Raw genomic sequence first — 57,671 nt, 5'->3', positions numbered from 1 at the left:
TTGGGATTGGAGATATGCTCACCATTGGAAGAAAAACCATAACCTACCAATTCCGCCAAAACAGTGGCACCCCGGGCTATAGCAGACTCGTAGCTTTCGATAATCAATGTAGCTGCTCCTCCACTTGCCACGAGTCCATCCCTATCTTTGTCAAAAGGACGGCAGGAAGCTTTAGGATTGTCTTCACGGGTAGAAAATACACCCAACCCATCAAAACTCCCGAAGGCCAAAGGGTTTACTTCCTGTGCTCCACCGACAATAATCATCTCTTGCATTCCGGCTTTGATCAATTGGTATCCCATACCGATGGCATGCGAACCTGATGCACAGGCTGCACTGACTGTATAATTGATTCCCCTTAACTTGTAGATCGTAGCTAAATTCATGGTGACAGTACTGTTCATCGATTGAAAAATAGATCCTGAACCTACCAACGTAGTATCCTTCTTTGCACGGATCGTATCTACAGCTTCTATCACTGCTTTAGCTGAAGAATCGTTTCCATAAATCACTCCCACCTCATTCTCCTCAAAATAGGAGATATCCAAACCTGCCGTTTTCAAAGCTTCCTCTGTAGCTACGACAGCATACTTGGCTTCCTCACTAAGCGTATTCCGTTGTTTTCTGTTCAAGACAGCTTTTAAATCCGGCTCTTCTACCATACCTACCAGCTTGGACCGAAATCCCATTTCTTCTCTCGTTGGATCAATGGAAATGCCACTCAGTCCATTTTGCAAGGAGTGCAATACTTCCTCCAGATTTTTGCCTATACAGGAATAAATCCCCATGCCTGTGATCACTACCCTGCTCATGAGATACCTCCGTTTATGTTGATTACTTCGCCGGTGATATAGGCAGCTTTTTCAGAAACAAGAAATGAAACTGTCCCCGCCACTTCTTCCGGCGAACCAAATCTATTCATTGGAATCATTTTTTTCAATTCATCCTCAGGCAAATCCTGCGTCATATCAGTGCTGATAAATCCCGGAGCTACCGCATTCACAGTTATTTTTCTTTTTGCCACTTCTTGCGCCAAAGACTTGGTAAAAGCAATCATACCTCCCTTGGAAGCTGAGTAATTCGTCTGTCCGGGCACGCCTTTGACCCCGGCAAGGGAAGCGACATTGATGATGCGTCCATATCTTTTTCTCACCATATGATTGATCACTGCCTTAGTCACATTATATGTACCCCGCAAATTGATATCGATCACCTGATTAAAATCGTCCTTTTCCATGAAAACCAACAGATTGTCTTTAGTAATTCCAGCGTTATTCACCAGCACTTTAATCTGATCCTTAGGATTTGATTTGATCCAAGTTTCTATTGCTTCCGTGGTATTTTCATAATCCTGAACTTTGAATTGCATCAGCTCGCCAGAACCGCCATTTGTCTCTATAGCTGTTAAAGTCTCCATAGCAGCAGCCTCATTTTCCGCATAATTAATCAAAATATGAAATCCATAATCCTGAGCCAGCGTGATGGCGATGGTTTTTCCAATACCTCTGGAGGCTCCGGTAATCAAACAACAATCTCTCATTTTATACTCCTGCTTTACTTTGTAACAACTTAGTCTTTAATCTGGCCAATCCTTCATAGTTGGGCTTATCGGCCTTTATCACTCCTATTTCCCCCCTCACAAAATCATACAGACTCTTCGAAGCCGAAGAAAGCCTATCGTAGCTCTGAGCTATATCTATTGCCTGGGCAATCGCAACCAACTGGACCGCCAATACTTCAAAGGTATTATTTATCACCCGCTCCGCCATGAGTGCTGAATTCGTGCCCATACTCACAATATCCTGGTTATCTCCATTATTAGGGATGGAATGAACATACACAGATGTACTGAGCGATTGATTTTCAGCCGTGGTGCTCACTGCTGTGAATTGCATTCCCTGTAAGCCGAAGTTGAATCCCAATTTGCCCATATTTAAAAAAGCCGGAAATTTATTGTTCAATCGATCATTCAAAAGGTAATTAATCTGCCTTTCCATCAACATGCTCAACTTGGTCACGCCGATTTTAAGCTTGTCCATCTCGAAGGAAATGTAATCCCCATGAAAATTCCCTCCATGATATACATTCTCGGTATCAGCACATACTATGGGATTGTCATTTGCCGAGTTAATCTCCTCCTCCACTATTTTCTTAGCATTCAAAAAAGTATCGTAAATAGGGCCGATGATCTGGGGTACACATCTAAGTGAGTAATATTCCTGCACTTTCTCGGAGAAAAACTCCTGACCATCTATATATTTCTCATTAAAGAGATGGTCTTTTCTGTTTTTCAATACACTTCCGTCGGCCAAAAAACCACGCATTTTCTTAGCTACATATTGCTGCCCCGGATGAAGTTTCGCACCATTAAGTTCCTCGCTAAAGGAATCCGTGTAGGAGGCTGTCAATTCATTCATCACTGAGGAAGCCAACACACTATAATGTAAGAGCGTGGATGTATGGATTAGATTAATCGTGGCCAACCCACTCATGCAGGAAGTCCCATTAATAAGAGACAATCCATCCCTGAGTTCCAGCTCAGCAGGCTTGAGATTGGCAAGCACGAGTGCTTGGGAGACAGGCATCATTTTATCGTTGAAATAAGCTTTTCCCTCTCCTATCAGTCCTAACGCCAAATGTGCCAATTGGACCAAATCTCCGCTGGCTCCGACTCCACCATGCTGTGGAATTAGTGGACAAATACCCTGCTCGATATAGTTCGCCAAGGTCTCCAATACTCTGGGACTAGTACCTGAAAAACCCAATGCCAAAGTATTTAGCCTACAGATCATAATAATCTTGGTAGCCTCGGGAGAGAGAAAACCACCGGTTCCATTGGCATGACTGCGTATCAGATTATACTGAAGTTCTCTTAGATCATCTTCGGCTATACGATACTGTGCCATTGGCCCAAACCCCGTGTTGATTCCATAAATCACTTTGTTTTTGGAGAATTCTCTTAAAAAATTGAAAGAGCGGATTGACCTTTTAAGCTGGGTTTCAGACAATACATACCTACTATCATTCCTATAATATTCCTTAATATTCTCCAACCCCAGATAATCACTTGGCAGATTTCCCATTATATCGCTAAAATCTTGTAAATAACAAAACTAGGATATTTCGTAATCCCGATAAACCCGAAGTCCTATTTTAAACGAATATTTAAATAAGTTGCGAAGAACTTCCATAGGTAGATTGTAATATTGCACTTTGAGACCACAGAATTGGTAGTTGGATTTTTATGCGTGAATTGATTAAATACCTCCCTGTATTTCTTTGTGTTCTAGTGCTTTTGTCAGGTGCTTACAGCACTTTGAATCTGGATATCCATGAAAATCTAAACAAGTCAATCCCTAAAAACATAGACTTGAATGCTCTGCAGCCGGTGATCGAAAAGGGTGAACGAGCCGTGTTTTTCTCAGTGGATATTCAGGATTTCCATGGAAATAAGTATAAAATAGACAGTGTAGGAAATGCGCTAATCACAAGTTTAAAGAACAGCTTCGGCACTCAACTTGGTGGATTTCAATACCGATCCGATATAGATCCCGATGTTTTCAACTCATTCGTCCAAGACCATCTTTATTTGTTTTTGGAAAAAAGTGATTATGACGCTATCGACAGTCTGCTACAGAGAAAAAACATCGTAACAGCTCTGGCAGCAAACAAAAAAATGCTCAACAGCGCTCAGGGTTTTGGTATGGCACAGTCCATCTCAAATGACCCACTCCACTTTAACCAATTGGCTTATAAAAATCTCTCAAAAGGTCTTTCTCTTCAAAATATGCTTGCTACAGAAGGACTCTACATCTCGACCGATGGCACGAGCCTCATGATTAACGGCGAGCTTATTTTTGATCCTAAGGAAGTAAACAGTGTACAACTTCTTGACACCCAACTTGCCGATTTCAGGGATTCTTGGAATCAGAACCCTTCTCATGCCCAACTCGATTATTTTGGCTCATTTACGATTGTATCAGCGAATGCACGTCAGATTAAGAAAGACATTGTTATCACTATAAATTTAGCTCTCCTATTCATAATAGGACTGCTCTACTTTTATTACCGCAGACTTTCCACCATTCTGTTTTTTATTTTACCAGGCACTTTTGGGATTGCTGCATCCATCACGTTGATTTACCTCTTCGCCGGTGGGATTTCTCCATTGGCATTGAGTGCAAGTGCTGTGATCATGGGAATCGTGGTGGATTATTCATTCCACTTTTTCTCCCATCTGAGTCAGGACAAGGATGCACTCAAAACCCGAAATAGCATTGCTTTCCCACTGATTGTAAGCAGCATCACCACAATTATCGCCTTCTTTTCGTTGACTTTTGCTAATTCCGAAGCCCTGAAGGATTTTGGTATGTTTACGGGGCTGAGTCTCCTGTTTACCTTGCTTTTTATTCTGTTCCTTTTGCCGCATCTAATCCAACTTTTTGGCAAAAAAACAACGCAAAATGGCAGCAAAAAACTGGACAGCCTGATTGAAAAGTTTAGCTCAGAAAAGATCAAACAGCCTAAATGGATACTATTAGTCATCCTTCTGGCAACAGGGTTTCTTGCCTTTCATGCAAATGATGTAGAGTTTGAGAATGATCTAAACAAGCTTAATTTCTATCCCGAGGAACTCAAAAAGAAAGAGATAGCCCATCAAAACCTAGATCCTGATACCCAAAAGCGGATTACCATAGTGGCTCATGGAAGAAATGAAAATGAAGCTGCTGAGCGAAACCGGGCACTTTTCAAAACGCTGACTCAGAATTCGATAAAGAATAAGGAAGTTAATTCTATTGGTTCCTTTATTTTCCCGGAAGAAGAAATCTTACAAAAAGCAGAAGCTTGGATGGCTTTTTGGGATAAGAAAGAAGATTTTACCACTCAATTTGCCACGGTTTCCGATTCCTTGGGCTTCAGCTCCCGTGCTTTTTCTTCATTTCTAAGCAGTATACAATCAACGCCTGAGAAAATCAACACGTTTGAATTTGCTGCCCAGTTTGAAAGTCTTCAAAAGCTGATTATTCATGACCGGAACACGAGTATTCTCACGACGGTAGTTTTTGACAAGGATGAGTATGGGCAGTTGAAAGAAACGATTGAGTCAGTGTCTGGAATAGTTATCGTAGATGGAGAAAGCGTGGCAGAATCACTGGTCAATTCCGTGAAAGCCGACTTCAACCTACTCCTCGTCATTGCCAGTGTGCTAGTGTTTGTGACCATGCTGTTTGTCTATGGCAGGTTGGAATTGACGCTGATTTCTTTTCTGCCAATGGTGTTAAGCTGGCTATGGATTTTGGGGTTGGCGGCACTTTTTGATATCAAGTTCAACTTTATCAATATTATGATCGCCACGATCATCTTCGGTTTGGGAGATGATTTTGCCATATTCATCACCGACGGATTGCAGACTAAGTACACGTATGGAAAAAACGGTCTGGCTACAAACAAAGCAGGGATTTTGCTTTCTTCTATCAGTACAATTATTGGGACAGGAGTCTTGTTCTTTGGTCAGCATCCCGCAATCAGATCTATAGCCGCGATCAGTGTGATCGGGATCAGTACCATCGTCATTCTGAGTTTTGTGGTTCAGCCTTTTCTGTACAGCATGCTAATCACCAGACGGACAAATCAAGGGAAACCACCCTATACCTTACTAGAACTAATCTTTAGTATTTTCGCCTTTACTTTTTTCTTCCTTGGTTGCATGATCAGCACCCTACTGACCGTGATCGTGATGCTTATTCCATTCTGGAAAGTGAAGAGCAAAAAACTTTTTGTGCACCGACTTATACAATTTTTCACCTGGTCTTTGTTGAAATTCATGGTGTTTCTCAAGAAGCGCTACTATGATTTTGAGCTGCTGGACTTTTCCAGACCTTCGGTGATCATAGCAAACCACAGTTCTTTTCTGGATATCTTGTACATTGCAATGCAGCATCCGAAAATCACGTTTTTGGTTGGCCCATGGGTTTACAATTCACCTATTTTCGGCAAGTTTATCCGATTTGCGGATTACATTCCTGCCTTTCTGCCTATTGAAGACAGTTTGGAAAAGCTGCAAGGCCTGGTCGCTGACGGCTACTCTGTATTGGTCTTCCCTGAGAGCCACCGATCAGTAGACGGGAAAATGACCCGGTTCCACAAAGGAGCTTTTTACTTAAGCGAATTACTGCAGATTGACATTACACCGGTGCTGCTGCATGGACTGCATTATACTTTACCTAAAGGTGATTACTATGTGAAGAGCGGGTATTTAAATATGAAAGTCCTTCCTAGAATTTCAAACTCAGACAACAGTTTTGGTCATGGGTATAGCCAGCGTGCAAAGAACATTACAAAGTATTTCAAAACAGAACATGCTCAATTCACTCTGGAAAGAGAGGATACAGACTATCTGAAGACACCGCTTACGTATGCATATCTGTATAAAGGACCAATTTTAGAATGGTATTTTAAGATAAAATACAGGCATGAAAAGCGTAATTACGAACTGATTCACCGTGAACTGACCGGAAAAAACAGCATCTATGACCTTGGCTGTGGCAATGGATTTTTGAGCTATTTTCTGAAATTGAAAAACCCGGAAAGAAAGATCATCGGGGTAGATTACGATGAAAATAAAATAGCCATTGCAGAGAATTGCTACCTGAATGATGACACCCTGGAGTTCATTGCCTCGGATATTTCGGAGATAGATTTAGCTCCTGCTGAAGCCATTATCTTAATGGATGTGCTGCATTACCTAAGCCCTGAGAAAAGAAATAAGGTGCTGAACAAGTGCCTTAAAAGCTTGACAAACGACGGTATTCTGATCATCAAAGACGGCTTACTCAGTGATTCTGAAAAGCACAGATGGACGCTCAACTCCGAAAAATGGAGCACCAGATGGGTTAAATTCAATAAAGTAACAGATGAGCTATCATTTTTTGACTTGGCATTTATAGAAAGCTGGGCTTCCTCAAATCAACTGGAATTGAAAATCATGTCTGAGTCCAAGGACTCTAGCAACACCCTGATGGCGATTAAGAAAAGCTTTAGATAGATTGGCAGAATTCAGGTAAGAAGCATATGGTTTTAGTTTGTTCTTTTTTTTCAGATTCCGGTTATTACAGATTTTCTTTTGGTGAATGGCTGGTGTATACTTTGAAGGATCGTGTAAAGTATGAGTTTGGTTCCCGTCTGGTTTTGTGCATTTTCGGGTGGTGGTGAATTTGTGGCCAATAGGTTGCAGGGAACATAAAGCTCTAAATCCTGCTATTGGGAGAGTCGTTTTGAAACCATAAACCAAATACGTACGTTTGAAAAAAAAACACGTACAATGAATACTAAACTCACATTAACAGTTGACAAGGCTATTATTGACAGGGCTAAATCGTATGCAAAAAATACAGGAAGAAGTTTATCCCAACTAATTGAAAACTATCTTATTACGCTTACACAAGAAAGTTCCCCAAATCAGTTGTCTCCTAAATTGAAAAAAATAGTTGGCGCCGTGAAGCTTCCAAAGGACTTTGATGAGAAAAAGGAATTAAGAGCTTTTTTAGAATCCAAGCACCTATGAGTAAAGCTTTTTTAGATACAAATATAATTGTTGATCTCGTTGCTGACAGAAAACCTTTTAGTAAATATGCCATTGAAATTTTTCAAAAAGCTGAAGAAGGTGAACTAGAAATTTTCACTTCATCCCACTCGATAGCAACGACTCATTACTTACTAAAGAAATATTTAGAAGAAAAAGAGTTACGTGAAGTATTGTCTAATCTACTTGACTATATAAAAGTAATTGCTGTGGATTTAGCTATAATAAAGAAAGGACTTCGCTCAAACCACAAAGATTTTGAAGATTCTATTCAAATCTTCTGCGCATCTTCAATCGAGAATATTGACTATATTATTACTAGAAATATAAAGGATTTTAAAGAAAGCGAAATCAGAGTTATGACGCCAGACGAATTATTATTAAACATATAGTTTTTTTTTGTCCGTGTAACAATCTGTTGCAACAATTACGCAGTTAGCAGCTAACCGCAAGTCAGTTAAGGATTTAAGATCATTCCTAAACTGCCGCTGCGCTTATAAACAGCCAGTTTCATGTGTTTATAATTGTTTTTCAATGGCCACATGGAATGCCTACATAATCATTCCTCTGTGTGAGAAACCTTTCTCATGGGCATTTCATGTGATTATAACCAGCAGGCAGGCTCGATTTCAGGTAATCATACTATTCTTTATAATCCTCTGCTACATTCACCGCTTTATTTTCAATATTGATCACTTTCGCCAGTGTTGAAAGTATGGTGCGGTGCTTTTTCACAAATGGATTAGCATTATCCCAAACATGCCCGGCTAATACTGAGCAGATCTTTTTTTTGATTTCGGGATTGATCTTAGGATTGAAAAAAATGGTTTGCAGCTCACCGTTATACCAGCCATTGACATAGGACCGAAAAACCTCAATACCGTACTTCATTTCATCCTCATAGGCTGTTTGCCAATCCACAGATTCGCCATTCAATTCCTTTTCGACCAATTTTGCTGCAAGCAGTCCGGAAACTGTAGCCAAGGTAACTCCAGATGAAAATACCGGATCCAGAAACTCCGTCGAGTTCCCACACAGCACGTAGCCTTCCCCATACATCTGCTTCACTCCTACCGAATAGCCTAAAATCATGGTAGGCTCACGCCGATACTCAGCTTCGGCAAATCTCCCGTTTAACAGTTCAAAATTCCTCACAAAGTTTAAGTATGCTTTGTAATCATCAGCCGCAAAGGCCTTGGTCTCTTCTGTCTCGGAAACCAACCCGACACTTGCCGTCCCATCTGAAAAGGGAATCACCCAAATCCAGGAATTTTTATCGTCAAAAGGATAGATTAAAATATCATCCCCTTCTCTTCCTGTTCTTTTTTGATCTACAAAGTGTGCAAAGACAGCACCTCTCGGTTTCTGGACCGAGGGTTTTTCCAAGTCCAACAACTTGGGCAGCACACGTCCATATCCGCTTGCATCGACAATAAAGGATGCCTCAATAGTCTTTTTCTCACCGCTCTGCTCGTAAGTTACCGTACGATGTTCTCCATTGATCTCCACCGCGGTCACTGTGCTATCAAAGAGAAACTGAACTCCATTGACTTTGGCAGCATCAACCAGGTCTTGATCAAAATGTATGCGTTGGATATTCCAGGTCCAATCCCAGGATTTCGAGAATTGCTGACTGAATAAAAATGAACACGTTTGATTTTCTCTATTGTAATAAGAAGCTCCCATCTTCTTTTGGTAGCCCTTTTCAAGCAAAGGCGGCAACAAGCCCGCTTCCTCCAATGACTCCATGCACTTTGGCAAGAGGCTTTCTCCAATCACAAACCTTGGAAACCCCTCTTTCTCCAGCACTATCACTTCGAAGCCCTGCTTTACCAGATAACTGGAAGCCACAGCTCCGGCGGGACCAGCTCCGATCACTACTATTTTATTCATACCAAACCTTTGCCCGCTTCCTCGCTTAATTTCAAATAGACTACTTCTTACTTACCTTTTTTAACTGCCTTCTCCTTGCTTCCCAGTAGTTCATATATAGTTCGGGCCCAGTAGTTCCTCAAACCGAATCCTCTCGGCTTTTCCACAAAATACTCTGCTGAAATGATCTCAGATGTTTGGGCATCGATTAGAACCAACCAATGCGAACCCCTATTCGCTTTTTTATTATAACACTCTGCCACCAGAAGCGCAGCTGTGCCTTGGATCCCGGACAAATCATATGATCTCGCAACAGTCTCCGCTTCTTCCAGGGTGATCTTGTGATCCTCCTCCTGAACCATCGCTTCAGTATCAAGCCCCTCATTTTTTTCATAAGTGTAAGACAAATCTATGGTCACATCAGAGGTACCCAATGCCTTTTTTATATCATACTTATCGGGTTCAGTGATAACAAAATCATTCCATGCCAGCAAAAATCTCGGCAAATCACCCGGATCAGTAAACCCCTCCGCACCTACAAATTTGGCCTGAGTGTAATCAATTCCTATCCAAGTGACAGGCCCATCGATTTCAGTAATCTGATTTTCCACACTTGAGAAAAATGCCAGAAATGGAAGAATAAGGGAGCAAAATAAATTCATAACTTTGACGATTATTAATGTGAATATTCCTTCTCTTTTATTCAAAAGAATCAAGGGACTAAATTAGACTAGAATTGCGGAAGAAAAAACTCATCATTTCCGGAGTCATTTCTCTGTTGATCATCATCCCTTTAATTTTTATTAAAATTACGGTTTATCCCGCTCCGGAGTTACCCGAAATTCAGATTCAAAATCCACAACGGGAAACAATAAATAGCACTACCTTTCGCTACAAAAACAACTGGCTACGAAAAAATAAGTCAGGTAACTGGGAAAGCTACGTCGAAGGAACAGCCTATGAGCGTGGTATTGCACTGGGACTTCTTCACAAGGAACTTATCCAAAGTCAGGAAACAGCCTTCGTGGGAGAAATAGAGAAACTTCTTCCCTCAAGAATCCTGCGTACTGTAATGCAGTTGGGTCTTGGCTGGTTTAATCGTAATCTGAATAAAGATATCCCAGAAGAATATCTCCAGGAAATCTACGGAGTCTCACAAAGCTTCTCTGATGAGTATTCCTACGTGGGACCAAAATTCAACCGGGTGCTGAACTATCATGCCGCTCATGACATCGGGCACATGGTTCAAAATATGAATCTGGTAGCTTGTACCGCTGTATCACAATGGGATTTTGAGTCCGGGGAATCTGAGATGGTTTTGGGAAGGAATTTTGATTTCTACTTCGGAGATGAATTTGCCAAGGACAAAATTGTCCTCTTCGTCAATCCAAGTGAAGGCTATGACTTCGTCTCCGTGACTTGGGGAGGCTTTAGCGGAGTAGTATCCGGTATGAATGAAAAAGGTCTGACCGTCACGCTCAATGCCCTGCCTTCGGAGATTCCCACCAAAAGCTCCACCCCTGTCTCTATTATCGCCAGGGATGTGATCCAATATGCCTCTACCATTGAAGAAGCCTATGCGATCATCTCCAAGTATGATGTATTCGTATCCGAATCATTCACCATAGCTTCTGCTCTGGATCAGACCACCGCTGTAATCGAAAAAACCCCTGAGAAGACGGCAATCCATTATCCCGAAGGCAATCAGCTCATCGTGGCAAATCACTTCCAAAGTGATGAGTATAAAAACTCTCCGCTCAATTTAGACCATATCCGGGATTCCGAATCCATGCCCCGGCATGACCGTATGAGAGAACTCACTGCTGACGACACCGCTATTTCTGTAGAGAATACACTTCGATACATTCGCGATCAAAAAGGTTCCAATGGCAAGGAGCTGGGAATAGGAAATCCCATGGCAATCAACCAATTATTGGCACATCATGCAGTGATTTTTGAACCTGCAAAAGGAATTGCATACATCTCTGCCGCACCTTTTCAAGAAAATGTGTTCAATGCTTACGATGTCAGGGCTATTAAAGCGATGGAAAACCTCGACCCGATTCATTCTCCTGAAATAGACTCATTGAGATTGGGGCAGGATCCGTTCTATACTAGCCGCGAATTTTCAAATTATGAGAAATACAAAATTTTAAAGGAGAATTTTAAGAAAGACCCGACTAAGAGTGTTTCAGAGAAAGGATTTATAGAAAAGTGGATTGCTACAAACCCGGAATACTACGAACCTTATTTATTGCTGGCAGATTACTATTTTGGCCAAAAGGATTTTGAGTTGGCAAAGACTTACTATGAGCAAGCCCGAAGTAAAGCAATCCCCTATCTTGGAATCAGCACACACATCTCAGAAAACCTAGCTAAAATCAAATGAGAGGCATAGGAATTGATATTGTGGAGGTGATGAGAATGGCACAGAAATGCCAAAAACCTTCATTTGTACGGCTGGTCTTCACTGCTGAAGAAGAAACGTATTGCCTAGCTCAAGGAAATTCTGATGAGTGCTTTGCTGCGAGATTTGCAGCAAAGGAGGCTTACATGAAAGCGGTAGGATTGGGCTGGACAAGTGATGCCCAATTCCACGAAATCGAGATCTACAAACTTGAATCCGGACAGCCTAAACTACGATTGTACGGAAATACGAAACAGACTTTTGAAAAAGAAGGCTTTTCGGATATACTTTTAACACTCAGTCACACTTCACAAACTGCCGTGGCAGTAGTAATTGTAGTTTGAAATTATGAATATCACGCCGGACAATCCCATCGACTATCTGCCTGCTGATGGAATAGAAGCCAGACAGATAGAATTGCTGAAAAAACATCTGAGCTACGCCCTCAACCACTCTCCGTTTTATAGGGACAAATTTTCAGAGCAGGACATCGCTGCTATTTCCAAACTTTCGGATTTATCCAAATTTACCAAGACATCAAAGAAAGACCTTGCTGAATTCAATGCTGAATTTTTGAGTATTCCTCCGCAAGAGGTAGTGGAATATGTCACCACCTCAGGAACCACCGGAAAACCCGTAAGCATCGCACTCAGCAAAAATGACTTGGGGAGATTAGCCTACAATGAAGCCCGATCCCTGGAAATTGCCGATTTTACAGCTGATGACATCGTCCAAATCACCACTACGTTGGACAAATGCTTCATGGCGGGAATGGCCTATTATCTTGGCTTGACAAAAATCGGTGCCGCTGTACTTCGGGCAGGGCAAGGTACGCCAGAGTTTCACTGGGAAATGATCAGACAAGTCAATCCCACTGCGTTAATAGCTGTTCCTTCATTTCTCCAAAAATTAGGTTCACATTCCGGTGCTGTTTCCAATCGGATCACCAAGGCACTTTGCATAGGCGAGCCGCTGAGAAATGCTGATTTCAGCGATAATCAACTCTCAAAAAACATTAAGCAGCATCGGGACATTGACCTGAGATCAACCTACGCCTCTACAGAAATGGCCACTGCATTCACAGAATGTCAAGAAAAGCAAGGTGGACATCTACTTCCCGAGCTTATCATTTTGGAGATTTTGGATGAAAATGGAAATGAAGTCGCAGATGGTGAGCTAGGGGAAGTCACGGTAACTCCATTGGGTATTGAAGGAATGCCATTGGTGAGATTTCAAACTGGTGACCTTGCCAGAAAACATAGTAACACATGCGCCTGCGGCAGAAACACAGTGCGTCTTGGCCCTATAGAAGGCAGATTGGCACAGATGATCAAGTTGAAAGGCACAACTATTTATCCAAATCAAATCGAAGAAATCCTTCATAACTACCCTTCAGCAAGTCCTTACCTGATCGAAATTGACCGGGATTACAATGGTTTAGATGAAGTGAGTCTTGTACTGCCAGAGACTTTTACCGAGGAAGAATCCCACTATCTTCTTATTGGATTGCAGGCAAAACTTCGAGTGAAGCCGACTATAAAGAAATCATCCGTTCCCGCTATCCAACAGTTACTTTTCCGGGAAAATAGCAGAAAGCCAAAAAAGATAATTGATCACAGAAATGCCTAGATTTAAAGAAGAATATGACATTGTCATCATAGGATCAGGACTTGGAGGTTTGCTCTGTGGATATGTGCTGGCAGAGGAAGGAAGATCCGTATGTATTCTTGAGAAAAACGCACAGATAGGCGGGAATCTGCAGACGTTCAAGCGGGACAAAGTTAAATTCGATTCGGGAGTACACTACATTGGCGGTTTGGATAAAGGTCAGGCACTTTATCCTTTCTTCAGATACTTCAACCTTTTGGACAATGTGGAAAAAGAACTTCTGGATAAGGATGCTTACGATGTGATTTCTTTTGAAGATGATGACGTGCACTATCCCCATGCACAGGGGTATGAAAATTTTGTGCAGCAACTGCTCAAACACTTCCCCAAAGAGGAAGAAGGATTACGGAAATACTGTGAGGAAATTCGGCGCATTTGCGAAAAATTCGAATGGTATAACCTAAATAAGGACTATTCGGAAACTGATGAAATGAGTACGTTCAGCCTGGGTGCCAAGGAAGTTATAGCCTCATGCACAGGTAATCAAAAACTTCAGCAAATCCTCGCAGGATCAAACTTGCTCTATGCCGGAGAGGGAGAATCATCCCCTTTTTACATCCATGCGCTGATTATTGATTCATATATAGGCAGTGCTTACAAACTGAAGCACAGCGATCAGATCTCGAAGCAGCTTCGCAAAGACATTAAGAAAATGGGGGGAGACATTTTCATTGACTCTGAGGTAACCAAAATCCACAATACCCCTAAGCGTATTGATTATGTGGAGCTGGCTGGTGGGCAAAAAGTCAGTGGAAAACAATTCATATCCAATATCCATCCCACCCAGACTTTCAAGCTACTGAATACTGAAGGGCTTCGGAAAGTAAATGTCAACCGTATGATGCAACTGGAGAACACCACGTCCTCCTTTATCCTCTACATCAAATTAAAGCCCGATACGTTCGAGTTCTCAAATTCCAACCGCTATCATTTCATAGAAGGAGATGTATGGAGTGCACACAAATACGAGCCCGACAATTGGCTGAAAGCCCTGGCAATTTTCAATTCCAGACCAAGCACTAATACAGACTATGCGCATACACTTACCGCTATGGCATACATGAAGTATGACGATGTGAAAAAATGGGAGAATAGCTTCAACACCACACTTAGCGAAAGTGAAAGAGCTGAGGAATACGTGCAATTCAAAAAAGAAAAAGCAGAGGAAATAATAGAGGCCCTTTGTAAGATTTATCCAGGCTTTGACAAATGCATAGAGAGCTGGTATACAGCTACGCCACTCACCCAAAGGGATTACATTGGGACTATTGAAGGCGGGTTATATGGCATCAAAAAGGATTTCAATGCCCCTGTAAAATCTTTTATCAGTGCCAACACCAAATTGGAAAATCTATTTCTAACAGGCCAAAATGTAATTCTTCACGGGGTGCTGGGGGTTACTATCAGCGCAATGGTCACCTGCCAGTTTATTCTGGGCAAAAAACACCTGCTGGATAAGTTCAAAGGGTTTGCCTGATTCACATTAACTCCTGGTTAAATAATAATGAATGCTATTCACGTCTCCTCCTGTCTCTTTGAAACTAGGATAGCTTAGGGGGCCTTTCAATTCAATAGCCATGGGTATACAAACCGTAATATACGCCCAGATCATACGTTAGGCTTAACTAGCATTAACAATTAATCCTTAAAGGGAAAACACCCTTTCAATAGACTTACGGTATAATCAGCAAACAAACCAATCCCTTGATCTTCAAAAATTTGACGCTCATTATCATTCTAAGCTTCAGCCAAATCCCAACTTATGCTTCATTTCGAAAAAGCTAAAAAAAGCGGAGAGATCAGCCGGAAAAGAATTCATTTTGCTTAATATTGAGATTAAATTACTCTTCAATCAACACCATGGGAAAAATCATTGCCATAGCCAATCAAAAAGGCGGAGTAGGCAAAACTACCACTGCGATGAACCTTGCAGCTAGTTTAGCTGTCCTGGAATTTAAGACCCTGGTGATTGACGCTGATCCGCAGGCAAATACCACCTCCGGGCTGGGTCATGATCCCAAATCCATCAACACCAGTATTTATGAATGTATGGTAGATGGAATTGACGTCAAAGAGATCATTCACAAAACAGAAATCGAGCATCTGGAATTGGTGCCATCCCACATTGACCTCGTTGGTGCTGAGGTGGAAATGATCAATCTGGATAACAGGGAAGAGAAGATGAAAGAGGTCATTCATGACCTTAAAGAGCTGTACGATTTCATCATCATCGACTGCTCTCCTTCCTTGGGATTAATTACTATAAATGCCCTTACAGCGGCAAACTCCGTGATTATTCCAGTTCAATGCGAATATTTTGCACTGGAAGGACTCGGAAAATTATTGAATACGATAAAAATCATCCAGACTAGGCTAAACCCTGACCTGGAAATAGAAGGCATCTTGCTGACCATGTATGATGTCAGACTTCGTCTTTCCAACCAAGTGGTGGAAGAAGTGAAACTTCATTTCAAAAACATGGTTTTCGAAACTATTATTCCCCGCAATGTAAGGCTAAGCGAGGCACCTAGTTTTGGTTTGCCGGCGATTTCCTTCGATGCTGACGGAAAAGGGGCAGTCGCCTATTTGAACTTGGCAGGGGAAATAATACAGAAAAATGACTTGCAAAAAGTGACCAAATAACCATGTCAGACCAAAAACCGAATCGTAAAAAAAGTGTCTTGGGTAGAGGACTTGGAGCCTTACTGGAGGATAGTCCCGCCAAGCACAAATCTGAGGAAATTTTGCCTGAGGTAGTTAAAACCGGCATTTTCGAAATTCCTCTTGATCAAATCCAAGTCAATCCTTTTCAACCCCGGGTTCACTTTGATAAAGATGCGCTGGCAGAGCTGGCAGAGTCCATCAAGGTTCAAGGGATCATTCAGCCCATTACAGTTAGAAAACTTGATACCGATGAATATCAACTAATCTCAGGAGAACGTAGATTTCAGGCTTCAAAAATCGCAGGGTTAGGTCAAATCCCGGCATATGTACGTACTGCCAACGACCAGCAAATGCTGGAGATGGCGCTAATCGAAAATATTCAGCGTGAAAATCTAAATGCACTGGAAATAGCTCAATCTTATCAGCGACTACTGGCAGAATGTGACTTGAAGCAGGAAGAATTAGGAGAACGTGTCGGAAAAAACAGAACCACAGTAAACAATTATTTACGTCTACTCAAGCTCCCTCCTTCCATCCAAGGAGCGATCCGCGATCAGCAACTTTCTATGGGACATGCACGCGCATTAATCAACGTAGAGGATGTAGATGTGCAGCTCGCCATTTTCAAAAAAGCAGTAGAGGAAGAACTCAGTGTGCGAAAAGTGGAAGCAATGGTAAAGGCCTTGAGTGAAGGTAAACCAGAAAAACCCGCATCTCCGGAACTGGATCCCGTCAGAAAATATGAGATCAATAAACTCCAGCAGCAACTAGCTTCTCATTTTGGGACCAAAGTCGCACTAAAATCCAATCCAAAAAACAAAGGTGAAATAAAAATCCCCTTTAATTCTGCTTCCGATTTAAATCGGATTCTGGAAATACTAGAAATCATTTAACCTTGAATCCCCCGGTTTCCCATAGCATACTTCATATGAAAGCCCCACTCATTTTAGTGGGACTTTTGCTTTTCTGTTTTAGCCTGAGCACTGCATTGTTTGCTCAGGAAGCAGGAGAGCCTGAGACCTCAAACCCGGAACCTGATTATACCTTACTTCCAAAGAACCCAAAAAAAGCCACCATACTTTCAGCTATTTTACCCGGAGCAGGGCAAGTTTATAACGGCAAGGCTTGGAAAGTCCCGCTAATTTACGGAGGCCTTATTACGGATATTTATTTCATAGATTTTAATAATCGTCGCTATCAAGTCTTCAAACAGGCTCTCTCTGATTTTGATGCGGAACTACCAAATGATTTCCCCAGCTTAAACCGTGATGGATTAGTTCGGAATGTAAACTATTGGCGAAGAAACCGTGATCTTTGCTATCTGGTTTTAGCAGGAATCTATGCATTGAACCTGATCGATGCGAATGTAGATGCTCATCTATCAGGATTTGATGTCTCTGATGATATCGCATTAAAATTTGAACCTCATTTCGAAAGCTTCTCATCTAGCAATAGATCGGTTGGGCTTTCTGTGAAAATCAACTTTTAAACATGAAATCGAGCATAACGAAGCTGGTAAAACAGTGGAATGATTATCTATCTTGCAGCCTGCCGCAGGCAGGGATTCCCTGTCCCATGGCAGGCGGGCATGTGTCTATACAAAACAAATTATTATCACATGAATATATTACTTCTAGGCTATGGAAAAATGGGCCAATTGATAGGTCAATTGGCAGAATCCCGTGGACATAGCATCGCAGGCAAAATCACTATAAACAACCGCGATGAGTTGAATTCAATGGATTCTGCTACTATTGATGTGGCAATAGAATTCAGCCAACCTGAAGCAGCTGTAGAAAATATCAAATGGGCAATTGAACGGGGAATTCCAATTATCTCAGGCACCACTGGATGGCTTGATCAAAAACCGGAAATCGAACAACTCACCCTTGCCAATGATGGAGTGTTTTTCTATGCCTCAAATTACAGCATAGGCGTCAATATCTTTTTCAAAGTCAATGAGTTTCTAGCTAAGCTTATGAACGAAACGGTCGGTTACACAAGCGCTATAGAAGAGATACATCATACAACCAAACTAGACGCCCCTTCAGGAACAGCTATCACTTTGGCCGAAGGCATTATCAAAAATATAACGGAACTGAACGCTTGGGAGCTGTCCGAAGGGACGAACGGAAATGAACATTCGCTTCCAATTACTTCCAAACGCATAGATCCTGCTCCCGGTACACATATTATCCGCTATTCATCTGAAATCGACGATATTGAAATCACTCACACTGCACATAGCAGACAAGGCTTTGCTCTTGGCGCAATTTTGGTGGCTGAGTGGATTCAAGGAAAGAAAGGAGTGCTTTCTATGGATGATTTTCTATCTTTCTGAACTTAAAAACCAATCATGAGTAAGTCAACAAAAAAAAAATCAGCCGCCAGAGAATGGAGTGATGCATTGATTTTTGCCGTAGTGGCAGCCAGTTTGATCCGATGGCTACTATTGGAGCCATTCACAATCCCCACAGCTTCGATGGAAAAATCACTTTTGGTGGGAGATTTTCTTTTCGTAAGTAAAATGCATTATGGAACAAGGTTTCCGATGACGCCACTGCAAGTGCCTCTTACTCATCAGAAAATATGGGGGACCGAACTCCCTTCTTATTCAGATGCTATTAAGATACCTTACTATAGACTCCCGGGGTTCTCTGATGTGAAAAGAAATGATGTAGTCGTATTCAATTACCCTGTAGAATTTCAATATCCTACCGATCTTAAAACCAACTATATCAAGCGGGCAATCGGGATCGCTGGAGATGTAATCGAAGTAAGAGAGGGAAATGCTTTCGTAAATAACGAACCTTCCCCAAAACCTGATGAAATGCAATTTTCATATGATGTGATCACTAACAGACCTCTTACAGAAGATTTCTTCAAACAGTACGACATCAATCCTGAAAGTCATTTGACTTTCAGTGATGGATCGGGCTATTTGGTCTTTGCCACGGAAGAGGTGATCAATAGATTAAAATCATCCCCTGTGGTGACGTCAGTGACTAAAAGGCTCCAGAAAAGCGGTGGAGAATCAGGTGTTTTTCCTGACGGATTGACTTTAGGCTGGAATCGCGACAATTATGGCCCTCTTAAAATCCCTGCCAAAGGCTGGACAATCGAGATGACCAATGAAAATGTGATGAAATACAGTTTCACTATCGAGAAATATGAAGGTCTGGAGAATGTAGAAGTAAAAGAAGGACAACTTTTTATCGATGGTCAAAAAGTAGACAGCTATACATTCAAACAGAATTATTACTTCATGATGGGGGACAATCGTCACGATTCGCTGGATTCCCGCTATTGGGGCTTCGTTCCCGAAGACCATATCGTAGGCAAAGCTTGGTTCTTGTGGCTTTCGCTGGACAAGCATGAATCAATGTTCAGCAAGATTCGTTGGAGTAGAATATTTAGCGGAATAAATTAATCTTTAAGGGACTGTCCCATAATCAGCTTTTCTCATCAGACTGGGCGAAGTCGAATTCTTTTATGTGCTAATTAAGCCCATTTCGACTTCCCGCCACAGCAAGGCAAGCTGCTCAATGTGACAATCATGAGTTATGAGACAGTCTCTTTTTTTAAATGTTTTAACTTAAGTGTAGACACACAGATTTTCACAGACGCCACAGATTATAGATCATTTTCAGGCAGGTCTTCCTATCTTGGGGAAAGTCCAAGTTTATCAGAATGGGCGTCCGCCTACCGGTGGGCAGGAAGTTGAAGTCTTATTTACCAAATACACTTTTGCTGCAGTCGGCGCGTCTTGACTCGCTGATTCACCAGTTAATTGGCCCTATACCATTAGCAATCAAATAGTCATTTGCTTTTGAAAAGTGCCTGCAGCCAAAAAACCCGCGGTATGATGAGAGCGGGCTTGGATGCGGTGCTTTCAACACCAAGTGCTTCTCAGAATCAATGAGTAAGGATTTTCTCTGGGCATACGCTCCCCAAAGCAAGAATACCACATGCGATCTGCTTTCACTGATTGCCCGAATCACCGCATCGGTAAACTCCTCCCATCCCTTATTCTGATGAGACCCTGCCTGATGAGCCCGCACGGTGAGTGTAGCATTCAATAAAAACACACCCTGGTCTGCCCAGCGTGTCAGATCTCCATTTGCGGGCAAAGGCTTACCTAGATCCGATTCTATTTCCTTAAAAATATTCAGTAGGCTTGGCGGAAAAGGCACTTCTGGCCTAACAGAAAAAGCCAATCCATGTGCTTGTCCCGGACCATGGTAGGGGTCTTGCCCAAGAATCACCACCTTTACAGAGTCAATAGGGCAATGATTGAACGCATTAAAGATTTCCTTTCCCGGTGGGTAAACTTTTGTCGTCGCATACTCGTCTTTCACAAAGGAAACCAAGTCATTAAAGAACTTTTGTTCAAACAAATGCATTAATGTATTTCTCCAGCTTGGCTCTATTTTCACATCCATGGACATATTGCTAATCAAACTATAACTTATATATTTACAGACTTTTAAATTACTTAAATTATGGCAATTGCGATTACGTCCGGAATTCAAGTAAGTGTTGAAGTCACCTACCAATCAGAATTCTCCAGTCCTCATCAGCACCATTTTGTTTTCACATACAAGGTAACTATTGAAAACAAAAGCAGCCAAACCGTGCAGCTATTGCGCAGAAGATGGGAAATTTCTGATGCAGCAGAAGTCAAGAAAATAGTTGAAGGGGACGGCGTAGTGGGGCAACAACCTATTCTGGAACCCGGCGAGACACATAGCTACGTGTCAGGTTGCAACCTAAAGTCGGGCATGGGAAAGATGACTGGAATTTACTTTATGGAAAAACTCTTTGACGGAAGTAAATTCGAAGTAGTAATACCCGAATTTCAAATGATTGCAAATTACTTTCATAATTGATTTGCTAAACAAATCTTTTCCGCTACTCTCCTACCTAGCTTACTGGCTGAATAAAGAAGACAAATATTCCCTTCAGTCTCCCTTGTTATTCAGTACCTATCAAGATCTTTTCGACTACATTGAGGCAAATAAAAGTATAGATCTTGACATCGAAGTATATAGAAAGCATTTGCTTTCGTCGGATGAAGTCATTGAAGTAGATGATTACGGCGCAGGATCCAAAATTGTCAACACTGCGAAGCGACACGTGGCTGACATTACCAAGTTCAGCACCAGTAGTCGGAAGTATGCACAACTTTATCAGTTTTTCTGCTCGCTGACTCCTGCTCATATCGTCGTCGAGTTGGGAACTTGCATGGGTATCGGTAGTAGGTATCTATCTAGGACTACTCAGGGAAGCCTATACACTTTCGAAGGTTCCACTGAGATTGCCAGAGTTGCCAAGCCAAGTCAGGGATTCGAAAATCTCAATTTAATTGTTGGAGAACTTAACCACACGCTGCCTTCCACGCTTTGCACCTTGGAAAAAATCGATTTTGCCCTGGTAGATGCTACACATACTTACGAAGGTACTTTAACTTATTTCGAACAAATACTTCAAAAAACCCATACGAAATCCATTATTGCTATAGGAGATATTCATTGGTCAAGGGAAATGGAAAAAGTATGGAAAGAAATAAAATCCAATCCCCTAGTCAAACTTAGTTTAGACTTTTATGAATGCGGTATTGTGTTGTTGGATTACCCCGGAGAAAAAAGCGACTATGTGCTAGACTTTTGAATTCTCCATCATCATAAACACCTCCGACCCAGATCGCTCTGCAATCGAATTATAACATGATTCACAGGTTTTGATTTCAAAATACTTTTCAAATAGCAATACATACTCTTCCACCCTTCCTCCAAAAGGCGGGCCGTCAAAGTCAAATTCCCCGTCAAACCATACGCCCACTATTTTACCCCCGGGCTTTAGCAGTTCTTTCATTTTCACTGCATAATCCTCTCTAAGAGCCGGATCCAGTGCGCAAAAGAAGGTCTGCTCCAAAATCAAATCATAGGACCCACAATGATCAAAGAAATTCTGATGATGAATCTGCTCAACAGGAAAACTCGCATCTCGAACTTTAAAGCGCAATAAAGGTTCTTCGGAAAAATCCAGAACATGCAGGTTGCAGAACCCAGACTGCCAAGCATATACTGCTTCATAGCCAGATCCAGCACCGGGAATGAGAGCTTGAATCTCTTTATTTTCAATTTGGTCTAAATATTGCACAAGTGGAGGGGATGCAAAGCCTATATCCCAGCCGATTCTGCTTGAATTGTATCTTTCCGTCCAATAATTTCTATCTAAAAAAGCCATTTTAACGCCTTACCTGAATGAATACTGAATTTGAAAATAATACCCCCGAAAAGAAAGACCAAGGCAAAAACATTATCATTATCGTTTTGGTGCTCTTAGTGATAATTAGCGGCATCAAGCTTTACACCGATTATGTAGACCGAACTAAAAAATCCGAAGAAATTCTTCTGCTTTCGACAGAAAACAATGATCTGAACAAACGTTTGGATTCAGTCACCTATCAATTGGATTTGAGGATTCAGGAAATCGAAAAACTCGGCGGAGATGTGAAGGCACTCGAAGAAGTGCGTGACCAGCTAATTTCTGAGCGAAATACTTCCAGGCAAAGAAGTTCAACGGAAATAATAGCGTTGAATGAAAAAATAAAGAGCTACAATTCGATGATGGTAGAAAAAGATCAAGAAATCCTTGAGCTGCGGGCAATGAATCAACAGCTTTTTACAGAAAATCAGGATTTAAAAACTACTCAGGCAGAAATAGAAGAAGAAGTAGCTCAGCTAAATATCCAAAAAGAAGATCTACAAGCCAAAGTCACGGTAGCTTCTATGCTGAAGGCTGAAAACATTGAAATAGCCGCTGTAAATTCCAGAGGGAAAGAACGGGTAGAAACCACCAAAGATTTTAAAAATCGACATATTGAAAGAATCAAAGTAAGCTTCAATCTTGCCGACAACAAAGTAGCCGAAAAAGGCCCCAGAAACGTCTATGTTCAAGTTTTAGCACCAAATTCACAGCCTATTTTCGATGTTGCAAAAGGCTCTGGCACGTTTATGATGGACGGAGCAGAACAATTCTACACTGTCAAACAGGATGTAATTTTTGATAACACCGAGCAGATGTTGACATTCTTCTATGAGAAAGGTTCCGATTATGTATCGGGCACGCATGAAGTTAAAATTTACGTGGATAATTACGAAATCGGAGCAAAATCCTTTACAGTAAAATAACTAAAGCCTTCTTTGGGAGTTTTTTTAAACAGGTCTAGGCTTTTGGTTTAGCTATTTGTTTGGAATTCAGCAGGATTTCCTTACTTTTGCATCCTGTTTATTAAATTCCTTAAACACATTAAAAAAATGTTCCAAAGAAATTACGAGACGGTATTCATTTTAACTCCCGTTTTATCTGATGTTCAGATGAAGGATACTGTCGACAAGTTTGTGAACTTGTTAAAAGAACTGGGGGCAGACGTTATTAATGTGGAAAATTGGGGTCTTAAGAAAATGGCATACACCATTGAGAAAAAGACTACAGGATTCTACGTTATGGTTGAATTCAAGGCCGATCCTACGCTTATCCGCAAATTCGAAGTAGAATTTAGAAGAGATGAGAAAGTGATGAGATTCTTGACTACTGTTTTGGACAAGCATTCTATTGCTTACGCCGAAAGAAGAAGAAAAGGAGAGTTTAACAAAAAAGTTGAAGCTAAGGAGGAAGCCACCAAATGACACTAGTAAACGAGCCAATCAATAGAGGCGAAATCAGAAAAAAGTATTGCCGATTCAAAAAGCACGGCATCAAGTACATTGACTACAAGGATCCTAATTTCTTGTTGAAATTTGTCAATGAGCAAGGTAAAATCCTTCCTAGAAGACTTACCGGAAACTCTGCCAAATTTCAGAGAAAAGTGGCCCAGGCCATCAAAAAAGCAAGACATTTGGCGTTGTTGCCATTCGTAACCGATGGGTTGAAATAATTCGGTCTTGTATCGTCCAATCACAAAAGATCATTACAAATGGAAATCATACTAAAAACAGACATCAAAGGTCTTGGCTATAAGAATGACTTGGTAGATGTAAAACCAGGGTACGGAAGAAACTACCTGATCCCTCAGGGTTTCGCAGTACTAGCCACTGGTTCTAACAAGAAAATTCTTGCTGAGAATATCAAGCAGGCTGCTCACAAAGCAGAAAAGATTAAAACTGAAGCTGAGAACATCGCTGCAAAACTTGAGGCTCTTACATTGGAGATCAAAGCGAAAATAGGTGAATCAGGTAAAATCTTCGGTAAAGTAACTACTCTTCAGATTTCTGATGCACTTGCAACTCAGGGTATAGACATCGACAGAAAGAAAATTTCTATCAATGGACCGGTAGATGGTGCAGGTGAATTTACAGCTGAAGTTGATCTTCACAGAGAAGTGAAAACTAACGTTAAATTCAACGTATCTGGAGAATAATACTCTACCCTGACGAGCATAAAAAAAGCCCCAAAATTCGGGGCTTTTTTTTTATGCTTAATTCAAAGCCTTTTCTAGGCTCTCCACTAATTTCTTGGAAACTGCCTTGCTGTTATTTCGCTTAGCCTCTTTTAATAGAGCTAATGCCTCTTGCCCTTTCTCTACTACGCCCGCAGGATTATTGTCATACTTGAAGCTTCCCCAGCACCAGTCAAGTTCCGCCGCCAGTAATTCTCCTGATTCCAACTTTGCTAACTTCTGTACCACTTCAGGTACTATTTTCTCTAATTTTTCAACTTTCATGGCTATATCTATTTAGTAGTCTTTTCAGTATTTCAACAAAAATGATTAAAGATTTCTTATAATACAACATAACCGCCACAGTGTTAACAATATCACAATTTAGAAACATCGCCACTCATTTCTTATAATAAAAATTTCGCCACAAATTTAATCGTCATTTGCTACACTAGAACATGCTATTAGGAGAATATCAAAGTAAACACTGAATACCTCTGCCCCTGCCTCGCAGTATTTAGTAGTTTTAGAAACACTGGCACTGGTAGGAATAGACTTGTCGATTATATTGATATCCTGCCATTAGTTTTAGATCAATATTTTCTTCTGACTTAAAGGTGTTTAGGTAGAAATCATAAAAATGTTTCATAACTCATTTGGAAAAAAAGAAGCAAGACTCTACCTTTGTGACACTTTAAAGGAGAGGAATTATATCTCTCAATAGAACTGGCTCATGGTGTAACTGGCAACACGTCTGATTTTGGTTCAGAAGAGTCCAGGTTCGAGCCCTGGTGAGCCAACAAAACCTTCTAATTTTCAAGTTAGAAGGTTTTTTTTGTTTTAGGCAAACAAATAAATTTCGGGGATTTTAGGATCAGGGATCAGTCTGAATATCGGATCAGTCTGAATATCTGGGGAGCTGATTATTCTAAGCATAGATATTTGATAACCTGAATAGGAAGAACTCGATGTTGGACACTCCTCTCAACTGAGCCCTGAATGCCTTGATTTTTGCATTGAATGATTCTGCTGATGCATTTGTACTCCTGTTTTCAAAGAAGTTAAGAATGGAAGTGTAGTGATTCTGTATGGTTCTGGACACCGTGTTGAGTGATTTCAAGCCTGCTTCTTCCACTTCATTGTACCAACGTCCCAGCTTGGTGAAGGCGATGCCTTTTAGCTTGCTTGTCTGTTAGATCCTTGCCAGAGACTTGGATAATCTGTAGGCTTTTTCCAGATCAGGGTAGCGCTGGAAGAGAATCTCGGCGCGGTGTGCCCGGGATACCGTCCATTTATCTTCTCCTTTGAAAAGCAGGTATCTGCTTCCGGCCAACAGTTGTTTCTCGGTATCGCCATTTTCGAGCTTGTGTGGGATAAATGCCTTTTTACACTCCCTGCCCAGCTCCATTTCTTTGTTTTCCTGTTCGATGGCCTCCCGATGGCCTCCCATCTGTGGGCGATTCTCATTTCCTGAACCGCGTCATAGACCGGTTTCTGGACATGAAAGCGGTCAGTGACCAATTGGGCTTTGGGAAAACTACGGCGCACGATCTTTTCCATGCCGGCGGCCATGTCCAGCGTCACTTCCTCTACCTTCTTCCTTTTGTTCTCGGGAGTTGCCTGAGAACAGCATTTACGGTTTCACTGTCTGTCCCTTTTATCAGGGCCACCAGAGCACCCTTCTTTCCTTTGGCTGCTTTATTGGTCAGGATGGGATGGTATACAGCTCTCCTTGGGAAAGGGCTGTCTCATCAATACTGAGATGTGTTCCCAGGTTTTCAGGAAAGAGAATCCAGTCTTTGGCATGTGGGCGTTGCGGCCAGTCCAGGAAGTTTCTCAGATTGAAAACGTATTGATGCTCTAGGTTTTTTCCGTTTACATGAAAGTTCTCCGCCAGACTTTTACAGCTTACCGGCGATGAATCAAACCGTTCCTTTTTAAAAAAAGCGCGAATTCCCCTGTCATCCGCGTGCCGTTTGCTACCAAGCTCCAATCCCTGCTTACATTCTTCCCTGTCTCTTCATTGAGCCACTTCCTTCTTTTTACGTTAAGAAAACAGGCTTTCCCACGTAGCGGAAAGTCCTGGACGCACACGTCTTCATAAAAACCCTTTGAGGTCAGTTTTGATCCCTGAAGATGCTCGGGATGAATGTTGAGCTCCTCCAGATAAATGTGGTAGGCATTGTCTTTAAGTACTGCTGAAGTAACCTTGAAAAATTCAAGCAGGCCTTGAGGCAAAATCAAGCTGAGGTAGTCCTTTTCTTCCAATTCTTCTTCCATCAAAGAAAATCGATTCAGGCAAATCCTCCAACTTTTAGGACTGATCCGACTTTGTGTGTATCTGCCCCGCCGGTTTCCAAAAGGGAGCAACGCAAAAAAGCCAGCATAGTGCTGGCTTTTGAATAAATAAGGCGGCGGCCTACTCTCCCGGGTGTAACCCCAGTACCATCGGCGCTGCAGGGCTTAACTTCTCTGTTCGGGATGGGAAGAGGTGGGACCCCTGCGCCAGGCCGCCTAAATCTTTGTGGCTATACATCACATAATATCTTAAGTTCTTTCCAGATACCCCGTACCTGGGAAAACAACATGTCTTGGCAGAAACTGTAACAAACAGCGCGTAAGTTTTTGGGCAATTAGTACTACTCGGCTATGGCATTGCTGCCTTTACACCTGTAGCCTATCGACGTCATCGTCTCTGACGGCCCTAGTTGGAAGTCTCATCTTGAGGGGAGTTTCGCACTTAGATGCTTTCAGCGCTTATCTCTTCCCGACGTAGCTACCCGGCAATGCAATTGGCATCACAACCGGTACACCAGCGGTCAGTCCAACCCGGTCCTCTCGTACTAAGGTCAGGTCCTCGCAAACTTCCCACGCCCGCAACAGATAGGGACCGAACTGTCTCACGACGTTCTGAACCCAGCTCGCGTGCCACTTTAATGGGCGAACAGCCCAACCCTTGGGACCTTCTTCAGCCCCAGGATGTGACGAGCCGACATCGAGGTGCCAAACCTCCCCGTCGATATGAGCTCTTGGGGGAGATCAGCCTGTTATCCCCAGCGTACCTTTTATCCTTTGAGCGACGGCTCTTCCATTCAAAACCGCCGGATCACTATACCCGTGTTTCCACCCTGCTCGGCTTGTCGGCCTTACAGTCAAGCTCCCTTATGCTATTGCACTCCACGTACGGTTACCAAGCGTACTGAGGGAACCTTTGGAAGCCTCCGTTATCCTTTTGGAGGCGACCACCCCAGTCAAACTACCCACCAAGCAATGTCCCCCTATACAGGGGTTAGATACCAGACAAACAAAGGGTGGTATTTCAACAGTGACTCCACGGATCCTGGCGAACCCGCTTCAACGTCTCCCACCTATCCTACACATCATTTGTCCAGTACCAATACTAAGTTGCAGTAAAGGTGCATGGGGTCTTTCCGTCCCGTTGCGGGTACGCGGCATCTTCACCGCGACTACAATTTCACCGAGCTCATGGCTGAGACAGTGCCCAGATCGTTACACCATTCGTGCAGGTCGGAACTTACCCGACAAGGAATTTCGCTACCTTAGGACCGTTATAGTTACGGCCGCCGTTTACCGGGGCTTCGATTCAATGCGTCCCTTGCGGTAACATCCCCTCTTAACCTTCCGGCACCGGGCAGGTGTCAGGCCTTATACTTAGTCTTGAAACTTTGCAAAGCCATGTGTTTTTGTTAAACAGTCGCCTGGGCCTCTTCACTGCGGCCCCCGTCGCCGGGGGCGCCCCTTCTCCCGAAGTTACAGGGCCATTTTGCCGAGTTCCTTAGCCATGATTCACTCGAGCACCTTAGGATACTCTCCTCGACCACCTGTGTCGGTTTGCGGTACGGGTAATTATACGCTTAGCGCTAGAAGTTTTTCTTGGAAGCCCTTAGGATCACTATCCGCCTGTCCGAAGACGCACGGTACTGTCAGCTTCGGCTAAACCCACGCATTTTACTATGGGTCCAATACCTACTGCCTTTAACGCGGTATTCCGTCACCGCGCGGATCTTTCATCACTCCGTCACTCCATCACCTGTATAATTAGTATGGAAATATTAATCCATTGTCCATCCACTACCCCTCTCGGGTTCGCGTTAGGTCCCGACTAACCCTGATCCGATTAGCGTTGATCAGGAAACCTGGGTCTTGCGGTGTGCGGGTTTCCCGCCCGCATTATCGTTACTCATGCCTACATTTGCTTTTCCAAAAGCTCCAGCACGGCTGACGCCATACCTTCACCGCCGTTGGAATGCTCCCCTACCACTCGCTCCGATAAATCGGAGTCGAATCCTTCGCTTCGGTACCGTGTTTGATGCCCGATTATTATCGACGCCCTGCCGCTCGACCAGTGAGCTGTTACGCACTCTTTAAAGGAATAGCTGCTTCCAAGCTAACCTCCTGGCTGTCTCTGCAGCTGGACCACCTTTGTTCAACTTAACACGGATTTGGGGACCTTAGCGGAAGGTCCGGGTTCTTTCCCTCTCGGACTTGGACCTTAGCACCCAAGCCCTCACTGCCGGTTCTGTATGACGGCATTCGGAGTTCGTCAGGATTTGGTAGGATTTGACTCCCCCTAGTCCTATCGGTAGCTCTACCTCCGCCATACAATTCCCGACGCTGTTCCTAAAAACATTTCGGGGAGTACGAGCTATTTCCCAGTTTGATTAGCCTTTCACCCCTACCCACAGCTCATCCGGAAACTTTTCAACGTTTATCGGTTCGGTCCTCCATTGTGTGTTACCACAACTTCAACCTGGCCATGGGTAGATCACTAGGTTTCGCGTCTACCCCCACCGACTAATTCGCCCTTTCAGACTCGCTTTCGCTCCGGGTGCGGCACTGAATGCCTTACCCTTGCCGGTGAGGAGTAACTCGTAGGCTCATTATGCAAAAGGCACGCCGTCACCACACACAGTGGCTCCGACCGCTTGTAAGCGCACGGTTTCAGGTTCTATTTCACCCCGTTATTCACGGTACTTTTCACCTTTCCCTCACGGTACTAGTCCACTATCGGTCTCTCAGGAGTATTTAGCCTTACCGGATGGTGCCGGCAGTTTCAATCGGGATTTCTCCGGTCCCGACCTACTCAGGATACCCGTCTCAAAAACAACGATTCCGGTACGGGACTATCACCCCCTGCGGTCAGCTTTCCCACGCTGTTCCCGTCTCGTCGTTCTTGATTGTACAGGTCCTACAACCCCGCCCATGCCGTGACATGGACGGTTTGGGCTCTTCCGCTTTCGCTCGCCACTACTCACGGAATCATTGTTATTTTCTCCTCCTATGGGTACTTAGATGTTTCAGTTCCCCACGTTCGCTTCCCTTGCGGGATCCCCGATAAATCGGGGGGGTTGCCCCATTCGGATATCCACGGATCAAACCGCATTGGCCGGTCCCCGTGGCTTTTCGCAGCTTATCACGTCCTTCTTCGCCTCTGAGAGCCTAGGCATCCCCCGTGCGCCCTTATTCACTTACTCTACTCGTGCGGCGCTCGCGCACCGCCTCTGTTACAATTTCTGCTAAACATGTCAATGAACTTTGTCTCCCCCCTTCGGGGGAACGTGTTTGAAGCAATGCAAGACTCCTGGTGACAGGGACTTTTCCAGAAAGGAGGTGTTCCAGCCGCACCTTCCGGTACGGCTACCTTGTTACGACTTAGCCCCAGTTACCGGTTCTACCCTAAACAGCTCCTCGCGGTTACTGCCTTCAGGTCTACCCGACTTCCATGGCTTGACGGGCGGTGTGTACAAGGTCCGGGAACGTATTCACCGCGCCATGGCTGATGCGCGATTACTAGCGATTCCAGCTTCACGGGGTCGAGTTGCAGACCCCGATCCGAACTGAGACGCACTTTTAGAGGTTGGCATCTTATTGCTAAGTAGCTACCCGCTGTATGCGCCATTGTAGCACGTGTGTCGCCCTGGGCGTAAGGGCCATGATGACCTGACGTCGTCCCCTCCTTCCTCTCTGCTTGCGCAGGCAGTCTGTCCAGAGTCCCCGCCATTACGCGCTGGCAACTGAACATAGGGGTTGCGCTCGTTGCGGGACTTAACCCAACACCTCACGGCACGAGCTGACGACGGCCATGCAGCACCTTGTTTCGGGTCATTGCTGACTGCACTGTCTCCAGTGCATTCCCTCACATTCTAGCCCAGGTAAGGTTCCTCGCGTATCATCGAATTAAACCACATGCTCCACCGCTTGTGCGGACCCCCGTCAATTCCTTTGAGTTTCACCCTTGCGGGCGTACTCCCCAGGTGGATTACTTAACGCTTTCGCTTGGCCGCTACATCATATAGACATAACAGCGAGTAATCATCGTTTACGGCATGGACTACCAGGGTATCTAATCCTGTTCGCTACCCATGCTTTCGTGCATCAGCGTCAGTTGTTGGCCAGTACAATGCCTTCGCTATCGGTGTTCCTGACGGTATCTATGCATTTCACCGCTACACCGTCAATTCCATGTACCCCTCCAACACTCAAGCTGTCCAGTATCAATGGCACTGCCCCGGTTGAGCCGGAGTCTTTCACCACTGACTTAAACAGCCGCCTACGCACCCTTTAAACCCAATAAATCCGGACAACGCTTGCACCCTCCGTATTACCGCGGCTGCTGGCACGGAGTTAGCCGGTGCTTATTCATCTGGTACCGGCAATTTCCCCCGCAGGGGCATTTTCTTCCCAGATAAAAGCAGTTTACAACGCAGAACGCCGTCTTCCTGCACGCGGCATGGCTGGGTCAGACTCTCGTCCATTGCCCAATATTCCCTACTGCTGCCTCCCGTAGGAGTCTGGCCCGTATCTCAGTGCCAGTGTGGGGGACCTTCCTCTCAGAACCCCTACTGATCGTCGCCTTGGTGGTCCGTTACACCCCCAACAAGCTAATCAGACGCATGCCCATCCCATACCGATAAATCTTTAACTGTAAAGAAATGCCTCTTCACAGTGCCATGGGGTATTAATCCAGATTTCTCCGGGCTATCTCCCTGTATGGGGTAGGTTGCATACGCGTTACGCACCCGTTCGCCACTCTCAACTACCCGAAAGCAGTCTACCGTACGACTTGCATGTATTAGGCCTGCCGCTAGCGTTCATCCTGAGCCAGGATCAAACTCTCCATTGTAAATTATCATTATATACACTGTCCGTGAAACCGCACGAAGCAAGTCCCACAAACGTCTCCCTGTCTGTTACCAGGTTAATTTTTTTTTCGTCTTACATTACTTCAAAGAACTTGGTACCGCGCATTTGCGGTCTCTGTCAGAGGCTTCAACCTTTCGGTTTCCGTTCCGTTTTTTCCCCTTCCCTGCCGAAGGGAGTGCAAAGGTAAGAGAGATTTTTTAATCTGCAATACGCTCTGCCAAAATTAATTTTTAAAGTTTTTCGGAGGCTTCTCCCTCCCCGCTTTGTCCCCTTCCCTGCCGAAGGGTCTGCAAAGGTAAGTGGTCTTTTCTGACTTCCAAACACCCTCGCAAAATTAATTTTTTCAATGCTTCTTCAGAGCCTTTCCTCTCTTTCCCCGGCTCCGTATGCGCCGTTTGGGAGTGCAAATATCTCCCTTTTTATTTTACCGGCAATAGATTTCTGAGACTTTAACACTCATTTATCGTAACCCGCTGATAGAGACAGAGAAAAATTACAACAAAATAAAAATGCCCTGACAACTCGATCATCAGGGCATTTCATCTATAGCTTTTGGTCTGTTAAAGCTTTTTCAAAACAATGTTTCGCCAGTAAACCTTAATTCCTCCGCCATCATGGATTTGCAGGCAAATACCGCCTTTTCCTTCACCTATTTTGGCATCTGAGAAGTTTACCATTTCTTCTCCATTTAAATAAGATGTGACATTATCTCCTTTGACAACGATCTTCATTTTGTTCCAATCACCAAATTTCAAATACTTGTCTTTTTCCGGATCCGGCTTCACCAACCAGCCTCTACCATAGGATTCATAGATCCCGCCGGTATCATGACCGGGAGGTGCTACTTCTACCTGCCAACCTGAAACTTTTGTTCCATCCACGGTAGATCGAATGAATACCCCACTATTTCCATTCGCTTCTTGCTTGAATTCAAGTGTGACTTCAAAATCATCATACTCTTCATCCGTACCCAAGTAACCATAATCTTCATCAGGACCGCTTTCTGAAACTAACAAACCGTCCTCTACATACCACTTTTCCGTTCCATAAACAGTCCAGCCTGAAAGATCCTTGCCATTAAAGAGTTTGACTTTCTTCTGCGCATACGCAAAATTCACAGATGCCGCCAACAGCATCACCACTACTAATTTTTTCATAGTTTTCTAATTTTAATGTTTTTGAACCAGGTCTCTGCACCATGATCCTGTAGGGAAATCAATCCTGTTTTTGAAATAGCGTAGTCAGGGAAGTCATTCCATTTACCTGAATTACGGGCTGCGGTCCATTCTTCAGAATAAGGCATAAACTCGACAGTCTTCTTTCCATTCAGGTAATAGCTTGATCCTTTTTCCGAGAAAATGATTTTCGAAGTGTTCCATTCACCTGCCGGCTTCACAACTCCTTCATAATCCGGTTCAGTCATAGCATAATCTGCTCCGATTGATTGCCATTTCTCCAAAGGCTCTGCAAACCCCAGCTGATCAATCATCTGATATTCCGGCCCAGTCTCGTATGGAGCCTTGTACTTTGGATCTTCTACCACATGGTAGAGTACGCCGCTATTTCCTCCGGGAGCTATTTTCCAGGTCCATTCCATTTCAAACTGTTCAAATTCTACCGGGGCAAACACAATATCTCCACCGACATCCCCTCCTTTTCCAAGGGCTTTCAAAGCGCCGTCTTCTACTGTCCAGCCATCGGACGGAAAACTATCCCCATTAAATGCTCTCCATCCATCGGTATTGACACCATCGAAAAGAAGCATCCAGCCCTCAGCCTTTTCTTCTTCTGTCAATGAATTTTCCGGCACCAAAACCTCCTCAACAACAGTTTCGGTCACTGAATCATCTGCCGGTTTTGGGCCACATGACCAAGCCAAGGCGAACAAGGCCACCCATGCATATCGTGTATTTTTCATAGTGTATTAAGTTTCAAATTAATTCGATTCAAAAGTTAATTGATTTTTTTAATAAAGTCTTCCGGATAAATAAATTTTTTCATGAGCGGTATCCTGGATTTGCGCTTGTTAAGGATTCCTGACACTCATAAGCTTTCACAATACGCTTTCGCTTTAAGTAGTCTACTTCCATACCAGGAGAAAATCTCCCCATCTACCAGAATGATTTTCGTATTAGGCAAAAAAGATTGAAAATACTGAATATGCATTTCCTTAAAAGGAAAAGGCTCTGAGCTTAGTAAAAGATATTCAGGATTCAGGTCTACTAACACCTCTTCTGAAATCTGAGGATAGCGTGGAATCCGGATCAAGTTCTCGAATCCTGCAAAATCCAGCATCTTATTTATAAAGGTTTCAACACCAGCCACCATAATTGGGTCTTTCCAGATCAAATAGACAGACGTTCCCTTCCTGGAAAGTGGTAAAGCAAAATCTGATTTCAACTGATTGATGATTTCTTCGGCTTTGGCTTGTACGCTTAGCATTTTTCCAAAATGCCCAATCATCTGCAAACTGTCCTCCAGCGTATAGATATCACTCATCCAAACGGGATATTTCTCCATGAGCTCTTCTATGCCGGTTTGCTCATTTTCTTCCTTGTTGCCTATGATAAGGTCTGGCTTCAATGATTCAATTACGTCAACCCTATAATTCTTTGTCCCCCCTACTATAGCTTTCCGCTTTTTCAAGCCTTTGGGATGAACACAAAATTTGGTTACTCCCACAATCCTTTCCTCCAAACCCAAATCTATCAATAACTCGGTCTGCGAAGGAACAAGAGAAATAATCCGCTGAGGCGGATCAGTAACGAAGATTGTGCGATTAAGCTGATCCGTGTAGTTCATCTGAATCGTAGAGTAAAGCCCATAGACCGTGGAAAACATGGCCTATGGACTTTTGAGCTATGGACTTATTTTATATATCTAAAATCAAATGTGGGATCAAACTCCAACAGGAACTCGTACATCAAGTTAATTACCTGCTCAATATCATCTTTGCTCGCAGTCTCCACCGTAGTATGCATGTACTTCAGGGGAAGGGAAATCAAAGCCGATGGTACACCTTCATTGGAATATGCAAAAGCATCCGTATCAGTCCCTGTCACACGTGATGCAGCTGATCGCTGAAAAGGGATCTCTCTCTTCCTTGCCGTGGCGATAATCAGATCCAGCAACTTCTTGTGCACCGAAGCGCCGTAAGTCAAGACAGGCCCGTTGCCTGCCGTGAAATCTCCGCTTACCACCTTATTATATAAAGGAGCGGTAGTATCGTGGCAGACATCCGTAATTATTGCAGCATTGGGTTTGATTTTGGCAGCAATCATTTGAGCTCCGCGAAGACCAATCTCTTCTTGGACAGCATTTACTATATAGAGTCCAAAGGGCAATTTCTTTTTATTCTCTTTGATTCTCCTGGCAACTTGGGCAATCATATATCCTCCGATTCTATTATCAAGCGCTCTTCCAGAGTAGAACTTCCCATTCAGTTCAGTCAATTCGTCTTTGAAAGTGATCACACATCCCACATGAATCCCCATTTCCTCCACTTCATCCTTGGTTCTGGCTCCCACATCAATGAATATATTATCCAAAGTAGGGGTATCTTCTTTGCCGTCTTTTCTTACATGTATGGCCGGCCAACCAAAGACTCCCGGAATCATTCCCTTGTCCGTATGAATATTCACACGCATAGATGGCGCGATCATATGATCCGAGCCCCCATTGCGACGTACATAGATGTAACCGTCGTCTTTGATGTAGTTCACAAACCAGCTGATCTCATCGGCATGCGCTTCGATTACCACTTTATATTCGGCCTTCGGGTTAATCACTGCAACAGCAGTCCCATAATTGTCGGTGAAATAATCATCCACAAATGGCCTAACATAGTCCAGCCAAATCTGCTGACCTGAAGCTTCAAAGCCTGTGGGGGAAGCGTTGTTTAGATAGTTATATAAAAAGGTATTCGAATCCATATTGAAAATTGTATTTGAAAATTGATAATTGTATTTACTTAAAGCGGAATATTCCCATGCTTTTTCCTCGGGATTTTATCCACCTTATTTTCCAGCATTTTGAATGCTCTGATTAATTTGATACGTGTCTCGGATGGCATGATTACTTCGTCAATGAAGCCCCGATTCGCTGCCCGATAGGGATTTGCAAATTTGGACGTGTACTCATCCACTTTTTCTTGAAGTTTGGCGACAGGATCTTCAGCTTCAGCGATTTCCTTCTTGAAAATAATCTCTGATGCTCCCTTCGCTCCCATCACTGCAATTTCGGCTGTGGGCCAAGCAAAGTTCAAATCAGCCCCGATATGCTTTGAATTCATCACATCATATGCTCCTCCGTACGCTTTTCTGGTAATAACAGTAATCCTCGGCACGGTAGCCTCTGAAAATGCATACAGTAATTTTGCCCCATTTGTGATGATCCCATTCCATTCTTGATCCGTTCCCGGCAAAAACCCCGGAACATCAACCAATACCAACAGCGGGACATTAAAGCTATCGCAAGTTCTGACAAATCTTGCTGCCTTGACAGAGGCATCATTATCCAAAACTCCTGCCATGGATTGGGGCTGGTTTCCCACTACGCCTATGCTCCTACCGGCTATTCTGGCAAAACCAACTACAATATTATCGGCAAAATTTTCATGCACTTCAAAGAATGAATTCTCATCAACAATGCCTTTCACCACATCACGGATATCATATGGATAGTTGGGATTCTCCGGTATTAAGGTGTCTAATTCTTTTCTGCTTTCATCTTCCAAAAGCTCATATGAATAAACAGGAGCAATTTCCTCACAGTTTTGTGGCAAATAGCTCAGTATCTTTTTTACATACTGAATACATTCCAACTCATTTGCGCAGGCAAAATGCGTAACTCCGCTTTTGGTACTGTGCGCCGATGCTCCACCCAATTCCTCGGCAGTGACATTTTCCTGAGTAACAGTTTTCACCACGTTTGGCCCAGTCACAAACATATAAGAGGTATTTTCCACCATCAGTATAAAGTCTGTGATCGCAGGCGAGTAAACCGCCCCACCTGCACAAGGCCCCATAATTGCAGAAATCTGCGGAACAACTCCTGAAGCAAGTGTATTCCTATAAAATATATCGGCATAGCCTCCCAGAGAACTTACTCCTTCTTGGATTCTCGCTCCACCGGAATCGTTCAACCCAATAACAGGAGCCCCATTCTTCATGGCCATATCCATGATCTTGCAGATTTTCTCGGCATGAGTTTCGGATAGCGATCCCCCGAATACTGTGAAGTCCTGCGAAAAGACATACACCAATCTCCCATTTATTTCGCCATATCCGGTGATTACGCCATCGCCAAGGTAATGTTCCTTATCCAACCCAAAATCTTTGGCCCGATGCATCACAAACTTGTCTATCTCTTGAAATGTCCCCTCATCCACCAGCAGATCCACACGCTCACGGGCTGTAAGTTTGCCTTTCTTATGCTGTGATGCAATCCGCATTTCTCCTCCACCAAGAAGTGCTTCTGCATTTTTCTTTTTCAGCAATTCGATTTTACCCTCTTTCCCGGGCAACGTATAATTGGGTTTATTCTGATTGTCCATACGATAGTTTTTAGACTTGCCCAAATATAACAGGCTTTGTCAGCTATGGAAAAAAACCTTGATGAATGAATTTGATATAAAAAGTGATTACACCGATCCCCTATATCTGCCATTGACAAAAGTCAGAACCTCCTTTTTCAAAAAATCAGGTAAAAATCCAAAGTTGAAAGACCTCATTTCAAATAACTTTCTATATTCGCCCATCCAAAAAATTGGCAGCGTATGAGTACCCGAAAGGCGGCGGTAATAGACATGGGCACCAATACATTTCATTTGTTATTGGTAGAACTAGATGGTGTAAGTTTTAAAACAATTTACAAGGAGAAAATCCCTGTCAAATTGGGTAAAGGCGGCATCAATCAAAATACACTTGGCCAAGATGCCCAAAAAAGAGCTTTTCATACGCTCAAACATTTCAAAAACCTGATCGATGGGGAACACATAGATCAGGTTTTTGCTTTTGCTACCAGTGCGGTTCGAAATGCCGAAAATGGCTCCGATTTTGTCAAAACCGTCAAAGAAACCCTTGGAATTAATATCCAAGTACTTTCCGGCACAGAAGAGGCCCAGATGATCTATGAAGGAATCCGACTTTCAGGCTCACTTAATGGTCAAACAGAACTTATGATGGATATCGGAGGCGGTTCCGTAGAATTTATCATCGGCAATAGTCAGAAGTCACTATGGAAGCAAAGTTTTGAAATAGGAGGCCAGCGTCTATTGGAGCTTTTTCACTATCATGATCCTATTTTGCCTGAAGAAGTTGAAAAACTTGAAGGCTATTTGGAAGAGAAGCTCCAACCTTTGATTGAGGCTATTAAAACCTACCAACCGGTTGGACTAGTGGGAGCTTCGGGAACTTTCGATACGCTGACAGATATTTATTTCGAATCGATGCTTCAGTGTAAACTCACCGGGCGACATGTATTCGAGTTACCCGTGGAAGAGTATGAGGCTATTCATCGTATGATTCTGAGCAAAAACAAGGAAGAACGTCTGCTGATTCCAGGAATGATCCCTATGCGTGTGGACATGATCGTGGTCGCCTCAAGTCTGATTGAATTTATTCTACGTTACATTGAGGTGGATTTTATCACCTGCTCACATTATGCCTTGAAGGAAGGCGCTATCGCATCCTTGCTGATTCCGGAGCAAACGGCCCTTTAAGCCTATCTAAAAAAATTCCTTTCTTACTTTATTTGCCAGCTTAATCCCCTATAGATATGACCTATTCCTATGAACAACTTCACTCATTTACGTTGGGCATGCTTGCCAAAATCGGCTGTCCGGATGAGCAAGCCAAAACGGCTGCGGATGTGCTGCTCTCAGCTGATCTCCGTGGAGTGGATAGTCATGGAGTAGCGCGACTTTCGGGGTACGTAAGATTATGGGAAAAGGGTAGAATTAATGCCACTCCTAATGTGAGGGTTGTTCATGAAACCCCTTCCACTGCTGTAGTAGATGGGGATGGAGGTCTAGGACTGGTGGTAGCTCCATATGCGATGAAAGTTGCTATTGAGAAAGCCAAAATTGCAGGTACAGGCTGGGTTTCGGTGAAAAACTCAAACCATTACGGCATTGCCGGCTATCATGCGATGCAGGCATTGGATCATGATATGATCGGGATTTCCCTGACAAACGCAAGTCCGCTGGTAGCACCGACTTTTTCTCAGGAAAGACTATTGGGAACCAATCCAATTGCAGTTGCAATACCGGCAAAAGATCAGCCTCCTTTCGTAGCAGATTTGGCTACAACTACAGCTGCCAACGGGAAATTGGAAATTTTACAACGCAAAGGGCTGGATACGCCCACAGGCTGGGTGCAGGACAAAGATGGGCTTCCCACTACATCTGCCAATGGCGTAAAAGATGGTGGAGCATTGCTTCCGTTGGGTGGAGACAGAGAGCATGGTTCGCACAAAGGATATGCACTGGGCTCCGTCGTGGACATTTTTTCCGCAGTGCTTTCAGGTGCCAATTATGGCCCATGGGTTCCTCCTTTCGTGGCATTCTTAGAACCGGATCCAAATCCTGTGGGAGAAGGAATCGGTCACTTTTTCGGAGCGATGCGTCTGGATGCATTCCGTCCTGCAGATGAATTTAAAGCCCATATGGACAATTGGATCTCTCGATTCCGTGCTGCCAAACCAACCCCAGGAAATGAAAAAGTCCTGATCCCTGGAGATCCTGAACGTGAATTGGAAGCTATTCGCATGAAAGAAGGAATTCCATTGCTTGATCCGGTGGTGAAGGACTTGACGGAATTAGGGGAACGGTTTGGAGTGAAGCTTTAGGAATGTTGGATGTGGGATGTCGGCTGGCCGATGTAGCCTAGCTTCTTTATGAATAAAAGATCGAGTAAAAAAAGAGACCTTTTGTTTGTATAAATTTTTAAATTGGCTTTATACCTTTTTACAAGACGTCTGACAGTCCTAGAAAATTCAAACTCGACCGATCCACCTTCCAAGCAAGAAATGCTTATCAGCAAGTCAATTATGGGGAAGAATACAGGAATTTGACTTGGCAAGAAAGGATGCGAATCCATAAGTACCTCAATAGCATAGCTTTCGGGTATGATTTGGATAATCCGCCAAAAATGGACAGAACCATATTTAGTGCGCGCTCTCACGAAAAATGATAATCGCTACCATGCAAAGATTTAACTCCAGCATGTTTGTGATTATTATGATTTCAAATGTATTCCTATTCATCCCTTTTACATTTAAGCTTTTGCTGACTGGAGGTGGACCTTTTGCATTTGGGATTCTACTTCTCCCTTTTCAAATTATAGCACATCTATTTTTAATTCCTGCCTTTTTATCTCTAAATAATAAATATCAGGATAATCGCACTTATATATTGATCACCTATATATGGATCAATGGAATAGGAGCCATTATGTCAATTCTTTGGTCAACAATTATCTTGATCCATATCGAATCCTACCGATCTCTTTTTTAGAAAATGTTTTTCTAACTTTGCTTATGCCTCTCTCATCCCTCACTCCCCGCCCATCCTTTGAAATAAACCCAAAACTGGCTAAAGCAGCTCATAATCTAAGCTCACTCTTGGATGCAGTCAGACTCAAAAAGATCCCTGTAAGTACCGAGTTCCAAATCAATGAAATCATATCGGGAGTAAATAGCTTTTCCGGTCCTGATCCACAACTGCTCAAACATATTTCCACTGTACAGGCTACAATTCTCAAACTTCTGGAAAACGAGCTTCAACTAGTCCCAAAAAACCACTATCAAAACCAATGGCTGGCTTTGGGAATGGCTGCTTTTGGGATTCCGTTAGGAGTTGTTTTTGGTGCCGCATTAGGAAATATGGCCTATTTGGGAATTGGATTGCCTATCGGAGTGGCTATAGGACTAGCTATCGGCAGCGGCAAAGACACAGACTCAGCAAAAAGCGGGAGACAACTGGACTGGACTTCTAAATAGTTTATTAGATTCTATTTCCATTCAAAGCGGCCCTATTCCGCCTACTTATAACTTCTTGCCAAAGTCCGTACTTTTTGTAATTTGAAAAGCTAAAACCCTCAAACCCATAACCTATGAATCCCCTAAATAGAAGAGATTTTTTAAAAGGAAGCACTGCCCTGATGTCGCTGGCAAGTTTCGGCTTGCTTGGAATGAATTTCAAAGACCGGGAAGGTCCGCTCCAAGTTGCCCTGATAGGTACAGGCTGGTATGGCAAATCAGATCTTTTCCGACTGATTCAAGTGGCGGATGTAGAAGTAGTAGGGCTTTGTGATGTGGATAGCAAGCAGCTCGCTGAAGCGGGGAAATTAGTAGCCACTCGTCAAAAGTCGGGAAAAGTGCCTGCGCTTTATGAAGATTATAAAGAACTTTTATCGAAAGAAAAGCCTGAATTTGTATTGATCGGATCACCGGATCACTGGCATGCTCTTCAGGCGATTGATGCCGTAAAAAGCGGTGCTCATGTATACCTTCAAAAGCCGATTTCCGTGGATGTGATCGAAGGAGAAGCAATTTTGGCGGCAGCCAGAAAGTATGACCGTAAGGTTCAGATCGGGATGCAACGACGAAGTACTCCGCATCTTGTCCAAGCAAAAAAGGAAATCATCGATTCGGGAAAGCTTGGTAAAATCTCCCATGCAGAAGTTTGCTGCTATTATCATATGCGAAATAAAAGCAACCCCGAAGTAATTCCGGTTCCCGAAAATCTCAATTATGATCTCTGGGCAGGCCCAGCACCCATGCTCCCCTATCGTGGGATACTACATCGAGGCTGGCGGGCTTTTATGGAATATGGCAATGGCATCGTGGGTGATATGTGTGTACACATGCTGGATTCTGTCCGGTGGATGCTTGATTTGAGCTGGCCTGTACAAGTGACTTCTACCGGCGGAATTTATGTAGATAAAGACTCAATTTCCAATATTTCAGACACTCAAACAGCACTTTTTGAATTTGACGAACTGAATGTAATCTGGCAACACCGCACATGGGGCAATCCTGTAGACAAGGACTATCCTTGGGCTTTTAAAATCTATGGAGAAAACGGTATGCTTGCAGGAAGTCCGATGCGTGCTGATTTCTATCCTGAAGGCAAAAATAATGGTGAGCCAATCCATTACCCCGTAGTACTAGAGAAAGAGCAGTATCCGGAAGATATCACTGAAAAAGACATTGAGATCCATGCCGCTCCGGCGACTAGAGAACAACTGAAAGACTGGCTTCAGTCCATAGAAAAAAACACCTTACCAGTTGCTGACGTTCTCCAGGGTCATATCTCCACAGCATCCTGTATTTTGGCAAATATGTCCATGGAGCTGGGAGGAAGACCATTAAAATATGATCCAAAAGCCATGACCGTGATTGATGATGATGAAGCAACGGCACTTTTGAGAAGACCTTATAGGGACGGTTATAAACATCCGGAGCCTGACCCAATCTAAACATTTCTGATTCGTCTTACGTCCACTCATCCAATTCTTGTTGCGAAGGGAATGTGTTTTTGTAACTTATGTGCTACAATAAACCTCAACCCCTTACTCAATGAATGCTCTTAACCGCAGAGATTTTCTCAAAGGCTCATCTGCCTTGGCCACGCTTGCCAGTTTTGGATTATTAGGAATGGATTTTAAAGATCGGGAAGGGCCTCTTCAAGTCGCATTAATAGGTGCGGGTTGGTATGGTAAATCAGACCTTTTTCGCCTGCTCCAAGTAGCAGATGTGGAAGTCGTTGGGCTTTGTGATCCAGATAAAAACATGCTGAAAGCTGCTGGGGACATGGTCGCTACCCGCCAAAAGTCTGGGAAAATCCCTGCTCTATATGAAGATTATAAAGAACTTTTGGCCAAAGAAAAGCCTGAATTCGTACTGATAGGATCACCTGATCACTGGCATGCTCTGCAATGCATTGATGCCCTGAAAGCAGGTGCGCATATTTATGTGCAAAAGCCGATTTCTGTAGATGTAATCGAGGGAGAAGCGATGGTGGCAGCTGCCAGAAAGTACAATAAAGTTGTTCAAGTAGGGACACAACGGAAAAGTACCCCACATTTGATTGACGCGAAAGAGCAAATAATTGATAGTGGAAAGTTGGGAAAAATCTCACATGTGGAGATGTGCTGCTATTTTCATATGCGCGCCGATGGCAATCCACCGGTAGAACCTGTACCGGAGTTTTTCAATTATGACCTCTGGACAGGTCCTGCGCCACTGAGACCTTATGATGGTATTCCACATAAACGTTGGTGGAGAACATTTATAGAATATGGAAACGGCATCACCGGAGATATGTGTGTACATATGCTGGACACTGTACGCTGGATGCTGAAACTAGGTTGGCCGATGCAGATCACTTCCACCGGCGGAATCTATGTACAGAAAGACGGGAAATCCAATATATCGGATACACAATCTGCCATTTTCGAGTACCAAGATTTGAATTTAGTTTGGCAGCACCGAACCTGGGGAAATCCGGACGATCCCGAGTATCCATGGGCCTTTAAGATTTTCGGTGATAAAGGAATGCTGGCAGGAAGTACGATGCGGGCCGATTACACACCATTAGATAAAGATGAAAAACCCATACATTTTGAATGCCTTTTCGAGCGGGAAAAATATCCGGAAGATGTAAATGAACCGGATATCGAGCTGAATGCAGCTCCGGCAACCCGTCTTCATATGCAGGATTGGTTAAAAGCGATCAAAAATAAATCATTGCCGATTGCGGACATTGAAGAAGGACATATTTCTACAGCGTCTTGCATTCTGGCTAATATTTCCATGGACTTGGGCGGTCGGGCGTTGAAATACGATCCCAAGACTATGACAGTAATTGAGGATAAAGAAGCAACTGAGAGATTGAGAAGACCTTATAGAACTGGATATCTACATCCGGAACCTAACAACGTGTAATCAACTTTCAAAAAAACTAAAGCCGAGTCCTCAAAAAATGAGACTCGGTTTCTTTTTTCAGAGACAATCGGAATAAATTGGCTTTTAAAATTCACCATTTATGATTCAGATAATTCCCGCAGCCAAAGAAGAGTTGAAAATTGTCCAAAATATTGCGCATCGAACTTGGCCCGACACTTTTGGCAAAATACTTAGTCCGGACCAAATCGATTACATGCTTAATTGGATGTACAGCTTGAGCACACTTGAGCAACAGGTAAGCGATGGATACCTATTTTATTTTGCAGAAGAAGATGGGGAAAAGCTTGGGTTTGCAGGTTTTGAATTCAATCAGGAACCGGGAAAGACTAAAATTCATAAGATTTACATTCTACCTACTGCCCAAGGAAAAGGGATTGGAAAGAAATTGATCAATACCATCAAAGAGATTGCTCTGGAAAATGGGCAAACCAGCCTCCTGCTGAATGTAAATAAATACAATCAAGGAGCGATTGAGTTCTACGAGTACTTGGGCTTTATAAAGATTAAAGAGGAAATCATCGACATAGGAAATGGTTATGTGATGGATGATTATGTGTTTGAGTTGAAGCTTTGAGTAACCTTTGAGGTGTTATTTCGAAGGAGGAACGACTGAGAAATCTCCTCGAAGGTTTTAAGGTTAACTCGCCTGATTTAGTCCCCCAGACCAGAGTCGAAGTGTGGCAGTCTACAGAGTCCAGCTTCTGGAGAAGCAGGACAACGATAGATTTTGAGGTGAGACCTTCGGGGTTTTGAAAACCCCAAAGGAATTCTAAGAGATCAAGTCTCCAACTCAACCCTTCGAGGTCAAAAAAAGACCTCAAAGGTTGTTCAACACTGTCTCCCAAAGCATCAAGCCATTTGCAGGAGCAGGAGGTAATTTTTCAAATTCATCCGGAGATTTAAATCGCTGAGTAATTTCTGAAAGCTCTATTTCTCCTTTGCCTATTTGCCAAAGAGCAGACATCATCATCCGAACTTGATGATACAGAAACCCTTTTCCTGTGATTTCGAAGTAGTAGATTTCCTGTGGAAAAAACTGACCGAGAAATTCTCTTGATGTAAAAATTCCAGTCGAAAGCACCTCTCGTATATAATCCGTCTTGTTCTCCGAAGGCTTGCAAAATCCCCGAAAGTCATGATTTCCGATATACAATTGACAAGCTTCCTTCATTGCTTCCCAATTCAACTCTCCTACTACATTGACTGCAAAAGCTGAAGCGAAAGGATCTAAATCAGCAGAATTGGAAAAATAGTAACGATACGTCTTCTGCTCCACAGACTGGATTAGATTGAAGCTAACCGAAACTTCCTGCACAGAATTCAACCTGATATCCTGGGGGAGATGCTCGTTAATGATTGGGAGAAGTGAATCCATTTCTACTTTTTCCCGAAGAAAAACCTGCGCATATCCACCCACACAGGAAACTCCGGAATCTGTGCGACTCGCGCCGATCAAAGAAAAATCGGCATGGCCGAGCACATGCCGAAGCACCCGCTCCAACCTACGTTGTACAGTTGGCTGATTAGGCTGAGGTGCCCAGCCTTTATATCGGGCACCGTAGTAGGAAATGGAAAAAAGATAGGAAAATGGGCGGGATTGCAAGGAAATGGGAATTCAGGTTGTAAACTCCAAAGTTAATATTCCTAAGCTGGATGTAAATAACTCAAGCTTTAATAAATTAGAACCTAGCTATCCTCAATTATGCCAGTAACCTCCTTTTCTTTGCACACCTAAAGGATGGCAGGCGGAAATGACAGAAGATCAAAGTGGCGGCAACGCTGGAATTTACCAAATCCTCTATTGGTTTTATCTCACACTGGCGAAGTAGTGTACAACCATAATTTCAAGAGTTCAAATTCAATATTCAAGGTTAATCTTTCAAAAATGTAAGCTCGACGGCAGGATGGATTGGATCCAAATTATTAACACCAATTTGACCTCCAGTAATATAAAATCCCAAATCAATATCTTTGGTGTTCTTTTGGTCAACAATTGCGAATCGTGATTTCGGCTCCTTTTCCAGCAAATCAAAAACAATAAACAAATCACCAACTCCCCTTGGTATCTGCATAGGCTCCTGAAATCTTACTTGCTGCCATCCAGAATTAGACACTGTTATGATTTTGTTCTCTTGAAGCAATTCTGTGAATTCAGCTATGGAGTTTATTTTGCCTGGTACAATCCGCTTCCCTGAATTAGGATAAAGTACTCTCAAAGAGACATCAACTTTTTCAGCCAAAATATTGGAAACATAAAACTTGATTTTATCTAATAAAAGCTGATTCTTTTTTGGGATTTTGACCCGGATAGTATAACGGTAAAATTCGCCTTCAGGCCCATTAATCAGCCCCATTGGCTTGGACACTTCCCAACCTTCAGCGGAAGAATCCCCGATTTTCAGCTCACTCAGCTGACGGGAATTAATGGCCACTTCTGGCAGTTCAAATTCCTTTGCTTTTAGAAAAACCGTGTCTAGAGACATCAGTTGTTGAATGGAAATCAGGGTATCATTGATCCCATATCCTGATATATTGAAGGAAGAAATTTGTGGAATATCGGAGGTTGTAAGCGCTAGTTTCCCTTCCAGATCAGTAAAGAAAGCCTGCTTCCCATCTGTGGGCAGCAAACGAAGGTAGGCAAGCGGGGTTCTTTCATCGAGTGAAAAAAAATACCAAACCTTACTTTCTTGCCCATATGTCTGAAGACTAAGCACTAGGCAAAGAAGAAACAGCCAGTTATTTGCCGATATAATAGGATACCAAAATAGGTTTTTCATAATCAATAGTGGTTTCATTAAGTATGAAAGCGACTTCTTCATCAAATTCCCCTGGAAGCAGCACCGTATGAAATAAATCTTCCCGAACAGATATAGGTTTCAAAAAGAGTTCCTTTATAGAAGTGTCAATCGGAAAACGATAGGTTTCTCCATCTTCTATCAAACCAAAATTTAGGTTTTCTATTGTCTGATTGTAGAAGTTAAATGCAATTGATTTTTCTCTTTTCAGCAGATTATGGGCAGCGAAATAATAAGATCCATTTTCTAAAATTGCCCAAAACTCCTCCGCTTCTATCGTCTCTGAAGCTTCTGCCGCTATTTCCTTAGCCCCAAAATCAATACGAAATGAAACCGTCAAAGAATCCTTTCGTACCTCGAATACCTTATTACTAAACGGCTGCACCAGATAGGACTTCCCCCCAAAACCGGAAATGCTCTGTGGGAGAAAAGCTTCTACATTCCCCGAGAACTGTGGCATATAATTAGAATTATTAAAGTCTGCATCGAAAAACCCATAGCCCTTATAGATTTCACCTTCCAACTCAGAATCAGAAACTAAAAACACACGGTCATCAACAAAACCACCTAGACCTCCCATAAAATAATCCTGCGTCTTATATTCTTGAAGTACCGAAAAGTCAGTTGTAGAATAGGAGATCAGTTTTTGGTAAGAGCGATCATAAACTAGGATTGAGCTTTCTCTTAATAAGAAAAATTCGATTTGCGAATACTCACCCAGCCCAGTACCTAACGTTAAAAGTTGCCTTTTAAATCCTCCCTCTCTGTCAAAAACGAGGATAGAGGAATTTAGGCCATCTTCAAGTACAAAAATCTCAGAATCAGAAAACTCTACTTGAATTATTTTACCAATTGAAATAGAATCGGGAATGTCCAATTGAAAACGCTCTTCAACTTTTATCCAATCTTTAACTTCCTCGTCCACTATTTTGGGATTCGAGAAATCTATTGGATCTATGTAATCTGTACTCTCTTGAGAAGAACAGGAAAATAAGCTTAAGGCAATAAAAAACAAGATTTTTCCCCTCATATCGAATTATAAATCCACTCTAAAGTTAGAAAGCTTAGAGTGGATTATTTAAAATCTAGATACTTATTGTTGGCATATTCGGCTGATCGCAACGAATCACACAAATATCACCCGCCTTTCGCTTACAACCTGATACAAGAAACCTTTTTTTGTAATCAATATTTTGTTCACCACATGATGAACCGGATTGCGCACTCACTTTTTGATCGCTTGAAATAAAAACAGCTCCGATAAAGGCAAATGCAAACAAGAAAGAAAATTTTGTTTTCATAATCACTTAAAGTTTGAAGTTTGAAAATATCACAAAGTACCTTGAAAAGATTGTCTGACAACTAAAAATATCCCCCCTCAATAAAAAAACAAATATTTGAATAAAAACTTCAGCATATTTTAAAAAAAACAAAAACCACCTCTCCCAAAGTGGTTTTTACTTTATCAACAATATAAGCCTAAGCCAATATCTTCGCAGCTAGCCAATCGCCAACTTCAGAAGTTTTGTAAGCCGTACCGCCATCTGCGATATCTTCGGTTACAAAACCTTCTTCAAGAGAAAGATTCACTACGTCTGAAATCAACTGCGCTTCATCTTTCAGATCAAATGCATAATCAAACATCATCGCTGCAGAAAGTACAGTCGCCAATGGATTGGCAATATCTTTTCCTGCGGCCTGAGGGTATGATCCGTGAATTGGTTCAAACAATTTTATAGAAGTGCCCAAGGAAGCAGATGGCATCAAGCCCATAGAACCTGAAATCACAGAAGCTTCATCTGTCAAAATATCCCCAAATAAGTTCTCGGTAATCAATACATCGTAAGCTTTTGGCCACTGGATAAGGCGCATCGCTACTGCATCTACAAATTCATATTCTACTTTCACATCCGGATATTCTGGAGCAAGCTCCTGTACGGTTTCTCTCCAAAGTCTGGAAGTAGCCATTACATTCGCTTTATCCACACAGGTAAGTAATTTTCTTCTTTTCTGTGCAGCTTCGAATCCCATTCTTGCCAAGCGTACAATCTCATGCTTGCTGTACACATTGGTATCAAATGCTTTGGTTCCTTGCTCATTTCTTCCTCTAGGCTCACCGAAGTAAATCCCTCCCGTCAATTCTCTGAAGAAGACAAAGTCAACACCATCTACACGATCCAACTTCAAAGGAGATTTGTGCACTAAAGAAGGAAAAGTGAAGGTTGGTCGAACATTGGCAAACAACCCCAATTTCTGACGCATCAACAACAAACCTTGCTCTGGACGAACCTTTGCTTTCGGGTCATTATCATATTTAGGATCACCGATAGCTCCGAAAAGAACTGCATCGGAAGCCGCTGCGATTTCATGAGTAGAATCTGGGTAAGGTTCACCCGTCGCATCGATAGCCGCCGCTCCCACTACTGCTTCTGTAAACGTGATTTTGTGTCCGAATTTCTGGCCGATAGCTTTCACTACTTTCACAGCCTGGTCGATTACTTCAGGTCCGATGCCGTCACCCGGCAACAGCGCGATATTCATTTCCATAAAACTTGGATTCTTCTTTCGTTGGTGTTTGATTAAAAGATTCGACGATGTTCAGCATTTTCTCCGTGGCCATCATCGCTGCCACTGTTTGGTCGGGATCAAGCCCCTTTGTTTTGAATATTTTCCCATAATCCCATGTGATGACGGTCTCTACGAAAGCATCCGTTTTTCCTCCGGGAGGAATTGAAACATGGTAATCGATCAACTTAGGAAGTTGCCTTTTTCGGGATTTATAGATTTTTTTTATAGCCCGCATGAAGGAATCATATTGACCATCTCCTGTAGCGGTGGCATCATAAGATTTCCCATAAATATTTAATCTCAGCTGTACCGAAGGCTTCAAGCCTTTGGAATGCGTCATGTGATAACCTTCAATAAAGATATTCTTAGAGATGGAATTGTTCTGCAACACATCTGAAATGATGTACGGCAAATCCTCGGTAGTCACCCGTTCCTTTTTATCACCGAGTTCGATGATGCGTTGAGTTACTTTGGTGAGTTCGTCCTTTTCCAGAGAAATCCCCAATTCTTCCAAATTCTTGACAATATTGGCTTTACCGGAAGTCTTGCCAAGAGCATATTTCCGTTGACGCCCAAATCGCTCAGGAAGTAAATCGTTGAAGTAAAGGTTCTTTTTATTATCCCCGTCAGCGTGAATTCCCGCTGTCTGGGTAAAAACATTCTCTCCTACCACAGGCTTGTTTGCTGGAATATGCTGCCCTGAAAATTGTTCTACCAATTTACTGACGCGGTAGATTTTCTGCTCCTGCACATTGATTTGAAGATCCGTAAAATCTTTGATTACGGCTATCACTGATTCTAGAGGCGCATTTCCTGCCCTTTCACCCAAACCATTGATCGTAGTATGAATTCCTGATGCCCCGTACATGATCGCCTCCATGACATTCGCGACTGAAAGATCATAGTCGTTATGCGCATGAAAGTCGAAATGTGCATCAGGAAAGGCAGTACAGATCTGGATGAAAAAGTCCTTAGTCTCCTCCGGAGAAAGCAGTCCCAACGTATCAGGGAGCATAATTCGCTTCACTGGCAAAGTCGTCAGAAATTCTATTAATGCAAGTGTATATTCCTGGGAATTACGCATGCCATTAGACCAATCTTCCAAATAGACATTTACATCTATCCCATTCTGCTGAGCATATTCTATACTTTTTTGGATGTCGTGAAAATGCTCCTCCTGAGTTTTTTTAAGCTGATGAACTAAGTGATTGTGCGAACCTTTAGTCAGTAGATTCATAACTTTGGCACCGGCTTTCATAAGCCAATCCACAGAAGCTGGCGTGTCCACAAACCCTAACACCTCTACACGATCCAAGTAGCCTTTCTCAGCTGCCCAATGCGTGATTTTCTGTACTCCTTCCAACTCACCTTCTGAGACTCTTGCTGAAGCCACCTCTATCCGATCTACTTTCAATTCATCGAGCAAAAGTTTGGCGATCTGCAGCTTTTCAGAAGGCAAAAAGGAAACACTTGAGGTCTGTTCACCATCCCTCAACGTTGTGTCCATTATTTCAATGCGCTTCCCTGCGGTCATTTTCACTTATTTGTTCGCTGCAAATGCGTCGATTTCCTCCGACATATTCAATAAATAGTCGATGTCATCGAAGCCATTCTGCATGTTATCTTTCTTGTATTCGTTGATGTCAAAAGATTCAGATTCACCTGTAGAATCTAACGTAATCTTCTGAGAAGGAATATCTACTGTGATCGTAGTAGCAGGATTAGCTGTAATCGTCTCAAGTAATTTGTCCGCAAATTCAGGAGAAACTGTCACCGGCAACACTCCGATATTCAAGCAGTTGTTTTTGAAGATATCTGCGAAAAAGCTGGAAACCACGCACCTGAATCCATAGTCATAAATTGCCCAAACTGCGTGCTCACGGCTGGATCCTGAACCGAAATTTCTTCCGGAAACCAAGATTTTGCCACTATAGGTAGGGTCGTTCAGGACAAAATCCTTTTTGGGATTTCCCTCCACATCGTATCTCCAGTCACGGAAAAGATTGTCTCCGAAACCTTCCCGCTCTGTAGCCTTCAGGAATCGTGCAGGGATGATTTGATCTGTATCCACATTGTCTGTCGGTAAAGGAACCGCAGTACTGGTGAGAACAGTAAATTTATCGTAAGCCATTTTTTATCGATTGAAAGATTGAAAGAACTTGTCCGCCGTGGCGGATTGGAAGATTTGAAAATTCTCTTTTGGAAGATTTTCAATTTCCAACTTCATATTAATTTTCGAATACTTCTCTTGGGTCGCAGATTTCACCTCTCACAGCTACTGCTGCTACAGTCAAAGGAGAGGCAAGCATGGTACGTGCTCCAGGACCTTGACGACCTTCGAAATTTCTATTGGAAGTAGACACGGCGTACTTTCCAGAAGGAATTTTGTCATCATTCATTGCCAAGCAAGCCGAACAACCTGGCTGACGAAGTTCGAATCCCGCTTCTTCCAAAATTTTCACTAATCCTTCTTCATGCGCCATTTTCTCCACTTCACGGGAACCTGGCACTATCCAAGCGGTGATGTTATCAGCTTTCTTATGTCCTTTTACAAATGCTGCTACCGAGCGAATATCCTCAATACGTCCATTAGTACATGATCCTACAAAAACGAAATCGACTTTTTTGCCTTTGATAGCTTCACCTGGCTCAAAGCCCATATAGGCTAAAGATTTAAGATAAGAAGTTTTGTTGCTTCCCTCCATACCTTCAGTTGTAGGAATTTTCCCTACAACTTTGATTCCCATACCGGGATTAGTGCCGTAGGTAATCATCGGCTCGATATCCGCAGCATCAAAATGGTATTCTTTATCAAAAACAGCACCTTCGTCAGTTTTCAGCGTTTTCCAATATGCAACGGCCTTATCCCACTCTTCACCCTTAGGAGCGTATTGCTTTCCCTTTAAGTATTCGAAAGTGGTCTCATCAGGTGCTATCAGGCCACCACGTGCTCCCATCTCTATCGACATGTTACAGACGGTCATTCTGGCTTCCATGGAAAGGCTCTGGATTGCAGAACCTGCATATTCCACAAAGTACCCAGTAGCTCCAGCCGCAGAGATTTGGGCAATGACGTAAAGAATCAAGTCTTTGGATGTCACACCTTTACCTGCCACCCCATCGATAGTAATTCTCATTTTTTTGGCTTTAGACTGCATAATACACTGCGTCGCCAAAACCATTTCAACCTCTGAAGTACCGATACCAAAAGCGATAGCACCAAAAGCACCATGCGTAGAAGTATGGCTATCTCCACAAACGATGGTCATACCCGGCTGGGTGATGCCAAGCTCCGGGCCTATCACATGAACGATACCGTGATGGGCAGATCCCAAATCGTGAAGCTCAATGCCATATTTAGCACAGTTCTCACGAAGTCTTTCCACCTGCATCCTAGAAAGTTTATCCTTGATCGTTTTGTCCTGATCAACCGTAGGTACGTTATGATCCGGGGTAGCAACCGTTCGATATGGGTTTTTTACTCCTATTCCACGCTTCTCCAGATTAAGGAATGCTACCGGTGAGGTTACTTCATGGATAAAATGTTTATCAATGAAGAAAACATCTGGCCCATCGGGAACTGATTTCACGACATGGGAGTCCCAGATTTTATCAAATAAAGTTGTTTTTTCCATAATTATGCGGTCGCATATTCTTTGACCGGGATTTTATTAAGTGCATCGACGAAAGCCTGAGCTGAAGCTAAGACGATGTCTGTATTAGAGGCAAAGCCATAATAAGGCTTTTCTCCTTTGATTAATCTCATGTGAACTTTGGCCACATCATCGCTGCCATGGGTGATCGCCTGAATCAGAAATTCTTCCAAATCCACTGCCGGCTTGGCTATTTTATCAATTGCTTTTAAGACTGCATCTACAGGCCCGTTACCATGTGCTGTAGATGTATGGGATTCATCCCCAATTTTCAGTTCCACTTGAGCTTGGATAGTTCCATTGGAAGAATAGGTAACTCTACCCAATTCGATAAAATTGGATTCTTCCATGTATTTTCCCACCAAACCAAGTAGGTCTTTTCTCCCTATATCTCTCTTATTATCTGCAAGAATCAAAAACTCCTCGTACACTTCCCGAAGTGCTTCCCCTTCCAATTCTACTCCCAAAGCATCCAAGTGATGCTTCAATGCTGCACGACCGGATCTCGCCGTAAGGACAATGGTAGATTCCGCTACTCCGACATCTTTAGGGTCGATGATTTCATAATTCTCTCTATGCTTCAGCACACCATCTTGATGGATTCCTGATGAATGCGCAAATGCATTTCTACCCACAATAGCTTTATTAGGCTGCACGGGCATATTCATCAATTTGGAAACCAAGCGGCTAGTATTGTAAATTTTTGGAGTGACAATATCCGTATGAACCTCAATGGACTTATGGCATTTAATAGCCATCACCACTTCTTCCATGGATGTATTGCCTGCCCGCTCACCTATGCCGTTGATGGTCACTTCCACTTGACGTGCTCCATGCTGCACACCTGCTACGGTATTTGCAGTAGCCATACCCAGATCGTTGTGACAATGGGTAGCAATAATAGCTTTGTCGATATTCGGAACGTTATTTTTCAAACTGGCGATTATGGCTCCGTATTGTTCAGGGAGACAATACCCGGTGGTATCCGGTATATTGACCACAGTAGCTCCGGCTTTGATCACTTCTTCAATGATCCTATTTAAGAAGTCAGACTCAGCTCTCCCGGCATCTTCAGCGTAAAACTCCACATCATCCACAAACCTTCTGGCAAATTTGACTGCCGCTACACCCCGGGCAATAATATCCTCGGGGGTAGAGCGCAGTTTGTATTGAATATGATAAGGAGAAACACCAATACCGGTATGTATGCGGCCTTTCTTTGCAAATTTGAGGGACTGAGCAGCTACTTCGATATCTTTCTCAACAGCTCTGGAGAGGGCACAGATAATCGGGTTTGAAACTGCCTTTGAAATCTCGAGTACAGAATTGAAATCTCCCGGACTTGAAATTGGAAATCCAGCTTCGATAATATCTACACCTAATTCTTCCAGTGCTTTTGCTACCACAATTTTCTCCTGGGTATTCAGCTGACACCCGGGCACTTGCTCCCCATCTCTCAGGGTAGTGTCAAATATCCATAGCTTCTCACTCATAATTCTTGGGGGTTTTATATTAATTATTTTCTGGTCTCAATTGACGGACGACAGCACCTGCCTGCCACATTTCAGAATCTCTCAATTCTTTCAATTCAGCTTCCAATTTCACTCTATAATCTTCTTTAGAGTTAGAGTCAATTGACTTCTGCGCCTCTTGTCCGGTTTTTACACTGTTGTATAGTTCTTCGAATACTGGCTTAGTAGCATCTCTGAAAGGCTTCCACCAATCCAAAGCTCCTCTTTGTGCCGTAGTAGAACAGTTTGCATACATCCAATCCATTCCGTTTTCAGCTACCAATGGCATCAATGATTGGGTCAATTCTTCTACTGTTTCGTTGAAAGCCTCAGAAGGAGTATGGCCATTTGATCTCAACACTTCGTACTGAGCTGCAAATATTCCCTGAATAGCTCCCATTAAGGTACCTCTTTCACCTGTCAAATCAGAAGTTACTTCACGGTAGAAATCCGTCTCGAACAAATATCCTGAGCCTACACCGATTCCAAGAGCTACAACACGGTCTTTAGCCTTACCGGTTCCGTCCTGGTAGATTGCATAAGAAGAATTCAATCCCCTGCCCTCTACAAACATTCTTCTCAATGAAGTACCGGAACCTTTTGGAGCTACCAAAATCACATCCACATCAGCAGGAGGAACAATGCCTGTTTTATCTTTGTAAGTCACACCGAAACCATGGGAGAAATATAATGCCTTGCCTGGAGTAAGGTGTTTTCTTACAGTCGGCCATAGCGCAATTTGTCCTGCATCAGAAAGAAGAAATTGAAGAATTGTGCCTTTTTCGCAAGCTTCTTCCAATTCGAAAAGTGTCTCTCCCGGAACCCAGCCATCAGCCACGGCTTTGTCCCAAGTCTTTGAGCCTTTACGCTGACCTACAATCACATTGAACCCGTTGTCTTTCAAGTTAAGCGCCTGACCTGGACCTTGAACGCCATAACCCAATACTGCGATCACTTCGTCCTTGAGTACTTCTCTTGCTTTTTCCAGTGGAAACTCTTCCCTAGTTACTACGTTTTCTTCTGTTGAGCCGAATTTTAATTTCATCTGTTTTTTATTTTGATTTTTGATGGTCAGATGGAATCTCGCATGGTTGATAATTACACTCGCGTGTAACGCTCTTGTCATGCTCGATTTCATGAGCTTTTATAATTTATTACTAGTGTTTAATAGGTTCCTTTGGAATCCCTTTTTTGGTTTATTATTATTTGACAAAACTGTCAATTGTCAACATTCTTTTTGCTACAGCTACTCTTCCTGATCTGGCAAATTCCAAGAGCCCGTAGCCTTTTAGAATTTCGAGCAACTCCTGAGTTTGCTCCTTATGTCCAGTCAGTTCTAAGACCACAAAATCAGGCTCTGCGGCAATAATCTTCGCATTGTGCTGACGAATAATCTTCTCAAGCCCACCATCAAGACGGGAAACAGGAATTTTATACAACGCAATCTCCTGATATACAACACTCTCATCCTCATGATAGAATGCCTTGATCACATCGATGATTTTCTCGATCTGATTGACCAGCTGAATCACTGTGTCTTCCGAAGCAGTAACCTCTATCGTGATCCGATGAATCCCCTCCAAGCGGCTTTCGGAGGCTGTAAGTGCATCGATATTTATACCTCTTCGGGTAAAAATAATGGTGATGCGATTAAGGATACCGATGAAATTCTCGGTAATAACGAATATAGTATATCGTTTCATATGTTTATAATTTGACCTTTAATGGCCATATGGAATCTCGCATTGTGGATAATCATTCCCTTTGTGATGCCTGACTCATGCCTGTCTGCCTCAACAGGCTCGATTTCATAGAGCTGGATTAGCTAAGTCTTACCTCTTCCACCGAACAGCCAGTGGCAATCATCGGGAACACATTATCTTCTTTTTCCACTACTACTTCAAGAAAATATGGACCATCGTGAATTAGCATATCTTCAATCGCCTCTTGCAAATCACCACGTTCTGTGACCTTTTGAGCTTGAATATTATATGCCTCAGCAATCTTAATAAAATCAGGATTGTCAAGTTCAGTAAATGAGTAGCGCTTGTCAAAGAACATTTGCTGCCATTGTCTCACCATTCCCAAGAAATTGTTGTTAAGCAGCACAATCTTCACAGGAGCTTTAGTCTGCATGATGGTTCCCAATTCCTGAATAGTCATCTGTATACCACCATCACCGACTACACATACCACCTGTCTGGAGAAGTCATACATCTGAGCTCCAAGCGCAGCCGGAAGCGCAAATCCCATAGTTCCCAAACCGCCGGAAGTAACTTGCGTTCTTGACTTCTTAAAGTTGAAATATCTCCACGATATCATCTGATGCTGTCCTACGTCAGTTACAAGCACCGCGTCATCAGCTTTGTATTTATTGATTCGGTGAATCACTTCCCCCATAGTCAACCCTGGTTTTGTTGGAGTCAAATCAGGCTCGATAACTGTCGCCCTTTCTTGATCTGCCAACTCTTTAAACTTGGCCATCCACTGCGGATATGAATTCTCTCTCACCGCAGCTGTCAATAATGCCAAGCTGTCCTTGCAGCTCCCCAATACGGCTACTTCACACTTCACATTTTTGTTGATCTCTGCCGGGTCCAACTCCAAATGAATCACTTTTGCCTGCTTAGCATAGCGCTTCAAATCTCCGGTGACACGGTCATCAAATCTCATACCTACCGCGATCAGAACATCACATTGATTAGTCAGCAAATTTGGGGCATAATTTCCATGCATCCCAAGTTTTCCCACATAATTAGGATGATCCTCCGACAATGCTCCAGAACCCAGCAAAGTACATGCCGCGGGAATACCGGACTTCTCCAAAAACGCCTTCAATTCCTCTTCCGCCTTTCCCAACACAACCCCTTGACCAAATAGAACATAAGGTCTCTTGGCCATATTGATTAAGAATGAAGCTTCTTGAATAGCAGTTTTCTCTACCGGGATATGTGTTTTATAAGACCGAAAGCCTAAACATGGCTGATAATTGAAGTGACCAAAATCCTGCTGGGCATCCTTAGTGATATCAATTAGTACCGGCCCAGGCCTTCCCGATCGGGCGATATAAAATCCCTTGGCGATTGCGGGAGCGATATCCTCCACACGTCTAACCTGGATATTCCACTTAGTGGCCGGCATTGATATACCCACTACGTCAGTTTCCTGAAATGCATCTGTCCCCAACAAATGTGAAGCTACCTGCCCTGTAATACATACTAATGGAGTACTATCGATCTGTGCGTCAGCCATACCGGTTATCAGATTGGTAGCTCCCGGGCCTGAAGTAGCCAGACAGACACCTACTTTTCCGGACACCCTAGCATATCCCTGAGCTGCGTGGATCGCTCCCTGCTCATGGCGAGTTAGGACGT

50 protein-coding genes, 1 tRNA gene, 3 rRNA genes and 2 pseudogenes (2 of these 56 only partly in view) are annotated in these 57,671 nt (G+C 43.0%); 25 read left to right on the top strand and 31 right to left on the bottom strand.

Annotation, left to right across the window (positions count from 1 at the left end; translation table 11 throughout):
- The 3 genes in view from ID165_RS25495 to hutH are tightly spaced (at most 1 nt apart) and all read right to left on the bottom strand, a layout consistent with a single transcriptional unit that may run on beyond the window.
- On the bottom strand, positions 1–812 hold the 5' portion of the coding sequence (locus ID165_RS25495; protein WP_192348194.1) for a beta-ketoacyl synthase. It extends 403 nt beyond the left edge of the window; 812 of the gene's 1,215 nt are visible here — the first part of the coding sequence; the start codon lies at positions 810–812; its stop codon lies beyond the left edge, outside the window.
- A complete protein-coding gene (gene fabG, locus ID165_RS25490) occupies positions 809–1,540 on the bottom strand; it encodes a 3-oxoacyl-ACP reductase FabG (RefSeq protein ID WP_192348193.1) in 732 nt (243 codons plus the stop codon). The genes ID165_RS25495 and fabG overlap by 4 nt, the downstream gene beginning before the upstream one ends.
- Position 1,541: 1 nt before the next feature.
- The gene (hutH, locus tag ID165_RS25485) at positions 1,542–3,083 is read right to left on the bottom strand and encodes a histidine ammonia-lyase (RefSeq protein ID WP_225586896.1); all 1,542 of its coding nucleotides are present in this window, start codon (positions 3,081–3,083) and stop codon (positions 1,542–1,544) included.
- A gap of 161 nt (positions 3,084–3,244) precedes the next feature.
- Between hutH and ID165_RS25480 the strand changes: the two genes are divergently transcribed.
- The 3 genes from ID165_RS25480 (at position 3,245) to ID165_RS25470 (ending at position 7,974) form a co-directional block, all read left to right on the top strand.
- The gene (locus tag ID165_RS25480) at positions 3,245–7,045 is read left to right on the top strand and encodes a trifunctional MMPL family transporter/lysophospholipid acyltransferase/class I SAM-dependent methyltransferase (protein ID WP_192348192.1); all 3,801 of its coding nucleotides are present in this window, start codon (positions 3,245–3,247) and stop codon (positions 7,043–7,045) included.
- Positions 7,046–7,321: 276 nt separating this feature from the next.
- A complete protein-coding gene (locus tag ID165_RS25475) occupies positions 7,322–7,564 on the top strand; it encodes a DUF6364 family protein (protein WP_192348191.1) in 243 nt (80 codons plus the stop codon).
- On the top strand, positions 7,561–7,974 hold the full coding sequence (locus tag ID165_RS25470; protein WP_192348190.1) for a PIN domain-containing protein: 414 nt from the start codon (positions 7,561–7,563) through the stop codon (positions 7,972–7,974). Before ID165_RS25475 ends, ID165_RS25470 begins: the two co-directional genes overlap by 4 nt.
- 250 nt (positions 7,975–8,224) lie before the next feature.
- Here the strand turns inward: ID165_RS25470 and ID165_RS25465 are convergent, their stop codons facing one another.
- The gene (locus ID165_RS25465) at positions 8,225–9,475 is read right to left on the bottom strand and encodes an NAD(P)/FAD-dependent oxidoreductase (protein ID WP_192348189.1); all 1,251 of its coding nucleotides are present in this window, start codon (positions 9,473–9,475) and stop codon (positions 8,225–8,227) included.
- A 47-nt stretch (positions 9,476–9,522) separates the two neighbouring features.
- On the bottom strand, positions 9,523–10,116 hold the full coding sequence (locus ID165_RS25460) for a hypothetical protein (protein ID WP_192348188.1): 594 nt from the start codon (positions 10,114–10,116) through the stop codon (positions 9,523–9,525).
- Between the two features lie 74 nt (positions 10,117–10,190).
- Between ID165_RS25460 and ID165_RS25455 the strand changes: the two genes are divergently transcribed.
- From ID165_RS25455 to lepB, 9 genes are all read left to right on the top strand, one after another.
- On the top strand, positions 10,191–11,843 hold the full coding sequence (locus ID165_RS25455) for a C45 family peptidase (RefSeq protein WP_192348187.1): 1,653 nt from the start codon (positions 10,191–10,193) through the stop codon (positions 11,841–11,843).
- The gene (acpS, locus tag ID165_RS25450) at positions 11,840–12,205 is read left to right on the top strand and encodes a holo-ACP synthase (protein WP_192348186.1); all 366 of its coding nucleotides are present in this window, start codon (positions 11,840–11,842) and stop codon (positions 12,203–12,205) included. Before ID165_RS25455 ends, acpS begins: the two co-directional genes overlap by 4 nt.
- Before the next feature lie 4 nt (positions 12,206–12,209).
- Positions 12,210–13,490 (top strand): phenylacetate--CoA ligase family protein, encoded by a 1,281-nt coding sequence (locus tag ID165_RS25445; protein WP_192348185.1) that lies wholly within the window; start codon positions 12,210–12,212, stop codon positions 13,488–13,490.
- Positions 13,483–15,006, top strand: coding sequence for an NAD(P)/FAD-dependent oxidoreductase (locus tag ID165_RS25440; RefSeq protein WP_192348184.1), 1,524 nt, complete (start codon positions 13,483–13,485; stop codon positions 15,004–15,006). Before ID165_RS25445 ends, ID165_RS25440 begins: the two co-directional genes overlap by 8 nt.
- A gap of 383 nt (positions 15,007–15,389) precedes the next feature.
- Positions 15,390–16,172 carry a ParA family protein gene (locus ID165_RS25435; RefSeq protein WP_192348183.1) on the top strand — a complete coding sequence of 261 codons (783 nt, stop codon included), beginning with the start codon at positions 15,390–15,392 and terminating at the stop codon, positions 16,170–16,172.
- A gap of 2 nt (positions 16,173–16,174) precedes the next feature.
- Complete coding sequence (locus ID165_RS25430) at positions 16,175–17,086, top strand: ParB/RepB/Spo0J family partition protein (RefSeq protein WP_192348182.1); 912 nt, start codon at positions 16,175–16,177, stop codon at positions 17,084–17,086.
- Positions 17,087–17,121: 35 nt separating this feature from the next.
- A complete protein-coding gene (locus tag ID165_RS25425) occupies positions 17,122–17,682 on the top strand; it encodes a DUF5683 domain-containing protein (protein ID WP_225586895.1) in 561 nt (186 codons plus the stop codon).
- A gap of 129 nt (positions 17,683–17,811) precedes the next feature.
- On the top strand, positions 17,812–18,534 hold the full coding sequence (dapB, locus tag ID165_RS25420; protein ID WP_192348181.1) for a 4-hydroxy-tetrahydrodipicolinate reductase: 723 nt from the start codon (positions 17,812–17,814) through the stop codon (positions 18,532–18,534).
- Positions 18,535–18,549: 15 nt separating this feature from the next.
- Complete coding sequence (gene lepB / locus ID165_RS25415; RefSeq protein WP_192348180.1) at positions 18,550–19,623, top strand: signal peptidase I; 1,074 nt, start codon at positions 18,550–18,552, stop codon at positions 19,621–19,623.
- Positions 19,624–19,972: 349 nt separating this feature from the next.
- Here lepB and ung read toward each other — a convergent pair whose 3' ends face one another.
- Positions 19,973–20,635, bottom strand: a complete 663-nt coding sequence (gene ung / locus ID165_RS25410) for a uracil-DNA glycosylase (protein WP_192348179.1) — start codon at positions 20,633–20,635, stop codon at positions 19,973–19,975.
- Positions 20,636–20,695: 60 nt separating this feature from the next.
- On the opposite strand from ung, the gene apaG reads away from it, so the two are divergent.
- Both apaG and ID165_RS25400 read left to right on the top strand, forming a co-directional pair.
- Positions 20,696–21,082, top strand: a complete 387-nt coding sequence (gene apaG / locus ID165_RS25405) for a Co2+/Mg2+ efflux protein ApaG (protein WP_192348178.1) — start codon at positions 20,696–20,698, stop codon at positions 21,080–21,082.
- The gene (locus ID165_RS25400) at positions 21,060–21,863 is read left to right on the top strand and encodes an O-methyltransferase (protein WP_225586894.1); all 804 of its coding nucleotides are present in this window, start codon (positions 21,060–21,062) and stop codon (positions 21,861–21,863) included. The genes apaG and ID165_RS25400 overlap by 23 nt, the downstream gene beginning before the upstream one ends.
- On the opposite strand, the gene ID165_RS25395 is transcribed toward ID165_RS25400, so the two are convergent.
- Positions 21,852–22,442: a methyltransferase domain-containing protein gene (locus ID165_RS25395; protein WP_192348177.1), complete on the bottom strand. Its 591-nt coding sequence runs from the start codon at positions 22,440–22,442 to the stop codon at positions 21,852–21,854. The two genes, ID165_RS25400 and ID165_RS25395, sit on opposite strands and share 12 nt — an antisense overlap.
- Positions 22,443–22,459: 17 nt before the next feature.
- Between ID165_RS25395 and ID165_RS25390 the strand changes: the two genes are divergently transcribed.
- The 4 genes from ID165_RS25390 (at position 22,460) to rplI (ending at position 24,618) form a co-directional block, all read left to right on the top strand.
- A complete protein-coding gene (locus ID165_RS25390) occupies positions 22,460–23,389 on the top strand; it encodes a hypothetical protein (RefSeq protein ID WP_192348176.1) in 930 nt (309 codons plus the stop codon).
- A 126-nt stretch (positions 23,390–23,515) separates the two neighbouring features.
- Positions 23,516–23,887: a 30S ribosomal protein S6 gene (rpsF, locus tag ID165_RS25385; RefSeq protein ID WP_192348175.1), complete on the top strand. Its 372-nt coding sequence runs from the start codon at positions 23,516–23,518 to the stop codon at positions 23,885–23,887.
- Positions 23,884–24,135, top strand: a complete 252-nt coding sequence (gene rpsR, locus ID165_RS25380; RefSeq protein ID WP_057937597.1) for a 30S ribosomal protein S18 — start codon at positions 23,884–23,886, stop codon at positions 24,133–24,135. The genes rpsF and rpsR overlap by 4 nt, the downstream gene beginning before the upstream one ends.
- A 39-nt stretch (positions 24,136–24,174) precedes the next feature.
- Positions 24,175–24,618, top strand: a complete 444-nt coding sequence (gene rplI / locus ID165_RS25375) for a 50S ribosomal protein L9 (RefSeq protein ID WP_192348174.1) — start codon at positions 24,175–24,177, stop codon at positions 24,616–24,618.
- 57 nt (positions 24,619–24,675) lie between these two features.
- Here the strand turns inward: rplI and ID165_RS25370 are convergent, their stop codons facing one another.
- Positions 24,676–24,921 (bottom strand): hypothetical protein, encoded by a 246-nt coding sequence (locus tag ID165_RS25370; RefSeq protein WP_192348173.1) that lies wholly within the window; start codon positions 24,919–24,921, stop codon positions 24,676–24,678.
- Between the two features lie 442 nt (positions 24,922–25,363).
- Between ID165_RS25370 and ID165_RS25365 the strand changes: the two genes are divergently transcribed.
- Positions 25,364–25,436, top strand: a tRNA-Gln gene (locus ID165_RS25365).
- Between the two features lie 128 nt (positions 25,437–25,564).
- On the opposite strand, the pseudogene ID165_RS25360 reads toward ID165_RS25365, so the two are convergent.
- From ID165_RS25360 to ID165_RS25315, 11 genes and pseudogenes are all read right to left on the bottom strand, one after another.
- Positions 25,565–26,044 (bottom strand): annotated as a pseudogene (locus tag ID165_RS25360) (transposase).
- 89 nt (positions 26,045–26,133) lie between these two features.
- Positions 26,134–26,196 (bottom strand): annotated as a pseudogene (locus ID165_RS26965) (hypothetical protein); the annotation flags it as partial.
- Positions 26,197–26,544: 348 nt separating this feature from the next.
- Positions 26,545–26,916 carry a transposase gene (locus ID165_RS25355; RefSeq protein WP_192348172.1) on the bottom strand — a complete coding sequence of 124 codons (372 nt, stop codon included), beginning with the start codon at positions 26,914–26,916 and terminating at the stop codon, positions 26,545–26,547.
- Positions 26,917–27,042: 126 nt separating this feature from the next.
- Positions 27,043–27,154 (bottom strand): 5S ribosomal RNA (gene rrf, locus ID165_RS25350).
- Between the two features lie 95 nt (positions 27,155–27,249).
- Positions 27,250–30,131: ribosomal RNA gene (locus ID165_RS25345) — 23S ribosomal RNA — on the bottom strand.
- Between the two features lie 129 nt (positions 30,132–30,260).
- A 16S ribosomal RNA gene (locus ID165_RS25340) occupies positions 30,261–31,780 on the bottom strand.
- Together the 16S, 23S and 5S rRNA genes form the textbook arrangement of a ribosomal RNA operon.
- Before the next feature lie 580 nt (positions 31,781–32,360).
- A complete protein-coding gene (locus ID165_RS25335; protein ID WP_192348171.1) occupies positions 32,361–32,957 on the bottom strand; it encodes a DUF1080 domain-containing protein in 597 nt (198 codons plus the stop codon).
- Complete coding sequence (locus tag ID165_RS25330; RefSeq protein WP_192348170.1) at positions 32,954–33,718, bottom strand: DUF1080 domain-containing protein; 765 nt, start codon at positions 33,716–33,718, stop codon at positions 32,954–32,956. Before ID165_RS25330 ends, ID165_RS25335 begins: the two co-directional genes overlap by 4 nt.
- A gap of 125 nt (positions 33,719–33,843) precedes the next feature.
- Entirely contained in the window at positions 33,844–34,641 is a 798-nt protein-coding gene (locus ID165_RS25325; protein ID WP_225586893.1) for an ABC transporter substrate-binding protein, read from the bottom strand.
- A 26-nt stretch (positions 34,642–34,667) separates the two neighbouring features.
- Positions 34,668–35,732 (bottom strand): M42 family metallopeptidase, encoded by a 1,065-nt coding sequence (locus ID165_RS25320; RefSeq protein WP_192348169.1) that lies wholly within the window; start codon positions 35,730–35,732, stop codon positions 34,668–34,670.
- 38 nt (positions 35,733–35,770) lie between these two features.
- Complete coding sequence (locus ID165_RS25315) at positions 35,771–37,354, bottom strand: acyl-CoA carboxylase subunit beta (protein WP_192348168.1); 1,584 nt, start codon at positions 37,352–37,354, stop codon at positions 35,771–35,773.
- A 222-nt stretch (positions 37,355–37,576) separates the two neighbouring features.
- On the opposite strand from ID165_RS25315, the gene ID165_RS25310 reads away from it, so the two are divergent.
- The 6 genes from ID165_RS25310 (at position 37,577) to ID165_RS25285 (ending at position 44,344) form a co-directional block, all read left to right on the top strand.
- Entirely contained in the window at positions 37,577–38,521 is a 945-nt protein-coding gene (locus tag ID165_RS25310; protein ID WP_192348167.1) for an exopolyphosphatase, read from the top strand.
- A gap of 56 nt (positions 38,522–38,577) precedes the next feature.
- Positions 38,578–39,648 (top strand): Ldh family oxidoreductase, encoded by a 1,071-nt coding sequence (locus ID165_RS25305; RefSeq protein ID WP_192348166.1) that lies wholly within the window; start codon positions 38,578–38,580, stop codon positions 39,646–39,648.
- A gap of 690 nt (positions 39,649–40,338) precedes the next feature.
- Positions 40,339–40,800, top strand: coding sequence for a hypothetical protein (locus ID165_RS25300; protein ID WP_192348165.1), 462 nt, complete (start codon positions 40,339–40,341; stop codon positions 40,798–40,800).
- Positions 40,801–40,913: 113 nt separating this feature from the next.
- Positions 40,914–42,281: a Gfo/Idh/MocA family protein gene (locus tag ID165_RS25295; RefSeq protein WP_192348164.1), complete on the top strand. Its 1,368-nt coding sequence runs from the start codon at positions 40,914–40,916 to the stop codon at positions 42,279–42,281.
- 100 nt (positions 42,282–42,381) lie between these two features.
- Complete coding sequence (locus ID165_RS25290; RefSeq protein ID WP_192348163.1) at positions 42,382–43,749, top strand: Gfo/Idh/MocA family oxidoreductase; 1,368 nt, start codon at positions 42,382–42,384, stop codon at positions 43,747–43,749.
- 100 nt (positions 43,750–43,849) lie between these two features.
- Complete coding sequence (locus ID165_RS25285; RefSeq protein ID WP_192348162.1) at positions 43,850–44,344, top strand: GNAT family N-acetyltransferase; 495 nt, start codon at positions 43,850–43,852, stop codon at positions 44,342–44,344.
- A 243-nt stretch (positions 44,345–44,587) separates the two neighbouring features.
- Here the strand turns inward: ID165_RS25285 and truA are convergent, their stop codons facing one another.
- The 12 genes from truA to ilvB all read right to left on the bottom strand — a co-directional run.
- Entirely contained in the window at positions 44,588–45,373 is a 786-nt protein-coding gene (gene truA / locus ID165_RS25280; RefSeq protein ID WP_192348161.1) for a tRNA pseudouridine(38-40) synthase TruA, read from the bottom strand.
- 268 nt (positions 45,374–45,641) lie between these two features.
- Positions 45,642–46,547 (bottom strand): hypothetical protein, encoded by a 906-nt coding sequence (locus ID165_RS25275; RefSeq protein WP_192348160.1) that lies wholly within the window; start codon positions 46,545–46,547, stop codon positions 45,642–45,644.
- Positions 46,507–47,595, bottom strand: a complete 1,089-nt coding sequence (locus ID165_RS25270) for a 6-bladed beta-propeller (protein ID WP_192348159.1) — start codon at positions 47,593–47,595, stop codon at positions 46,507–46,509. The genes ID165_RS25275 and ID165_RS25270 overlap by 41 nt, the downstream gene beginning before the upstream one ends.
- Before the next feature lie 55 nt (positions 47,596–47,650).
- Positions 47,651–47,866, bottom strand: a complete 216-nt coding sequence (locus ID165_RS25265) for a hypothetical protein (protein ID WP_192348158.1) — start codon at positions 47,864–47,866, stop codon at positions 47,651–47,653.
- Positions 47,867–48,044: 178 nt separating this feature from the next.
- Positions 48,045–49,112, bottom strand: a complete 1,068-nt coding sequence (gene leuB, locus ID165_RS25260; protein WP_192348157.1) for a 3-isopropylmalate dehydrogenase — start codon at positions 49,110–49,112, stop codon at positions 48,045–48,047.
- Positions 49,081–50,667, bottom strand: a complete 1,587-nt coding sequence (locus ID165_RS25255) for an alpha-isopropylmalate synthase regulatory domain-containing protein (protein WP_192348156.1) — start codon at positions 50,665–50,667, stop codon at positions 49,081–49,083. The genes leuB and ID165_RS25255 overlap by 32 nt, the downstream gene beginning before the upstream one ends.
- A gap of 6 nt (positions 50,668–50,673) precedes the next feature.
- Positions 50,674–51,264, bottom strand: a complete 591-nt coding sequence (gene leuD / locus ID165_RS25250) for a 3-isopropylmalate dehydratase small subunit (protein WP_192348155.1) — start codon at positions 51,262–51,264, stop codon at positions 50,674–50,676.
- A gap of 97 nt (positions 51,265–51,361) precedes the next feature.
- Positions 51,362–52,768: a 3-isopropylmalate dehydratase large subunit gene (leuC, locus tag ID165_RS25245; RefSeq protein WP_192348154.1), complete on the bottom strand. Its 1,407-nt coding sequence runs from the start codon at positions 52,766–52,768 to the stop codon at positions 51,362–51,364.
- Between the two features lie 2 nt (positions 52,769–52,770).
- Entirely contained in the window at positions 52,771–54,279 is a 1,509-nt protein-coding gene (locus tag ID165_RS25240) for a 2-isopropylmalate synthase (protein WP_192348153.1), read from the bottom strand.
- 19 nt (positions 54,280–54,298) lie between these two features.
- Complete coding sequence (gene ilvC / locus ID165_RS25235; RefSeq protein ID WP_192348152.1) at positions 54,299–55,342, bottom strand: ketol-acid reductoisomerase; 1,044 nt, start codon at positions 55,340–55,342, stop codon at positions 54,299–54,301.
- Positions 55,343–55,499: 157 nt separating this feature from the next.
- Positions 55,500–56,000, bottom strand: coding sequence for an acetolactate synthase small subunit (ilvN, locus tag ID165_RS25230; protein ID WP_057939693.1), 501 nt, complete (start codon positions 55,998–56,000; stop codon positions 55,500–55,502).
- A 118-nt stretch (positions 56,001–56,118) separates the two neighbouring features.
- Positions 56,119–57,671, bottom strand: partial view of a biosynthetic-type acetolactate synthase large subunit gene (gene ilvB / locus ID165_RS25225; RefSeq protein WP_192348151.1) — the 3' portion only. Its footprint extends 142 nt past the window's final position; the window shows 1,553 of its 1,695 coding nt (coding positions 143–1,695); its start codon lies off the right edge, out of view — the gene reads right to left on this strand; its stop codon occupies positions 56,119–56,121.

It is taken from the genome of Algoriphagus sp. Y33 (assembly GCF_014838715.1).
GTDB lineage: Bacteria > Bacteroidota > Bacteroidia > Cytophagales > Cyclobacteriaceae > Algoriphagus.
Note: the sequence above shows the minus strand (reverse complement) of the source record. Positions and strands in the feature narration are given on the sequence as shown.

Bases quoted from the DNA above. Each gene is read 5' to 3' on its own strand.
- ilvN (WP_057939693.1), bottom strand. From the start codon at position 56,000: ATGAAACGATATACTATATTCGTTATTACCGAGAATTTCATCGGTATC.
- lepB (WP_192348180.1), top strand. From the start codon at position 18,550: ATGAGTAAGTCAACAAAAAAAAAATCAGCCGCCAGAGAATGGAGTGAT.
- ID165_RS25325 (WP_225586893.1), bottom strand. From the start codon at position 34,641: ATGTTTTCCACGGTCTATGGGCTTTACTCTACGATTCAGATGAACTAC.
- rpsF (WP_192348175.1), top strand. From the start codon at position 23,516: ATGTTCCAAAGAAATTACGAGACGGTATTCATTTTAACTCCCGTTTTA.
- ID165_RS25290 (WP_192348163.1), top strand. From the start codon at position 42,382: ATGAATGCTCTTAACCGCAGAGATTTTCTCAAAGGCTCATCTGCCTTG.
- ID165_RS25265 (WP_192348158.1), bottom strand. From the start codon at position 47,866: ATGAAAACAAAATTTTCTTTCTTGTTTGCATTTGCCTTTATCGGAGCT.
- ID165_RS25305 (WP_192348166.1), top strand. From the start codon at position 38,578: ATGACCTATTCCTATGAACAACTTCACTCATTTACGTTGGGCATGCTT.
- acpS (WP_192348186.1), top strand. From the start codon at position 11,840: ATGAGAGGCATAGGAATTGATATTGTGGAGGTGATGAGAATGGCACAG.
- ung (WP_192348179.1), bottom strand. From the start codon at position 20,635: ATGGATGTGAAAATAGAGCCAAGCTGGAGAAATACATTAATGCATTTG.
- ID165_RS25285 (WP_192348162.1), top strand. From the start codon at position 43,850: ATGATTCAGATAATTCCCGCAGCCAAAGAAGAGTTGAAAATTGTCCAA.
- ID165_RS25335 (WP_192348171.1), bottom strand. From the start codon at position 32,957: ATGAAAAAATTAGTAGTGGTGATGCTGTTGGCGGCATCTGTGAATTTT.
- fabG (WP_192348193.1), bottom strand. From the start codon at position 1,540: ATGAGAGATTGTTGTTTGATTACCGGAGCCTCCAGAGGTATTGGAAAA.
- ID165_RS25330 (WP_192348170.1), bottom strand. From the start codon at position 33,718: ATGAAAAATACACGATATGCATGGGTGGCCTTGTTCGCCTTGGCTTGG.
- ID165_RS25390 (WP_192348176.1), top strand. From the start codon at position 22,460: ATGAATACTGAATTTGAAAATAATACCCCCGAAAAGAAAGACCAAGGC.
- rplI (WP_192348174.1), top strand. From the start codon at position 24,175: ATGGAAATCATACTAAAAACAGACATCAAAGGTCTTGGCTATAAGAAT.
- ID165_RS25440 (WP_192348184.1), top strand. From the start codon at position 13,483: ATGCCTAGATTTAAAGAAGAATATGACATTGTCATCATAGGATCAGGA.
- leuB (WP_192348157.1), bottom strand. From the start codon at position 49,112: ATGGAAATGAATATCGCGCTGTTGCCGGGTGACGGCATCGGACCTGAA.
- ID165_RS25395 (WP_192348177.1), bottom strand. From the start codon at position 22,442: ATGGCTTTTTTAGATAGAAATTATTGGACGGAAAGATACAATTCAAGC.
- ilvC (WP_192348152.1), bottom strand. From the start codon at position 55,342: ATGAAATTAAAATTCGGCTCAACAGAAGAAAACGTAGTAACTAGGGAA.
- rpsR (WP_057937597.1), top strand. From the start codon at position 23,884: ATGACACTAGTAAACGAGCCAATCAATAGAGGCGAAATCAGAAAAAAG.
- ID165_RS25240 (WP_192348153.1), bottom strand. From the start codon at position 54,279: ATGAGTGAGAAGCTATGGATATTTGACACTACCCTGAGAGATGGGGAG.
- ID165_RS25355 (WP_192348172.1), bottom strand. From the start codon at position 26,916: ATGGAAGAAGAATTGGAAGAAAAGGACTACCTCAGCTTGATTTTGCCT.
- ID165_RS25370 (WP_192348173.1), bottom strand. From the start codon at position 24,921: ATGAAAGTTGAAAAATTAGAGAAAATAGTACCTGAAGTGGTACAGAAG.
- ID165_RS25480 (WP_192348192.1), top strand. From the start codon at position 3,245: ATGCGTGAATTGATTAAATACCTCCCTGTATTTCTTTGTGTTCTAGTG.
- apaG (WP_192348178.1), top strand. From the start codon at position 20,696: ATGGCAATTGCGATTACGTCCGGAATTCAAGTAAGTGTTGAAGTCACC.
- ID165_RS25270 (WP_192348159.1), bottom strand. From the start codon at position 47,595: ATGAGGGGAAAAATCTTGTTTTTTATTGCCTTAAGCTTATTTTCCTGT.
- ID165_RS25255 (WP_192348156.1), bottom strand. From the start codon at position 50,667: ATGACCGCAGGGAAGCGCATTGAAATAATGGACACAACGTTGAGGGAT.
- ID165_RS25310 (WP_192348167.1), top strand. From the start codon at position 37,577: ATGAGTACCCGAAAGGCGGCGGTAATAGACATGGGCACCAATACATTT.
- ID165_RS25315 (WP_192348168.1), bottom strand. From the start codon at position 37,354: ATGGACAATCAGAATAAACCCAATTATACGTTGCCCGGGAAAGAGGGT.
- ID165_RS25470 (WP_192348190.1), top strand. From the start codon at position 7,561: ATGAGTAAAGCTTTTTTAGATACAAATATAATTGTTGATCTCGTTGCT.
- ID165_RS25460 (WP_192348188.1), bottom strand. From the start codon at position 10,116: ATGAATTTATTTTGCTCCCTTATTCTTCCATTTCTGGCATTTTTCTCA.
- ID165_RS25465 (WP_192348189.1), bottom strand. From the start codon at position 9,475: ATGAATAAAATAGTAGTGATCGGAGCTGGTCCCGCCGGAGCTGTGGCT.
- dapB (WP_192348181.1), top strand. From the start codon at position 17,812: ATGAATATATTACTTCTAGGCTATGGAAAAATGGGCCAATTGATAGGT.
- ID165_RS25300 (WP_192348165.1), top strand. From the start codon at position 40,339: ATGCCTCTCTCATCCCTCACTCCCCGCCCATCCTTTGAAATAAACCCA.
- ID165_RS25320 (WP_192348169.1), bottom strand. From the start codon at position 35,732: ATGGATTCGAATACCTTTTTATATAACTATCTAAACAACGCTTCCCCC.
- ID165_RS25430 (WP_192348182.1), top strand. From the start codon at position 16,175: ATGTCAGACCAAAAACCGAATCGTAAAAAAAGTGTCTTGGGTAGAGGA.
- leuD (WP_192348155.1), bottom strand. From the start codon at position 51,264: ATGGCTTACGATAAATTTACTGTTCTCACCAGTACTGCGGTTCCTTTA.
- ID165_RS25425 (WP_225586895.1), top strand. From the start codon at position 17,122: ATGAAAGCCCCACTCATTTTAGTGGGACTTTTGCTTTTCTGTTTTAGC.
- ID165_RS25445 (WP_192348185.1), top strand. From the start codon at position 12,210: ATGAATATCACGCCGGACAATCCCATCGACTATCTGCCTGCTGATGGA.
- hutH (WP_225586896.1), bottom strand. From the start codon at position 3,083: ATGGGAAATCTGCCAAGTGATTATCTGGGGTTGGAGAATATTAAGGAA.
- ID165_RS25295 (WP_192348164.1), top strand. From the start codon at position 40,914: ATGAATCCCCTAAATAGAAGAGATTTTTTAAAAGGAAGCACTGCCCTG.
- ID165_RS25275 (WP_192348160.1), bottom strand. From the start codon at position 46,547: ATGAAAAACCTATTTTGGTATCCTATTATATCGGCAAATAACTGGCTG.
- ID165_RS25475 (WP_192348191.1), top strand. From the start codon at position 7,322: ATGAATACTAAACTCACATTAACAGTTGACAAGGCTATTATTGACAGG.
- leuC (WP_192348154.1), bottom strand. From the start codon at position 52,768: ATGGAAAAAACAACTTTATTTGATAAAATCTGGGACTCCCATGTCGTG.
- ID165_RS25435 (WP_192348183.1), top strand. From the start codon at position 15,390: ATGGGAAAAATCATTGCCATAGCCAATCAAAAAGGCGGAGTAGGCAAA.